This is a genomic window from Chryseobacterium sp. JV558, assembly GCF_033712365.1.
Lineage (GTDB): Bacteria > Bacteroidota > Bacteroidia > Flavobacteriales > Weeksellaceae > Chryseobacterium.
Genome location: NZ_WJHU01000010.1, coordinates 1 through 57,671, shown reverse-complemented (window position 1 = coordinate 57,671; position 57,671 = coordinate 1). Strand labels below are relative to the sequence as shown.

General features: G+C 34.7%; 50 protein-coding genes. 36 read left to right on the top strand and 14 right to left on the bottom strand.

Features of this window, described 5'->3' with window-relative positions; all coding sequences use genetic code 11:
- The first annotated feature begins 539 nt into the window (after positions 1 to 539).
- The 9 genes from GFU89_RS21885 to GFU89_RS21845 all read left to right on the top strand — a co-directional run bounded on the left by GFU89_RS21885 (position 540) and on the right by GFU89_RS21845 (position 10,611).
- Positions 540 to 698, top strand: a complete 159-nt coding sequence (locus tag GFU89_RS21885; RefSeq protein WP_156106583.1) for a hypothetical protein — start codon at positions 540 to 542, stop codon at positions 696 to 698.
- A 378-nt stretch (positions 699 to 1,076) separates the two neighbouring features.
- Positions 1,077 to 1,244 carry a hypothetical protein gene (locus tag GFU89_RS21880; RefSeq protein ID WP_318849143.1) on the top strand — a complete coding sequence of 56 codons (168 nt, stop codon included), beginning with the start codon at positions 1,077 to 1,079 and terminating at the stop codon, positions 1,242 to 1,244.
- Between the two features lie 59 nt (positions 1,245 to 1,303).
- Positions 1,304 to 1,681 carry a hypothetical protein gene (locus GFU89_RS21875; RefSeq protein WP_318849142.1) on the top strand — a complete coding sequence of 126 codons (378 nt, stop codon included), beginning with the start codon at positions 1,304 to 1,306 and terminating at the stop codon, positions 1,679 to 1,681.
- 342 nt (positions 1,682 to 2,023) lie between these two features.
- Positions 2,024 to 5,380 (top strand): DUF3990 domain-containing protein, encoded by a 3,357-nt coding sequence (locus GFU89_RS21870; protein WP_318849141.1) that lies wholly within the window; start codon positions 2,024 to 2,026, stop codon positions 5,378 to 5,380.
- Positions 5,381 to 5,385: 5 nt separating this feature from the next.
- A complete protein-coding gene (locus GFU89_RS21865; protein ID WP_318849140.1) occupies positions 5,386 to 6,081 on the top strand; it encodes a hypothetical protein in 696 nt (231 codons plus the stop codon).
- A gap of 309 nt (positions 6,082 to 6,390) precedes the next feature.
- Positions 6,391 to 6,801 carry a 5-fold beta-flower protein gene (locus GFU89_RS21860; RefSeq protein ID WP_318849139.1) on the top strand — a complete coding sequence of 137 codons (411 nt, stop codon included), beginning with the start codon at positions 6,391 to 6,393 and terminating at the stop codon, positions 6,799 to 6,801.
- A 403-nt stretch (positions 6,802 to 7,204) separates the two neighbouring features.
- Positions 7,205 to 8,062: a hypothetical protein gene (locus tag GFU89_RS21855; RefSeq protein WP_318849138.1), complete on the top strand. Its 858-nt coding sequence runs from the start codon at positions 7,205 to 7,207 to the stop codon at positions 8,060 to 8,062.
- Between the two features lie 303 nt (positions 8,063 to 8,365).
- On the top strand, positions 8,366 to 9,229 hold the full coding sequence (locus GFU89_RS21850; RefSeq protein ID WP_318849137.1) for a hypothetical protein: 864 nt from the start codon (positions 8,366 to 8,368) through the stop codon (positions 9,227 to 9,229).
- Positions 9,230 to 9,873: 644 nt separating this feature from the next.
- On the top strand, positions 9,874 to 10,611 hold the full coding sequence (locus tag GFU89_RS21845; RefSeq protein ID WP_318849136.1) for a hypothetical protein: 738 nt from the start codon (positions 9,874 to 9,876) through the stop codon (positions 10,609 to 10,611).
- A gap of 13 nt (positions 10,612 to 10,624) precedes the next feature.
- On the opposite strand, the gene GFU89_RS21840 is transcribed toward GFU89_RS21845, so the two are convergent.
- Positions 10,625 to 10,855 (bottom strand): hypothetical protein, encoded by a 231-nt coding sequence (locus GFU89_RS21840; RefSeq protein WP_318849135.1) that lies wholly within the window; start codon positions 10,853 to 10,855, stop codon positions 10,625 to 10,627.
- Positions 10,856 to 11,607: 752 nt separating this feature from the next.
- Here GFU89_RS21840 and GFU89_RS21835 point away from each other — a divergent pair.
- The 9 genes from GFU89_RS21835 (at position 11,608) to GFU89_RS21795 (ending at position 26,382) form a co-directional block, all read left to right on the top strand.
- Positions 11,608 to 12,924, top strand: a complete 1,317-nt coding sequence (locus GFU89_RS21835) for an ATP-binding protein (protein WP_318849134.1) — start codon at positions 11,608 to 11,610, stop codon at positions 12,922 to 12,924.
- Positions 12,925 to 13,001: 77 nt separating this feature from the next.
- Positions 13,002 to 13,571, top strand: a complete 570-nt coding sequence (locus tag GFU89_RS21830; protein WP_318849133.1) for a hypothetical protein — start codon at positions 13,002 to 13,004, stop codon at positions 13,569 to 13,571.
- Positions 13,568 to 14,008 (top strand): lysozyme, encoded by a 441-nt coding sequence (locus tag GFU89_RS21825; RefSeq protein WP_318849132.1) that lies wholly within the window; start codon positions 13,568 to 13,570, stop codon positions 14,006 to 14,008. Before GFU89_RS21830 ends, GFU89_RS21825 begins: the two co-directional genes overlap by 4 nt.
- Before the next feature lie 223 nt (positions 14,009 to 14,231).
- Positions 14,232 to 15,071 carry a hypothetical protein gene (locus tag GFU89_RS21820; RefSeq protein ID WP_318849131.1) on the top strand — a complete coding sequence of 280 codons (840 nt, stop codon included), beginning with the start codon at positions 14,232 to 14,234 and terminating at the stop codon, positions 15,069 to 15,071.
- Positions 15,072 to 15,084: 13 nt separating this feature from the next.
- Positions 15,085 to 16,104 (top strand): hypothetical protein, encoded by a 1,020-nt coding sequence (locus GFU89_RS21815; RefSeq protein WP_318849130.1) that lies wholly within the window; start codon positions 15,085 to 15,087, stop codon positions 16,102 to 16,104.
- Positions 16,104 to 20,684, top strand: coding sequence for a hypothetical protein (locus tag GFU89_RS21810; RefSeq protein ID WP_318849129.1), 4,581 nt, complete (start codon positions 16,104 to 16,106; stop codon positions 20,682 to 20,684). The genes GFU89_RS21815 and GFU89_RS21810 overlap by 1 nt, the downstream gene beginning before the upstream one ends.
- 796 nt (positions 20,685 to 21,480) lie before the next feature.
- The gene (locus GFU89_RS21805; RefSeq protein ID WP_318849128.1) at positions 21,481 to 22,332 is read left to right on the top strand and encodes a hypothetical protein; all 852 of its coding nucleotides are present in this window, start codon (positions 21,481 to 21,483) and stop codon (positions 22,330 to 22,332) included.
- Between the two features lie 2 nt (positions 22,333 to 22,334).
- Complete coding sequence (locus tag GFU89_RS21800) at positions 22,335 to 23,753, top strand: hypothetical protein (protein WP_318849127.1); 1,419 nt, start codon at positions 22,335 to 22,337, stop codon at positions 23,751 to 23,753.
- A 1-nt stretch (position 23,754) separates the two neighbouring features.
- Entirely contained in the window at positions 23,755 to 26,382 is a 2,628-nt protein-coding gene (locus GFU89_RS21795) for a pyocin knob domain-containing protein (RefSeq protein WP_318849126.1), read from the top strand.
- A gap of 305 nt (positions 26,383 to 26,687) precedes the next feature.
- Here the strand turns inward: GFU89_RS21795 and GFU89_RS21790 are convergent, their stop codons facing one another.
- Positions 26,688 to 27,404, bottom strand: a complete 717-nt coding sequence (locus tag GFU89_RS21790; RefSeq protein WP_318849125.1) for a hypothetical protein — start codon at positions 27,402 to 27,404, stop codon at positions 26,688 to 26,690.
- Positions 27,405 to 27,880: 476 nt separating this feature from the next.
- Between GFU89_RS21790 and GFU89_RS21785 the strand changes: the two genes are divergently transcribed.
- Together GFU89_RS21785 and GFU89_RS21780 are read left to right on the top strand one after the other, a co-directional pair.
- Entirely contained in the window at positions 27,881 to 28,552 is a 672-nt protein-coding gene (locus tag GFU89_RS21785; protein ID WP_318849124.1) for a hypothetical protein, read from the top strand.
- 172 nt (positions 28,553 to 28,724) lie between these two features.
- Positions 28,725 to 29,024, top strand: coding sequence for a hypothetical protein (locus tag GFU89_RS21780; protein WP_318849123.1), 300 nt, complete (start codon positions 28,725 to 28,727; stop codon positions 29,022 to 29,024).
- Positions 29,025 to 29,124: 100 nt separating this feature from the next.
- Here the strand turns inward: GFU89_RS21780 and GFU89_RS21775 are convergent, their stop codons facing one another.
- From GFU89_RS21775 to GFU89_RS21765, 3 genes are all read right to left on the bottom strand, one after another.
- Complete coding sequence (locus GFU89_RS21775) at positions 29,125 to 30,933, bottom strand: hypothetical protein (RefSeq protein WP_318849122.1); 1,809 nt, start codon at positions 30,931 to 30,933, stop codon at positions 29,125 to 29,127.
- A gap of 127 nt (positions 30,934 to 31,060) precedes the next feature.
- The gene (locus GFU89_RS21770; RefSeq protein WP_318849121.1) at positions 31,061 to 31,348 is read right to left on the bottom strand and encodes a hypothetical protein; all 288 of its coding nucleotides are present in this window, start codon (positions 31,346 to 31,348) and stop codon (positions 31,061 to 31,063) included.
- Between the two features lie 160 nt (positions 31,349 to 31,508).
- Positions 31,509 to 31,742, bottom strand: a complete 234-nt coding sequence (locus tag GFU89_RS21765; protein WP_047486272.1) for a helix-turn-helix domain-containing protein — start codon at positions 31,740 to 31,742, stop codon at positions 31,509 to 31,511.
- Positions 31,743 to 31,832: 90 nt separating this feature from the next.
- Between GFU89_RS21765 and GFU89_RS21760 the strand changes: the two genes are divergently transcribed.
- Together GFU89_RS21760 and GFU89_RS23375 are read left to right on the top strand one after the other, a co-directional pair.
- Positions 31,833 to 32,378 (top strand): hypothetical protein, encoded by a 546-nt coding sequence (locus GFU89_RS21760; RefSeq protein ID WP_318849120.1) that lies wholly within the window; start codon positions 31,833 to 31,835, stop codon positions 32,376 to 32,378.
- A 566-nt stretch (positions 32,379 to 32,944) separates the two neighbouring features.
- Entirely contained in the window at positions 32,945 to 33,916 is a 972-nt protein-coding gene (locus GFU89_RS23375) for a GNAT family N-acetyltransferase (RefSeq protein ID WP_413228616.1), read from the top strand.
- On the opposite strand, the gene GFU89_RS21745 is transcribed toward GFU89_RS23375, so the two are convergent.
- Entirely contained in the window at positions 33,908 to 34,765 is an 858-nt protein-coding gene (locus GFU89_RS21745; RefSeq protein WP_318849119.1) for a LysR family transcriptional regulator, read from the bottom strand. The genes GFU89_RS23375 and GFU89_RS21745 overlap by 9 nt on opposite strands.
- Before the next feature lie 212 nt (positions 34,766 to 34,977).
- Here GFU89_RS21745 and GFU89_RS21740 point away from each other — a divergent pair, with 212 nt between their 5' ends.
- The 3 genes from GFU89_RS21740 to GFU89_RS21730 all read left to right on the top strand — a co-directional run bounded on the left by GFU89_RS21740 (position 34,978) and on the right by GFU89_RS21730 (position 39,828).
- Positions 34,978 to 37,482 carry a PIG-L family deacetylase gene (locus tag GFU89_RS21740; RefSeq protein ID WP_318849118.1) on the top strand — a complete coding sequence of 835 codons (2,505 nt, stop codon included), beginning with the start codon at positions 34,978 to 34,980 and terminating at the stop codon, positions 37,480 to 37,482.
- Between the two features lie 100 nt (positions 37,483 to 37,582).
- Complete coding sequence (locus GFU89_RS21735) at positions 37,583 to 39,274, top strand: sodium:solute symporter (RefSeq protein WP_318849117.1); 1,692 nt, start codon at positions 37,583 to 37,585, stop codon at positions 39,272 to 39,274.
- Positions 39,275 to 39,309: 35 nt separating this feature from the next.
- Positions 39,310 to 39,828: a DUF2911 domain-containing protein gene (locus tag GFU89_RS21730; protein WP_318849116.1), complete on the top strand. Its 519-nt coding sequence runs from the start codon at positions 39,310 to 39,312 to the stop codon at positions 39,826 to 39,828.
- Positions 39,829 to 40,035: 207 nt separating this feature from the next.
- On the opposite strand, the gene GFU89_RS21725 is transcribed toward GFU89_RS21730, so the two are convergent.
- The 7 genes from GFU89_RS21725 to GFU89_RS21695 all read right to left on the bottom strand — a co-directional run bounded on the left by GFU89_RS21725 (position 40,036) and on the right by GFU89_RS21695 (position 46,840).
- Positions 40,036 to 41,082 carry a serine hydrolase domain-containing protein gene (locus GFU89_RS21725; RefSeq protein ID WP_318849115.1) on the bottom strand — a complete coding sequence of 349 codons (1,047 nt, stop codon included), beginning with the start codon at positions 41,080 to 41,082 and terminating at the stop codon, positions 40,036 to 40,038.
- Positions 41,083 to 41,239: 157 nt separating this feature from the next.
- Positions 41,240 to 42,364, bottom strand: coding sequence for a helix-turn-helix transcriptional regulator (locus GFU89_RS21720; protein ID WP_318849114.1), 1,125 nt, complete (start codon positions 42,362 to 42,364; stop codon positions 41,240 to 41,242).
- Positions 42,365 to 42,689: 325 nt separating this feature from the next.
- Complete coding sequence (locus GFU89_RS21715; protein WP_318849113.1) at positions 42,690 to 43,229, bottom strand: DUF3575 domain-containing protein; 540 nt, start codon at positions 43,227 to 43,229, stop codon at positions 42,690 to 42,692.
- Between the two features lie 89 nt (positions 43,230 to 43,318).
- Entirely contained in the window at positions 43,319 to 44,002 is a 684-nt protein-coding gene (locus GFU89_RS21710) for a helix-turn-helix domain-containing protein (RefSeq protein WP_318849112.1), read from the bottom strand.
- Positions 44,003 to 44,958: 956 nt separating this feature from the next.
- Positions 44,959 to 45,399 (bottom strand): hypothetical protein, encoded by a 441-nt coding sequence (locus GFU89_RS21705; protein WP_318849111.1) that lies wholly within the window; start codon positions 45,397 to 45,399, stop codon positions 44,959 to 44,961.
- Positions 45,400 to 45,457: 58 nt separating this feature from the next.
- Complete coding sequence (locus GFU89_RS21700; RefSeq protein ID WP_318849110.1) at positions 45,458 to 46,186, bottom strand: pirin family protein; 729 nt, start codon at positions 46,184 to 46,186, stop codon at positions 45,458 to 45,460.
- 78 nt (positions 46,187 to 46,264) lie between these two features.
- Entirely contained in the window at positions 46,265 to 46,840 is a 576-nt protein-coding gene (locus GFU89_RS21695; RefSeq protein WP_318849109.1) for an isochorismatase family protein, read from the bottom strand.
- A gap of 588 nt (positions 46,841 to 47,428) precedes the next feature.
- On the opposite strand from GFU89_RS21695, the gene GFU89_RS21690 reads away from it, so the two are divergent.
- On the top strand, positions 47,429 to 48,007 hold the full coding sequence (locus GFU89_RS21690; protein WP_318849108.1) for a Crp/Fnr family transcriptional regulator: 579 nt from the start codon (positions 47,429 to 47,431) through the stop codon (positions 48,005 to 48,007).
- A gap of 43 nt (positions 48,008 to 48,050) precedes the next feature.
- On the opposite strand, the gene GFU89_RS21685 is transcribed toward GFU89_RS21690, so the two are convergent.
- Entirely contained in the window at positions 48,051 to 48,449 is a 399-nt protein-coding gene (locus GFU89_RS21685) for a helix-turn-helix domain-containing protein (RefSeq protein WP_318849107.1), read from the bottom strand.
- Positions 48,450 to 48,576: 127 nt separating this feature from the next.
- On the opposite strand from GFU89_RS21685, the gene GFU89_RS21680 reads away from it, so the two are divergent.
- The 10 genes from GFU89_RS21680 (at position 48,577) to GFU89_RS21635 (ending at position 57,563) form a co-directional block, all read left to right on the top strand.
- Entirely contained in the window at positions 48,577 to 49,014 is a 438-nt protein-coding gene (locus tag GFU89_RS21680) for a nuclear transport factor 2 family protein (RefSeq protein WP_318849106.1), read from the top strand.
- A 127-nt stretch (positions 49,015 to 49,141) separates the two neighbouring features.
- Positions 49,142 to 50,020 carry a helix-turn-helix transcriptional regulator gene (locus GFU89_RS21675; protein WP_318849105.1) on the top strand — a complete coding sequence of 293 codons (879 nt, stop codon included), beginning with the start codon at positions 49,142 to 49,144 and terminating at the stop codon, positions 50,018 to 50,020.
- 82 nt (positions 50,021 to 50,102) lie between these two features.
- Entirely contained in the window at positions 50,103 to 51,299 is a 1,197-nt protein-coding gene (locus tag GFU89_RS21670; RefSeq protein WP_318849104.1) for an MFS transporter, read from the top strand.
- A 134-nt stretch (positions 51,300 to 51,433) separates the two neighbouring features.
- Positions 51,434 to 52,393 carry an alpha/beta hydrolase gene (locus tag GFU89_RS21665; protein ID WP_318849103.1) on the top strand — a complete coding sequence of 320 codons (960 nt, stop codon included), beginning with the start codon at positions 51,434 to 51,436 and terminating at the stop codon, positions 52,391 to 52,393.
- 130 nt (positions 52,394 to 52,523) lie between these two features.
- Positions 52,524 to 53,585: an NAD(P)-dependent alcohol dehydrogenase gene (locus GFU89_RS21660; protein ID WP_318849102.1), complete on the top strand. Its 1,062-nt coding sequence runs from the start codon at positions 52,524 to 52,526 to the stop codon at positions 53,583 to 53,585.
- Positions 53,586 to 53,622: 37 nt separating this feature from the next.
- Entirely contained in the window at positions 53,623 to 54,372 is a 750-nt protein-coding gene (locus tag GFU89_RS21655; protein WP_318849101.1) for an SDR family NAD(P)-dependent oxidoreductase, read from the top strand.
- 152 nt (positions 54,373 to 54,524) lie between these two features.
- Entirely contained in the window at positions 54,525 to 55,034 is a 510-nt protein-coding gene (locus GFU89_RS21650; RefSeq protein WP_318849100.1) for a cupin domain-containing protein, read from the top strand.
- Positions 55,035 to 55,043: 9 nt separating this feature from the next.
- Complete coding sequence (locus GFU89_RS21645; RefSeq protein WP_318849099.1) at positions 55,044 to 56,105, top strand: carboxymuconolactone decarboxylase family protein; 1,062 nt, start codon at positions 55,044 to 55,046, stop codon at positions 56,103 to 56,105.
- A 121-nt stretch (positions 56,106 to 56,226) separates the two neighbouring features.
- A complete protein-coding gene (locus GFU89_RS21640) occupies positions 56,227 to 56,739 on the top strand; it encodes a hypothetical protein (RefSeq protein ID WP_318849098.1) in 513 nt (170 codons plus the stop codon).
- The gene (locus tag GFU89_RS21635) at positions 56,739 to 57,563 is read left to right on the top strand and encodes a hypothetical protein (RefSeq protein WP_318849097.1); all 825 of its coding nucleotides are present in this window, start codon (positions 56,739 to 56,741) and stop codon (positions 57,561 to 57,563) included. Before GFU89_RS21640 ends, GFU89_RS21635 begins: the two co-directional genes overlap by 1 nt.
- Positions 57,564 to 57,671 lie beyond the last annotated feature (108 nt).

Below are 57,671 nucleotides of genomic sequence, written 5' to 3'. Positions count from 1 at the left end.
AAATGTAGATATTTTCCTTTTTTGCCTTATCCGGCGCTAATTGAAATAAGGGAAGTTTGTAATATTATATAATATGTAAAAAATGCGTTTTTAATATTGATTACTTTGGTTTTTGTTCGTTTTTATGTTACTTGATTAATGATAAAAATGCGTTTATTTTTTGATTGATATCTGAATAAAGCAATCATTTTGCTCTTTGTTTTTTCCTGAAAATAAAAGACAAGCCCAAAATGTAAAATAACACTACTGTTCAACATATAAAATATCGATTAATTATAGTTGTCAGTAAAGTTGCTAATACATACTAAGAGGGCAAATGAAATTTAAAATAAAGAAGTCAGGGTAAGATTTTTATTGGGAAATACCTGGTACCGGCTTCTAAAAAAACAAAATTAATTGAATTAGGCATCTTTTTAAAAGGCGGAATGTTCGTCTTTAGGGATTCTTATGACTTTATGAAACGGTCAACAGGTAAGAGAATGAAGCCTGTCTGATTCGGAAAAAAAACTTTTAAACCAAAAAACTTTTAACCATAGAATATGAAACGTAGTAAAGAATTAGTCGAAAAAAGAAAAGATTTTGTCATTGATTATGTAAAACGTAATCAGGATAAACAGATGAAAGTGATTGTCAATGAGCTGATGGAAATGTTGTTTTTGTCTGAAAGAACAATATATAATATCATTCTTCAGCCATAGTGTGTGGGTTGTGAAAGAATGTTCAGTCTTTACCACTCAATATAATGTTATAAAGTGAATGTCAGTAAGATAATGTTTGTAGATAATGTGTACCCATCATTCATATCTTGAAATTATTCATTCTAAAAAGATAGAAAAGGATTCAAAGTTATTGCTCCTTCCTCAATAGCCCCAGACATAAGATGAAAAGGGCTGTTCTGATATCTTTCTCAAATTTAAATTATAGGTAAAATATTAAGGTGAAAAACGGTTTTTGCTTTTTAGTTCTATTGTTTTAAATGAAACATGAATTGTAAAAGAAACCGTTTGGCCTTAGTGGATTGGAAGAGAAATCAATTTAAAAAAGCTAAAAAATCAAATTAATAAATTCTAGAAGCCATGAAAAAAAAAGAAAAGAAAAAAAAGAAAAAAGATAAGGAAAAACTGAAAAAAACAGGTAGAGATATCAGTGATATTATTGATGAGCTGGCTTATGCAGATGAGAGTGAAAATATCCGGAAAATCAGAAAATTTTTAGATGACATGTACATCCTTTCTCAGGAATAAGTAAGCATCTGAAAGTTGTTGAAAAATTAAAATTTTAATAAATAATATAATAGAAAAGAATGACTTTGGATAGTATAAAAGCCCTTTTGATCGGAACTGCAATAGCATTTTCAGGTGGATTATTAAGGGTACTGGTCTCCATACAAAATAAAGAGAAAAAACAGCCGTGGGAGCACTTTATCACATTGGTAATAGTGGTGATAGTAGGTTTTACAATGAGCTATTTAATGAACAGAGCTGAATTGCATGACAAATGGTATTCAACAGGGATATTATTCGTGCTTGGCTACGGTTATGATAAATTCTTGAAAATGATCACTACAAATCTTCCTAACTGGATTGATAAAGCAGTGAATCTTTTTATTGAGAACCGATATGGAGTGAAGACAGACAGACAGTCTGACGAGGAAGAAGAAAAGAAGAGTGATATGAATTAAACTTATATTCATCAATGGACTTGCAGGTATGTTTAAATCATTGCAATAGAAAAGATGATAAAAAACTCTACCTGCCATTACAGAACTGATCACCCAAGAGAGTGATTGTAAGAACTTGAAAACCTGAAAATTCAAAAAACAAGAGAACAAACAAGGAAATGGTTCAATGTTGCCTGTTTCTCATCCATAAAGTCGAATGCCATTTCCATTTACTGACATTCTTAAAGAATCTACCCCACGCGGTACGATTTTTCAAACCCGGCAGGCATCCTATAAAGCATAACAGTGTAGTTGTGCTTTATAGGTCTTTTAAAACAATATGAAATTAAAAAAACTAAGTCAATGAAAGCAGCAAAACCTGTAGAAATAGACAATAAAGCCCATAAAAACCAGAGCAAAAAGCAAAAGCCGAAAGATCGGGTGGTTGTACCTCTGTCTGAGGTACAAGTGGCAAAAATACAGACACAAAAGGCCGGAGATTCATCCGTTAAAACTGGATCAGGAAGGCCCAACGATAACTTGCTTAATCTCAATGATGCCATTGCGGGTGTTCATGATTCACAAGATATGTATGGGCAGGGATCGGAAAAGAATTATGAAAAACTCCGGGAGAGTCTGGCAAAAACCGGTGATATCAATCATCCGGACACCAGGAAAATTGAAAAAGGCTATATAGCCACTTTGAGTGTCAACCAGGTACAAGATTATCATAATATTAAATCGGGGAATAATGTACCAAAGAAGCCTGAGGAGCAGACAGCAGTTCGTCAGATGGTTAAAAATCAGGAAACTTCTGTAAAAAGGACAAAGGAAGGAGAAAAAGAAGCATTAAAAAACATTAGCAGCAAATCTGAAGTATCAAAACCTGTTATAGATCAGAAGCCAAAAGAGAAAGCAGTTGAGATTAAAATACCCTCAGTTAAACCAATCTCATCTGAAGTTAATAACAACAGCACAAAAAAGGTTGCAGATAAAAATGAAGTGCCTCGTTCCGAAAGGGCTATGGATGATAAAAAATCTAATAATAAAAAATTAGATTCAAAAACTAAAGGAGAAAAAGAAACAAAAGTTGTCATTCCGGAAGATATCCAATCCGTTGTTACACCAAGAATGGATAAGGCTGTTGATAGTGAGCAAGCCGAAATAGCTCCAGATGCACAAACGACAATCAATATAGTTGGGCTTGTTGCAGCTGCACAGGAGTTTAGGGACCAGGGAGTAGAAGCCAGAGATCAGGTGAAATCTCAAAACGAAGCCGCTAAAACACTGAAAAATAAGATTAAAGAAGTAGAAAAAGAAATTCAAAAGTCAGATACTGATTTAGAAAAATCAGAAGACAGCATAGAAACAAAAGAAGCTTTAATCAAAAAATTAGAAAAAGGACTTGAAACCTCGGTAAAAAGACAACAAAAGGTAGAACAGGAAGTAGGAATATATCAGCAGGAGTATAATAAAAATAAGACTAAAGCAAGTGATTTCAATAACGAAGCAAAAAGTTTATTCGGAGGATCTCAAAAACATCAAGATCCAAAAAATGCGGATTCTGGAAACCTTACCAGAAAATTAAATGAATTAAGTACTAACGCCGGTACGATAAATCAAGCAGTATCTCAGGCAGGGAATACAACTCAAAAATTATCTCAGGAAGCTCAACAAGCTAAAGGTAAGAATACAAAGATACAGGGCGAAATAACGTCTTCCAGAGCGTCAATACGAAAATCAAAAGCTAAACTGGCTGCGGATACTAAAAAGAATATAGAAGCAAAAAAAGAGTTAGGAAAACTTACTCCAAAACTGAAACAAGTAGAATCGCAAAGTAAAAAATTGAACCAGGAAGCCGATGCTATGTTATTGGATTCTTACATTATCGAAAAAGAGGTTATCAAAACTCAAAATGCTTACTATGCCAATATGGCTACAGTTGAGGGACGAAATAGCTTAATACAAAAAGAAAAAGATAAAATTCAGCAAACCCCTAAAGAACTTAATGAGACAGAACGTTTGTTGGTTGATTTTGCACAATTAAAAGCACAAGATGAGCAGATAGCTTTTCTAAGGAAATTAAGCCCAGGCCAACAAAATTTATTAAAAGATAAATTTGAAGAAGTAAATGCTAATTATGATAGTGATCAGTCAGAGCATCAAAGCTTAATCGACCAAAATGTTGAAAGCATCAGAAATTCTCAGATAGAGGTCTTTAATAACAAACGTAAAGATTCTTTACAGAAACCATTAAACTTAGTGACCAAAAATCTGAATAGAATTACCGGTTTAAAAAGATTATGGATGTCTATTTCTATTGCATTTTCAGATATTTGGAACGACATCACATCCATTACCTGGACCGATGTAGGTAAATTTATTGAATCAATCTTTAGTCCTAAAGCATGGGTTGAGGCTATTTCAGGATCTATAAGTGGTATCTGGGAAGATTTGACAAGTTGGAAAGGATTCTCAGAAGACCCGGTAGGAATGATTCTTCAAAAAGCTGCCGGGATAGCCAATAAAGTACTTATTATAGCCGGTGTCATTACAGGTATATTGGGTATATTAACACTAGCCGCCGCCGTAGGATCAATTTTCACTCTGGGTGGTTTGGCACCATTAGCTGCCTGGCTGGGAGGTGCTACCATAACAATGGGAACCATAACATTCTGGATTGGTGCGATAGCATTAGGATTGAATATACTCAACGGAATTAAAAATATTTATGATGTACATACGGCAAAAACGGCTGATGTTTTATTTAAAAACTCTGGAGAGTTAAAAAGCGATATTGCCAATTCAGGCATGGCTATTTTGGCAATGATAGGAGGAAAAGCCTCGAAAAAAGGAGGAGCTTCCATAAAAGATCTGGCAAAAAGAAACCCGAAAACTTTTGGTAAGCGAATGTTCATTACCGCAAGAAATGGAATAAAAGCAAGTATAGTTTCTATCCCTGGAAAAATAACGTCTGTTTTCAAAAAAGATACATGGATTAAAGCATCCCAACGTTTTAAAACAGCATATAAAAAAGCACAGGAGTGGGTTACAGAACCTTTCAAGAAAAAGACTACTACAACGCCAAGCCGCAACCTGAATCAACTTCCTTTTGAAGAACAAACCGTTCCTGACAGAATGCATGAACAACCATTACAAAGAAAGAATAAAAAAATCAAGAATAAAAAGCCAGAAGTTGAAACAACTAGAAGTAAGGCAGAAACACCAACTATTGATAATGATGAAGCAAAAAACTTTTATCATGGGGGAGTTAAAGAAAGTATTGATAATATTAGAGATAAGGGTGTTGATTTGTCAAAAAGTAGAGTTGATTTAGATTTTAATTCCCAAGGTACAGGAGCCTTCTATACAAGTGAAAGTTTAAAAGAGACAGCAAAATATAATGCTTACAATAAAAGATTTGAAGGAAAGGTAACAGATATAGCACATTTTGAAATACCAAATGACGAACTTGCTAAATTAAACATAAAAATATTTACGGAACCTAACGATGAATGGGCTAAATTTGTGACTGATGCAAGAAATGGGGCCTTAAAGCATGATTATGATATTGTAATAGGTCCTAAATTGAGAAACCCTGTAGAAGCTATGGAAGGTGGATGGGAAAAGGCGAAAGCAATAAAAAAACCAATGGAAATTCAAATTGCTTTCACAAGTCAAAAAGGAGTAGATGTTTTAAATAAATATATAAGAAAATAAATAATATGGAAACTAAATACATGTATAAAGACGAATTTGGTAATGAATGTATATTTCTTAGAGATGCGTATTATGAGCTAGTGTGTGCAATAATTACGGATTTTTTTGAAGAGACATTACCCAATAATGATTTTCACAGTCGTTTTCTAAATCTATTAAATACACTTGAAGGTTATGATGATGTATACAATATAACAACCGAAATGCCTTTTTATTGGGCAATCTGCATCATTGAAAACGAATGGACGAATAAGCATTTAATAAAAAATAAAACAAATGATCTTTTTATTGAATGGTATAAAAAATATAAACAAAAAAATGATATAGTATCATTTATTATCGAAGGAATCAATGAAGATACCTATATTTTCAACAACAAAGAAGGCGGTAAAAATATATTTCTAAGAGGTAAATATTATGAATTTATATCTGATTTGATTAAATATTTTTTCAATAAAACACATGAATATAATGAACTTGATTATATGCTTATAGGTTACCTTAATGGACTGCCTGCATCTGGAAACGATAAGAATATAGAAAAATTTATAAATAAAGAACTTTACTGGGCACTATCTATAATAGAAAATAAAGAAACTACAACTGTTTTGAATGAAAAACAGTTAGAAGAATATAATAAATTTCGTGATGAATTTTTTGAAACCAATAATATAACATCTTTTATTGTTTCACAGAGTTAAAAAAATATTGAACTAAAGTTTAAATATTTCTCTGCTGCCCATACGAATCCTTTCATGTGATTTTATGTGGCAGCAAGAGAGACAGAAATTAATTAGATTTAATTAATGAATTAGAATTTTATAAAAAGCAAAATTTAAAAGCTTAAAGCGAAACTTTACTGCAGAGTTTCGCTTTTTTTTGATCAATAAAACTCGATATTCCCAAAAAATCAACTCAGATTTAATGATATACCATCCAACATAAAAGAATAATCAATACTTTTGAATATATCAAATAATCAAAATTAATAACTTATTAAAATATTGAATATGAAAAAAACACTATTTTTTTGCTCACTTCTCTTCAGCTTTTCCGCTGTAAGTGCACAGACTATAGAATCCGGAAGCCATAGCACCACGGGTTATATCAAAAGTGATGGAACTATAGAAAACAGTAGCCATTCCACCGTAGGATACATTAAAAGTGATGGAACTGTTGAAAATAAAAGCCGAAGTACTATTGGCTATATAAAAAGCGATGGAACTATAGAAAACAAAAGCCATTCTACAGTAGGCTACGTAAAAAGTAATGGAACAGTAGAAAACAGCAGTCATTCCACTATTGGTTACATCAAAGACGATGGAACGGTTGAAAACAGCAGCCACAGCACTATCGGGTATGCAAAAGGAGTTAAAAAAGAATGGGCTGCAGTAGTGTATTTCTTCTTTCAACTGAATTGATTATCATTTCTGCGGAAATAAACAAACTTTAAGCATATAAGTTAAAAAAGGCTTGGATTTTATAATCTGAGCCTTTTTCATTATATATACAGACCAGGTTTTATTCAAATAGCCATATTAATTATCCGGGAAAAAGGAGGTACTGCAACTACAGAATAGAGAGGCCGAAAAACTTTCATAGGAAGAAAAAAAATATCAATTTTGAGCATTGAAATGTCAGCAGCAAACCATTCGGTTTTACAAAGATAACAGGTACTGCAACTACAGAACTGGAAGATCCTAAACCTTTTACAGGAATCAAAAAAAGATAAATTTCGGCTTTGAAATCAAGTAATCCATTATCTGGTACCTCAAAAAATAATCATAGTAATAATATATAAATAGTAAAGAATAGTGAAATATTATGGAAAAAAATGAATTAACTCCAAGGAAAGAATTAAAAACCTATTTTGAAACAGGTAACCACCCAACGCAAGGCCAATTTTCGGAACTGATAGATTCTTTAAGACATAAGGAGGATGTCCTGACCAATAAAGAAAAGGCAATCCTTGCCAATAGTCTGGCACTTATAGATAATGGATTCATTTACTATTCTACAAATGACGTTGGAAATTTAAAATTTCGGATTGGTGTTAGCTCACAGGATGAAGCAGATCAGGTGGTCACCGTAAGACAAACTGACAACGCTGTGGAAAAGCAATTCTTATTAGGTAATGCTCCTTACACCTTTACAGTAAAAGAAATAGCAGAAGAAACATTAAAAGGAACTGAATATTATCTTTTGAGATATGAAATAAGCCCAAGTTATACGATTTTTAGAATGTTTGGAAATGGACTGAACACAATTCCTGAAGGTTTCGATTTAGGATCACTGGAGGGGAAAAGGTTGCCCATACAAATTTATAAACAAGATTTGGGAAGAAAGATAAGCATTGTAAATACAAATATTAAGTTTGTTAATAAAACTGAAGTGCCTATACAGTACAGAGTAAGTGGAAATAACTGGAGTGAGAGGTTCAGAGCTGAAGACATTGTTACTGATCATTATGATTTAGCTGATCATTTAAGCTTTAATTATAAGGCAGACCTTACGAAATCCAATCAATCCATACAATGCGATATTTTTGATGAAGATACGAATACTCTTTTAGCTACAGGCTACTTATATGCCGGACAAAGCCAGGATGCTTGGTATGGTGGAGATATAAATGAAATCAGAAATGTAAGAATCGAATGTAATTATTCTATCAATGAAAAATAGCCAGACCAGAATATCTGAGCAGCAATTAATATTACAAGATACTTATACTCCTGAAATAATGATACTGGTATAATCACATTTGCCAAAATAGATTTAAGTATAAAGAAGTGTGAATTTTAAAATCAAGTAATCCATCCTTCGATTCTAAAAACTAAAGTTTACTGCAACTGCAGAAGAGAGTAATCAAAACTTTTACAGGAATTACGAAAGGATGCATCCCAAACTTTAAAAACATAACAAAAATAACCATTGAAACCCAAAGGTAATTATGCTAAGCATAAGCCGTAAAAGAATAGTAGTACTATGGAAGAAAATAAACTAATCCCAAGAAACCAATTAAAAACCTATTTTGAAACAGGTAAACATCCAACGCAAAACCAATTCTCGGATCTGATAGATTCTTTAAGACATAAGGAAGATGTCCAGACAAAGAGAGAAATGGTCATTTTTCTTAACCAAATGGCATATATTGATAATACATTTATATATTATTATTTAAATAACGTTGGAGATTTGGAAATCCAGATTGTTGTCACTTCATCAGATGAAGAAGATCAGATAATCACAATGAGAGATTCCACCAAAGTAGGTACAATAAGACAGTTCTTATTGGGAAGTGCACCTTATACTATTACAATAGAAAAAACGAAAGGAGGTGGTGATTTAAAAGGAACCGAATATTATAGTCTTGGTTATCAGTTAAGTCCGAGCTATTATATTCGTAGATTATTTGGAAACAATCTGCCTGCAATTCCTGATGGGTATGAATTTGGAGATCTGCAGAACAATAATATACCCATAGATATTCATAAAGAAGATATTCAACAAAAAGTAAGTGTTGTCAATACAAATATTAAGTTTATTAATAAAACTGAAATACCTATCCAATATAGGGCATATTCGCAATATTGGGGGGATAAATATAAAACTGAAGATTCTGTTACCGACCATTATGATGTATGGGACTTCCTGTATCTCTATTATAATGCAGATCTTCGGGAAATCAATCAATCCATACAATGTAATGTGTATGATGCAGATCTTGACACGCTTTTAACGACTGGGGTATTAAATGCCGGGCAAAGCCAGGAGACCTGGTGGGGCGGTCAGGTAGAAAAAGTAAGAAATATAAGAATCGAATGTAATTATGTCATCAATGAAAACTAATCAGACCAGAATATCTAAGCAGCAATCAATATTACAAAACATGTATACTCCTCAAATAATGATATTGGTGTAAACCATCATTGGATTCCAAAAAATTAAGAGTTACTGCAACTACAGTACAGATAGGGCAAAAAACTTTTATAAGAAAAATAAAGTGATTAATTTTGAACTGTCATCAAAACATCAATAGTAATTGCTACTAGGTAATAAAACAAGTCATATCCTGTCAATATAAAAGATCTTGAGATCACCAGACGGCAGAAAAGTAATCCATTACATTCTCATTACTAAAAATACAACCTTAATTGGATAAGATACTCTGCGATGGAATCTTTTCCATTAGAATTTATCCGCAAAGCGAAATGAGGTTGCCACATCTATTTTTTTGAAAGCAAATCATAAATTCTGTGAAAACAGAAGGAGGAAATGTATTGAAGAAGATGAAGAAATATGAGTCGTTAACTATAGGTGTAATAATTTGTTTATTAGTGAGGTATAAGTTACTGCAACTACAGGATGGAGAGCCCGAAAAACTTTTATAAGAACAAAAAAAGAATCAATTTTGAACTGTAATATCACAACTGATAATCAGCTCCGGAAAGCAGTTAGACTAAGAAAAGGAGCAAATAAAGAAGACTAATATCATGGAAGAAAACAATACATTAACCCCAAGAGAGGATCTGAAAACCTATTTTGAAACGGGTAAATATCCTACAGAAAGCCAGTTTGGCCGGTTCATAGATAATTATGTCCATCTAAATGAGCTTAATTTCGGACTGGATGTGAGGGCCTCGGCAGATTGGACTGCGAAATACTATCATTTCTATCGGGCTGGCAACATTGAAAAATCAGGGCGTGGACATATCAACCTGGAAGCTGAATATGAAAGCCAACCGCCACAGATAGAGAATTATGTACATGCTTTCAGCAGAAATGTAAGTTATAAATATATAAAGGTAAAATTATCAAACGAATTGGATATTGATAAATACAAACCTAAAATTATCATAAAGCGTTACAAACAGAAAAAAAAGATCAAGGATGGGTTCAAAGATGCAGGCTTTTACAAAGAACAGCTTCTCGATGCACAATCCTTAGGCAGAATGTCCGAATATCCTGTAACGTCTAAAGAAATGATTCTGGATATCAATCCTATTCATTATTTTAAACCGGGATCAGCGTTCAATGAATTCTATCCATCGGGGACACTTACCAGACCTGGTTCATTCAGACATACGGTTCATCATAGAAAACCATTTGCTCTTATTCAGATGCTTTTGGAAATCGAGATCAACGGAAGAAAATATACATCGCATCCCGTTAATATAAAAATTATTATGGGGCGGGACATGACTGATTTGGTTAATTACATTATTGATTAATCACAAACATACCTCAATCGGAGAGATTCTCATTGGCAGGACACCTCTTAGCGCCTGGAATCCCGGAATTTTCTGATGTATAACCATTAGAATCTCCTCCTGGAAGCAGGGTAATAGATCTTCGGATCTGCTGTTCTCTTTCAGACGTAGATGGAATCTTTAAAAAAGTAGGACTCCAATGATGGAGCAACTTTCCAAGGGCAGCTGCTTTGGCAGTTGTGGAGAGATACTCGAATGTGAGCAACTTTCTGGTTGAGGTTTCTTTAAGCAAGCTACCAAATACAATGTAACCATCCTTAAGATGTGTTGTACACTATTTAAAAACATATAAAACATACCTCAATCGGAGAGATTCTCATTGGCAGGACACCTCTTAGCGTCTGGAATCCCGGAATTTTCTGATGTGTAAACATTAGAATCTCCTCCTGGAAGCAGAGTGATAGGTCTTCGGACCTGATGTTCTCATTCAGACGTAGATTCTTTAAAAAAGCAGGACTCCCATGATGGAGCGACTTTCCAAAAGCAGCTGCTTAGCAGTTGTGGAGAGACACTCGAATGTGAGCTACTTTCCGGTTGAGTTTTCTTTAAGTAAACACCAAATAATGTAACCATCCTTGAGATGTGTTGCACACTATTAGAAAAAATACAAAACATAAAATATACCTCAATCGGAGAGATTCTCATTGGCAGGACACCTCTTAGCGTCTGGAATCCCGGAATTTTCTGATGTATAACCATTAGAATCTCCTCCTGAAAGCAGAGTGATAGGTCTTCGGATCTGTTATTCTCTTTCAAGCGTAGATTAATTCTTTAAAAAAGCAGGATTCCAATGATGGAGCGACTTTCCAAGGGCAGCTGCTTTTGCAGTTGTGGAGAGACACTCGAATGTGAGCTACTTTCCGGTTGAGGTTTCTTGAAATCAACACAAGATAGGTGGAAGCCATCTTAAAAGTAAAAAAGAAGCAGTACACCAGATCTTAAAAAGCATAAAAACCAATGGAGTCAGAACAATTACAAAAATTATTTACTCATTTAGAAAAGGTTATTACATGGCGTATAAACAATCCATCAGAGGATTTTAATGTAGGAGCCCCTGAATTTAATACCAATAACCATGAAAACTTTCAATTAGGAGATTATATTTCAGGGAAAGAGCTTGCCCATCAGGAAGTTGTGATTCTTTTACTGGCGTTATTACCACGGTTAGATCCATCATTACTGAAACGCATTTATTTGGAATTTCCAGGTAGCACGCTGTTTGACTTTTGCTCAACCAATGATAACGGCAGGCTCTTTTATCCTACAATTCACGCGGCTCAATATATTTTAGGAGGAGAAAGTATTTCAGAACGATTGAAAGCACTGGATTATTTCGGCCCGAAGTCGGTTTTGAATAAAGAAGAACTCATCGCTTTTTCAGGTTCAGCTCAGGAACATGCATCAATGAACAGCCAGATAAGTGTACATGAAGAAGCCTTTAATAAGATCATTTTTGGACTGGAATTATTACCAAAAATGAGCAATGATTTTCCGGCAGAACGAATACACACCCATCGATCATGGGCAGATTTAATACTTCCTCAAACCACCCTGCAAGAACTTAAGTGTATTGAGGACTGGTACAACAGCAGCCGGATTCTTATGGAAGATTGGGACATGCAGACAAAACTTAAACCAGGGTTCAGGGTGTTGTTTTTTGGAGAACCGGGAACAGGAAAAACTCTTGCCGCCAGTCTTTTAGGGAAATATACCAATCGCCCTGTTTTCAGAGTAGATGTTTCTATGCTGGTTTCAAAGTACATCGGAGAAACAGAAAAACAATTAGCGAAACTATTCGACAAAGCGGAAAATAAAAACTGGATTTTATTTTTTGATGAAGCAGATGCTATTTTCGGAAAACGAACCTCTGTAAAAGATGCTCATGACAAATATGCCAATCAGGAAGTTTCTTATTTGCTGCAAAAGATAGAAACATTTTCAGGACTTATCATTCTGGCCTCCAACTTTAAAAATAATATGGATAAAGCCTTTACGCGACGCTTTCATAGCTGCATACAATTCAATAATCCAAAGCATGAAGAGCGTCTGCGTATCTGGCAGCAAAACGTACCTGAACAATTACAACTTGAAGATATTGATTTGGAACAAATTGCCCGACACTATGAATTAACTGGTTCTAATATTATGAATATCATACAGGATGTAAGTTTAAAAACAATTGCATTAGATGAACCTGGTTACAAAGTAAGTGTAGACATGTTATTAGACAGCATCAAAAAAGAATACGTAAAAGAAGATAAAATATTTATGTAAGAACTTGAAATTCAATCCAATTTCCTGGAATTGAAATCAAAACTATAAACCTGTTCAATTTTTAAAAACTAAAACTAATGAAAGCTAAGATTCTGCTATTGATCATATTGAGCAGCTTTATGCTGGGCTGCCGAAGCAAACACAAAATCACAACCACTTATAAAGAAAATACAAAAGAAACAGAAAAAGTGAAGGTTGATTCTTCAAGCTTACACAGCTCACAATCAACTCAAAGCAAATCCGTTGATGTGAAACTGGAGGAAAAGACCAATGAAATATCCGGAGATTTATTAATTAAAGGAAAATCAGATACAGCTAATCCCTTTGTTTTCCATAATGTGATAGGACGTGATACCGTTCAGAGTATTTCCATCATGGGAAATGCAGAATACTCCATCAGCAACCATTATGCAAAGACCAACCATGAAAAAGCAGAGGTTAGAAAAGAAGAATCTATCCAAGCTATTCACGATTTAACCCAGAAAGTGAGTTCAAAAGAAACAATCAGAGAAGTGGCTTCAAAAGTCTCGGAAGAAACAAAAAAAATTCAGTCAAATGGATTTGAAATCGCAGCCTGGATTTTCATTACAATCGTTGGAATCACTTTAATACTCATCTTTTTCACCTATAAATATTTTAAGCCATGAAAACATCACAAAAAGGAATCAACCTGATTGTATCATTTGAAGGATTCAGTTCAAAACCTTATCTGGATTCGGCAGGAATTCCAACAATTGGGTATGGGAACACCTACTATCCCGGAGGAAAGAAAGTAACCATGAAAGATCCTGCAATCAGCAAAGAAAAAGGGATAGAGCTATTTTCAGCTGTTTTACCGACTTATGAAAAAATCGTCAGCAGTAAAATTAAAGTAATCCTTTCTCAAAATCAATTTGATGCTCTCGTATCACACACGTACAATACAGGAGGATCAGATGGACTATTTTCTCTGATTAATAAAAAAGCAGAAGAGCAGGCAATCAGAAATTGGTTTACCACGAAATATATTACCGCCGCCGGAAAAATGTTAAACGGACTCATCCGCAGAAGAAAGGCTGAAGCTGATTTATTCTTTTCTAAATAAACAATTCCCACTTAATAGTTGGGGGAATTTAAACCAGATATTATCATTGGAAATTAATCTCCAAAGTCACGCTGTTTCAGAGAGTGGCCTTTACCGGCTTCAAACTGTTCATATAACTTCATCAGCAACGATATTGCTTTCTGTGGCCTACTTTAAAATCCCATGCAGCAGACACAACCTTTAGACCTTCCCCAATTATCAATTTATCAAAACTAATTATCAAATGAGTACACCATTACATACAATTTTCAGTTGGTTTGAAACTGGAGATTTCCCCACAGAAGCGGAGTTTAAAGAAACGTTTTTATCTTTTTATCATAAAGATGATCCAATCCCTATGAAAAGTATTGAAGGATTTGAAGAAATCTTTCAATTATTTGCCAGTGCAGAAGCATTTCAAAAACATTTAACTGATCCAGCAGCTCATTCAGAATATTTGGCTTTACTGAATGCCGGTAATCTAACCCCAGCTCATGTTGAAAGCTGGAAAAATAAGCTTGGAATTAAAAATGTTGCTACGGTTGATAGTTCTGATCAGCTAGGGAATGTGTATACTAAAATACAGGTAGACGGCTTTGTGGATGAATTGAAAGATGCAGATAAAGACTTAGCATCTGATATAGAAAAGATTAAAAAGATATTATTGTCTAATGACCTTTCTTTGGATGAACTCCAGGAAATAATCGATTTCATTAAAAAAAGTCGTGAGGATATTGAAGCATTAAAAGCTGTTTCAGGGCAGACTAGTGAAGATAAAGTAAAGCTGTTACTTGACTACAATGCATTAGGCAGCCCGAAAAATCAACAAGACTTTAATAAGCAGATCTATGATAAAGTTTTGCTCATCTCACAGACCCCTACAAGTGCAGTGGTACAGGTCGCAGGAAATGCAGTTTTCCCTAATACCCTTGAAACGGAAAATGTGATCATTCAGGCCCGGGATAGTGTAACGGGTAAAAAAATAAATGTTGACGATTATGCCACCAATCAAACCATTGAGGTCAAGATGATAGGTGTCCTCGTTAATCCCATTAATATTCTCATTTTAAAAGTTAAACCATAAAAAATAAAAAACTATGAATAATAACGCAGTAATAAGTAATAACGCACATCAGGATAACTTTTTTGGTGAGCTGCAACGTACCCGATTTCATTACCATACTTCATTTCCTGATACAACTGGAGTTCCTGCTGGTTGGATCATTGACTATAAGGGACAGTTGCATCAATGGAACGGAGCAGAATGGATTAACCTGGCTCAGAATTATGTACATCCTGAGTATCCGCTGACCAATAATCCATTTCAGACAGATCAAACAAGCGGACTTCTATTGCTAAGTCAGATCCTAACCAATAGTTCAGGACATGTTATTAAAGTAGCAGGCCGAAATCTTACCAATGCAGATATTGTCTCTATTTTTCTGAATGACGCGACTCAGTCAGGCAGCTATACATGGTCATCCAATAAGATTAAAACTTATATTGAAAACTTAATAGGACAAAGCCTTACAGGAGCATTGATTTATCAGCCGGGAGGATATATTCCTTCTACTGTTGAAGGTTCAATGACGACTCCGTTACCCGTGACATCAGCTACCATTAAAACAGGTATGGTGTGGGTGATTACAGCAAATGGCTGGGTAGGTAATGAGCCCGTTTCTGTTGGTGACCATCTTATTGCTAATACCGATAATGCTTCCAATGCGCCTAAAAATTATCAGATCATAGAAAAAGGTATTCCTGACATTGTAGATGCTACAGATTCGGTGAAAGGACTGATTCAAATTGCCACAGATGTTGAAGCTATTGCAGGATTCGATCCTGGTAAAGCAATGACTCCAAGATCTACGAAAGCTGTTTTGGATGCAAAAATTAAATCCAAAACATGGCAAATCGGAGATGGTTCTTCTGTTACTTTTCCCATTACCCATGGCTGGAATACCCTGAATGTTGATTATATCTGTTATCGTAATACTGATAATAGAAAAATAAATGTAAGCTGTGTGGCCACATCGGCAAATGATGTAGAAATAGATGTGTTGGCACCTCTTACCCCGAATGAATATAGAATTACTTTAACTGCAAGATTAGACTAATGATTGCTCCTGAATATTTTAACAATCACATCGCTGTAGAAGGCGAAATAATTGTGAAAAGTGTTCCAAACGATGCAGGTTCTGTAATGGTTTGGAATTCTGTGACGAAAAAAATCAGCACAAGAACCCATGCGGAAATAGTTGCTGATTTAAACTTAGTGACAACTAATACCTATCAAGAAATACCAGTAAGAAAAACATTCTCAGGAGCTACAGGCAATGCTTACGATTCAGTTGCTTTAGAATTAAGAGGTAATGGTACATCTGATACAGTTTACCCCGCAATTTCTTTTCATCAGCCGGGTCTTTATGCGGCTACACTGCAGTATAGGTCAAATGGTTATCACTTTATGAATCTCAATGGTAATGCTTTTGATTACGTTAGGGCGGCTGGGTATTATAAAGACGGGTCAAATAATGAAAGATTTCTTACAGGTGGCGGCGGAGATTACGATTCCCGAAGAAAAGAAGACTCCTGGTATCATTCAGGAAGAAACTTCCCACAGGGAACATTCATTGAAACTGATGTAGACTATTCTGTAGACTATGGAGATCAATTCCTTTTAGAGATTAAAGGTAATATGTACGGAAGTGATCAGCCTTTAGATTGTAAGATCCAGGGTTATATCTATAACGGGACTATTATTTCTCATAGCGGCTATTCTACATTACATTACTGGAATGGGATTACAGCCTTAAATTTAAACGGTAAACTTTGTTTTTGGTTTACTCAATTATCGTATTGGCAGGGATTTGATGTGAAATTAACTGTTGGGTATGGAGGCTTAGACCAGGGGAGAAACCGGGTTACTTCAGTTTCGGATCATCCGGACCCGGGAGGTACCAAAAGAGTTCAGATCAATCTTAAACATTTACTTACGAAAGAGGAGTTAGCTTCTGATGGTACATTTTGGGAGAAGAAAAATGTGGGAGGTTTTTGGGCATTAGATTCGGATAGGCCTATAGCCGGGCTCAATGGAAATGGAGCACAAGTAATGTTGTCCGGAGGATTGTTAGCATCAGATTCTTATACAGATAAAGATTATATCCCGGTTAACGGCCTTCATGCAAAAGGTTTTGTACAAACAGATGAAGGATTTCAAAACAGATTCTACAAAGCAGATGAAAGAAATAGAATCTGGTCATTTGCAAACGCAGATACTTATGGTCTTTCCTATTATCAAGGAAGTGCCAATAGCTTGAATGAAGGTATAGGTTTCCATTTTGGAGATCCGGATCATCCTACCCATTTTCTCGGGCGGTCTGGTCAGATTTATTCTAAACAAGGTATTTATTCTACTTCATTTAATACAGGAAATAACCAGGTTTTAAATTATACTAGTCCATCTACACTATATATAGGAAATCCTACTATTAATACTATTGTAGAATCTAATAACAGTGATATAATACACCATAAAAATGGAGTCAATGGTGTGGTTTGGGATGCTCATAATTTAGATCCGGCAACTTTTGTTAATGTATCAGCTTTAAATAATTATGTTCCTTATAATGGCGCAGCACAGGATGTGAATCTTGGGGCAAAGGATTTAGAATTTGATGGAGGGGGATCTATAAATAAACACCAAAATAATGTAAGAATATTTAATAAAGTTTATCAGGGCTATTATGGTGATGGAGGACACACAGGTATTTTAGCCATTAAAATGCCTCAAGCTTCACCAGATCAGGCTATGTTTAGTATTGATATTAACATTTATGGATATGAAAGTCAATACTTAGGTAAAGTGAATGTAGCTTTCTATAAATATGTATCAGGAACTATGGTTACTAATGGTTCAAAAGCGATATGGGAAGTAACTGATAATTTTCCTACCACTACCGCAAGAATCGGAATTGGAACTGATGGATATGTTAGTATTTTATTAGGAGAATCAAATACATTCTGGAATGGGTACTTTTCATTTGAAGTAGCTAAAGTAGAAGTTAAATATGGAAACTATAATCTGGATTGGAATATAGGATGGTCTCATGCGATAGAACCTAACTTTGACTTATATCCTGCCAATATCATTGTTTTACCTTCTGATGTAGTCGCTACAAGAAGTTGGTTAATTAATTTTGCAGACAGCAGTTATATTCCTAAAGCAGTTCAACTGAATGATAACTTCAATAGCCTTGGAGGTCATTCCAATTCTGGAGTTTATAGAGCAAACAATAACGCAGGAGGGGTTCAGCATTTATATAGTCCTATGTTGCACATGGGAGCTGAAGATACCACATCACAGTTGCAGATAAAATATAATGATGGTAATGCAGACGCAGGAGAATTAGCTTATAGAAGTGGGCACAATGGAAACTGGACACAATGGAGAAGAGCCTGGGATAATGTAAATTTCAAACCAGGTGATTACCAGACCAGAAATACGGATGAAATTATATCCGCAGCAAAATCCTATTATAATAGAATACCTTTCAAACTAAAGAATAGTTCATATAAATCCTGGTCAATACAGAAACCTACCAATAACAATTTAATATTGGCTCCTTCTGTTACAAAGAATGCAGAAGATTGGGATGTAAGTAATGGTATAGAATTCACTGATGCTGGCCAGGTTTTATCAAAAGGTTTTAATAAAGTTGGGTATAATGATAACTATATCTTAACAGCAGGCGGTGGCCAGAGATTGGCCTCAGATTTTGTATCATCTACAGACTTAGGAAACTATCTCAGAAAAGATGGCGGTACTATGACAGGTGCTTTTAATATAGAGTCTTCGGCTATGTTAGGTAAGTGGAAAAGTACAGCACAAACAGGAAATTATCTGACCTGGCAAAAATATGACGGGGCTAAAGATATAGCTTATATTGGAGCTGATGGAGGTGCTGCCATATGGGGTGGGACAGGAGAAAATTTTGTAGTTAGAGCTGTAAATGATGGTGATTTATTATTAAATTCGGATAATGGTGCTGTTAAAATTCAAGGAGGCATTCCCTGGACTACAAACAATTTTAATCCCGGAGAATACTTAGCGAAAAGAGGTAATCATCAGGATGCAACTGCAGTAAAAACAGATTTTCCTTTAAGTGTTACAGATTGGGCCACAGGTACCGGATTCCCATCTACTTATGGTAATTCCTTACACATTGCAGGAAATAATAGTTGGTATCATAGAATAGATTTTCCTTTATTCAGCAATCATTTAGAGTATTGGCAGGCTGTAAATACAACAACCATGACGAAAAAAGGGAATATTCCTTTGCTGTCAGATGGAGAAGCGCTTTGGACTAATAATAATTTCAATCCTGATGCTAAGGTTAATTCCGCAGAAAATGCTCAGACATTAGGATTCTCAAGTGGTTTATCAGCAGGTGCCCCTTATATATACCATAAGACAGATGGTTATGTATTTCTGGCTACTCAATCTTGGGTGTCATCTAATTTTACGAGCCAGACTTTGTCAATTCAACCTGAGGAGGAAGGCGGTCAATGGATAAATCTAACCAATTCAAACGGAGTCTTTGCTACAAATTACTTTGTTACTTCAAGAGATGGTTCAAGAAACCCGGATACAGTTGTTACACCTAATGGAAATAGTCGTAGGGTTAGATTTGATTTTATTCAGGCTGGACATGTTGGAGGAACTGGAAATTATGCAGGTGTAATGACTTATGCTCCTTGGGATGGTACTTCTGCATCAACGGGGGATTCTTCATACCAATTAGCTTTTGCCAATCAAACTGAGGTCAATGGAGAAGGAATACCTATGCTTAAAATAAGAAAGGGGATTGATGATAAATGGTCTGGTAAGTGGTTTAAATTGTGGAGTGACGCAGATTTCTCACAAAGTAATATTGACAGCTGGAATTATATGTACAACAATGGTATTATTGTTAACAAACAATTTACTAATCAGACAGGTAATGGATTAATGGTTGTTGATAATTATAATGGTGGAGAATCCGGGATATATAATGAAAAGGATAAATTCTATTTAGCGGTATTAAAAGATGAATATTATAAATATTCAAGCAGTTATAAAGGCTGGGAAGGTATTAACTTCAATAGAGGAAACAAGAATATTGGTATAGGTACAAAAGCTAATGATTCACATAAAGTAAATATTGCAGGATCAATAAATGTTTCAGACTCCGTAAATGTTGGGGGGGCAGTACATGTTTCAGATTCAGTAGACGTTGCTGGTTCAGTATATGTTGGGGACTCAGTAAAGGCTATTCAAAACTTTAAATCCGAATATGAAGATCCTAATACTTTATTTATTCCGGACGGAAATTTATCACGTCTTGATGATGAGATTACCAATGAAAAATCCAGAATGAGATTATCTCATGGGATGATTGAGCAGCAGTCAGGAGTTCAATATTATGATTCTGACAATAGAATGTTGGTAATCAGATGTATATATGGTGAGCATTTTGTATTAGGAAAATGTTTCCGAGGTCAAAGAATATTGGTGTTAAATGCTAGTGATAATTGGCAGGGATTCGATATAGAAAGTGCAGGGTATTCATATAAAATACCACCATATAGCTCTATCCAATTGTTTGTCTGGGATGAAAAAACAGTTTATAAATATGCAGAAAATAAGATGTATTAAAACTGGAAATCCAAAAACAAAAGAATCTATATTCAAAGCTGTGGAATACATCATTTGCTAACTTTTTCAATGCAGACTTTTTAGGTATAAATAATTCGAATAATTCAATGTTTTCTGGCAGATCTTGAAATGAATTGTAATGTACTGAAAACTTTCTTATGCATTTAGATTAATGTGTTTACAATGACTGGTCATAACTAATATAAATGACGTCACTTGCATTAAAGTGGCGTCATTTGAATGCTTGTGGTCAGGACGGCATTATCTTCAAACACTTTGATTGATGATTAGGTTTGTTTGAGCTTGTTGAATGGGAAGTTTACTGCAGCTACAGAATGGAGAGGCCAAAAAACTTTCACAGAAGCTTTAAAAACAAGAATTTTGAACATTGTAATTGCAGAACAATATCATTCCGTTTCACAAAAACAAGTCTACTGCAACTACAGAATGGAAAGGTCAAAAAACTTTTATAACAGCAAAAGAAAAATGAAATTTGAGCTCTGAAGAATATGAATAATCATTGAATTCAAAAAATACTATACTAAGAGAGTGATCAGGAAGTATTGTAGAAAAAATGTAGTGATGCTGTTGATGTCAAATAAAGTTATAAGCATTGACAAAACGCATGGTTTTCTTGATAAAGGCATAAATAATTCACTAATTGACTGGGTGATAAAAGAAAAACAAAATCAAAAATCACTCAAAAATATAGAATTCCATTCAAAATGATCAGCCTGTGAATAAAATAGGTTTCCGAATGATCAACTGTATCAAAAACTAATTTTCAATAATCAAAATGAGTACACCATTAAATATAATTTTCAGTTGGTTTGAAAAAGGTGATATTCCTACAGAGTATCAATTTAAGCAGACCTTTTCTTCATTCCGCCATTTAGATGAAAAAATCAAAATGGATGAGGTGGCAGGCTTATATGAAGCTTTTCAAAAAACACTGCCTGTCCTTACTTTTACCAATCATTTGGAAGATGAAAACGCGCATATTTCAGTGCTGGCAAAACGTAATGCATCCAATCTTACGGATGCCAATGTAGAGGAATGGAAAGAAAAATTAAAAATCAAATTAGCCGCTACTATCGATGGTAGTGGAGAGACTGGGAATGTCTTTACAAAAGAGCAGATCAGAGAAATAGTCAATGTATTTCAGGCAAAAGATGATGAAATGCTTGAATATATTAGGAGAATTAATGAAATATTAGCTTCTGATGATGTCAATCTTGATGAACTTCAGGAAATCGTAGACTATATCAAAGACAACAGGGAACAGATAGAATTGCTTAAAGAGGCTGTTGCCAGAAGCATTTCAGATGATAAAATCAACCTTGTCGGGATTTATTCAAACTGGGGTGCTGTTACTTATCAAAATCAGTTTAATGATTTAGTCTACAGTAAAATTAAAAATATCGAAGACGCGGCCAGCGCTGAAAAAATTAAACATGAAGAGAGAGTTAGAGGAGACTCCAGGATAAAACATGATCTTGATACTCTAAGTTTTGTAATTGATGCTTACGACACTGTTACAATGTTTACAATACCCATTAAGGTAAGAAGAATAGACACCAATACTATAGAAGTGCTATTTGACTCATTACCACCCAATATAATTCAGTTAACAATTAAAAAAATATAATTATGGACATTAAATATGCTTATTATCGAAGCTCTGTTGGATACAAAATAGAAGGGAAAACAGACAATGATATTTTAACCGCTGGCGGCGGTACAAGAGGAATCAATTCTTTTTGGCATGATGGAAACTTAAATCCGTTAGATTACGTACCAAAAACGCGAACGTTAACAATTAACGGTACAGCCTATGATTTGTCAGCCAACAGATCATTTACAACACCAGATACCATTACCCGTCTGAAAGGAGGGGCATCCGGTTCTTTGGTTTCCGGAGATGTTACTCTTGCAGCAGGTGCTAATATGACCGTTAACCAGACCGGAAATACAATCACATTAGTCTCTACAGACACTACCTACAGCGCAGGGAATGGTTTGACATTGTCAGGAACCTCATTTTCCTTACCGGTTACTACTTCAGGTACAGGAAATGTGGTTACGGGAATTAGCCAGACAACCAATGGATTAACAGTAAATCTGGGTTCTATGCCCACTTCATCAGATTTAGCGAATTATATTCCGTTATCACAAAAAGGAGCCGCAAATGGGGTTGCTGCACTGGATGCTTCAGGACTGGTACCTGCATCTCAATTGCCATCTTATGTAGATGATGTTTTGGAGGGATATTATAAAAATGCTGACGGAAAATTTTACAAAGAAGCGGGTTATACTACCCTTATTGCTGGTGAGACAGGTAAAATTTATGTATCTCTTGATACCAACAAAACGTACCGATGGACTGGGACAACGTTCGTTTATATCACCTCAGGGGCTGTAGATTCTGTAAATGGATTAACGGGTGTTGTAGTACTAAACAAATCTCATGTAGGCTTAGGGAATGTTGATAACACGGCAGATGCAGCGAAAAATGTTCTTTCCGCTACAAAATGGGCTACAGTACGAACGATTACACTTTCAGGTGTTACTGCAACAGCACAAAATATTGATGGTTCCGGAAATGTAACGGTACCTATTACGGCTGTTCCTGCGACATTATTAACAGGTACTGCAGCAGTCAATACAACCGGATCAGCTGCAAAATTAACAACACCAAGAACAATTTCTGCTTCAGGTGACGCTACATGGACAGCAACTTTTGATGGTTCAGCAAATGCTACCTCAGCATTGACATTAGCTGCAACAGGAGTAACTGCTGGAACTTATGATGAGGTGACTGTTGACTCTAAAGGTAGAGTAACTGCCGGAAGTAATAATGTAAAGTCATATACTACCTCTATTTCCGGAACAGCAGGCGTGGTACACAATTTAGGGACTAGAAATGTAGATGTTGCCATGTATGATACAGTAACCTTTTACAAAATAGATGGTAGAATAAAATTAACCGATCCGAATAAAATAGATGTTGAATTTGATTCTGCTTTACCTAATGCTGTATCCATAACAGTAACGCGTAAAGATATTTAACATGGATGTAAAATACGCATATTATAACACTTCTAAAGGCTATAAAGTAACGGGCGGCACAGCTGCCCAGTTTTTAAAGGCAGATGGTTCTCTGGATAACAGCTCTTATGTTAATAAATCAGGAGACACGATGAGTGGTACCCTCACATTAAATCAGGCCGTAAGCAGTACGATAAGAAAAGATTTATCTACGATAACGACAGGAACCGGATTTGCGAGAGATATTTTACAGTTGGCAGGTTCTAATGGCGTAGTGGATACTGTTGGGTGGTTTGGCAATGTAGATGCAGAAGGTACTGTAAAAGTGACATATGGTTATTTAGGTACAACAGCTTACAATACTACTAAGGCACTTCTCTGGACATCTGATCAGAGAGTAGGAATTGGACTGAGCGGATCATCATTACCGCTGGATGGGTATAGGCTGCATGTTTCCGGGAATAGCTATACATCCGGTAATATAGGAGTAGCAGGAATAATTAACAGTACAGCGGGTGAACTTCAGGTTCAAAGACAGGGAGTAAATAGAATTAAAACAGGGTCTACATATACATTAATTTCAGGAGATGGAGCTTCGGGAATCGTTTATTTAAGACCTCAGGGAGATTCAACAAGTGCTGGTCAGGTAGTGATCAATGCTAATAATACTCAGTTTGTAGATGCTTATAATTTGTTATTTGGCAGTCAAACGGCGACAGGATCAACTATTTTCCATACTAATATGGCTAATTCAACACATGGTTATGGGATGTGGTTAGCTCATAATTTACAATTTGATGGTACTGATTTTATCCAGCCAAGAGGATCATTAAATTCATTGGGACTTACAGTGAATAACCATAAAACTTTTTCATTTAATTATGGGAGCGCCACTGGTACCAATGGTAGTGTTCCGGCATTAACTGAGGTCGTGAAAATTAGTAATACCGGTAAAATTACAACGTTAAATGATGGAACTTCTTCTGATTGGATGTCGGCATATAATACAGGTCTTGTTTACAGAGGTGTTTTAGGTCCTACCGTAGATTTAAACAGTATTACCTCTACAGGATGGTGGGTTCAGACAGGAAATGCAAATGCAACTTCTGCAAATAATTACCCTGCAGGTTTAGCAGGTCAATTAAGAGTTTACTATACTTCAACACATATCGTTCAGGAATATACAACTTATGCTAATAACAATGATGTGTACAGGAGGTATTACTTTAGTGGAACCTGGTATCCCTGGACAAAAGATTGGGATTCAAATGATTTTTCTGCAGCCAATATCAACAACTGGAATACCGCATTTAATTGGGGAAATCACGCTAATGCAGGATATCTTTCGAATGCTGTATTATCTAATTACTACACAAAAAGTGAGTCTTTAAATACATTCGTTGGGAAAAATGGAGTAGAAACAATAAGCGATACCAAGACATTTACCCATAGCCCTGTTATTCCGGCAGGAACTTTAGAGACTCATGCAGTCAATATAAAACAGCTAAATACAAAAGCTAATGGTCAGGAAAATGCTATGGCTGTGGGATTTTCGTCCGGAAATGTACCTACTTCAGATGGAAATGCATTTCCGTATATGTATCATAGCTCGGGATTATATGTAGCATTGGCAACACAGTCTTATGTACAAACAAACTTTTTAAGTACCCCAAATGGTACATCCGTTGTTATTTCAGGTTCAAATCTGAATAATTACCTTAAAACAGGCTTTTACAGGGGAGTGGGATTAGCCAATGCGCCTTTAAATAATAACGGCTGGTGGTATGTGGCCATTGAAACCCACGATGGTACCTGGGTAAAGCAGACTGCAACTTCATTTGGGTCAAGTAATACGGGCAATATAACCTACCAAAGGACTATGAGCGGAGGCAGCTGGTCTAATTGGGCGCAAATCTGGACTACTCAGGATTTTAGCATAGGAAGTATTCAGCAATGGAATTATATGGCTCAGTACGGATTACAGCTCAATTCGGACTTTACAGTAAATACCGGATCAGGTTTAGCGATTTCAGATAACCATATGAATACTGGTGAGTCAGGTATTGTAGATATTCATCAGAAAAGATTTTTAGCAACAAAACGAAACGAATATTATTTTTATGGTTCTGAGTATAATGGATTTGGAGGGTTGAATTTTCATACGGAGTCAAGTAGCTTCGGAATGGGAAGAGAGGCTAATAAGGATGATAAGTTAACAGTAGAAGGCACCATAAAAGCCAGTAAGAATTTTAAATCTGAGGATGAAAACCCGGATACAATGTTTATTCCTAATGGCAGAACAGCGAGTCTCAAAGATGAAATTGTTAATGATCAGTCTGATCCTAAGAATTATGCCGTTAGATTAGATCCGCATGAATATGAGTTCTTTTCCAGCAATCTTAGCATAGATGATAGAAACAGGCTTATCCATGTTATTGGAGAACAGATTAAAATGGTGGTCAATTTCAAAGAAATTTATCCCAAACAGCAGATCGTTATTTATAACTTTGACAGTGGAGGTACCATGGGAGTTGATGTATATGGTAAAAGAATATATAATATCAGCCCAAACTGTTTCCTTAGATTGTATGTAACAAAATCACGAAGAATAATTGCAGAACAGGAACAGGTCTGTAAGTTTATCTGGTAAGAAATAGAATAGTTATTCTACGGAATACAGATTAAAAACTTCTTACAATACTGTAAGATAAAACCCACAGCCAGAGGATGAAAGTCTTCTGATTGTGGGTTTTTGTGTTGTATTACATGAGAGCGGCAAATATAAAATGAATGTTTTCAACCAGAGAATAAATTGCTTGAATAAGATTTTTTTTGTCTCCCAAATCGAAGCACATAAAGAGCTTAACGAATATAAAAAAATCACCACTTTAAATAAGTGGCGATTGTATTGTGTGCGGCCTCGGCGAGGTTATCTTATACCTTATCTCTTTGTTTTTATTTTAGATCATCAAATTCCAGATAGAGTATTTCCGGGTTACTAAAATTAATGTTTTTATATTCTTTAGTACCCGTACATTTTTCTGATAAAGATTGAGTTTCTTTAGCTTTACTGGCAACTATTGCTATTTCACCATTCTGTAACAAAGTTGCTATAGCCTTATTTTTGATATCTATTTTTGAAAGTTCATCAAAGTCCGGACGATTTAAGATCTGATGCGCTAAAAACTGCTGTTTCTGATCTCCAAATAAAATATAGTGGCAAGGTTGGCCTTCGCTTTTGTCTTTATTTAATTGATGGAAATACAGGACTTTGGTAATTTCCACTTGCGCATCCTTGATGATCAGTTCTCCGCCTCGCTCAAAATGACCACGGTAAATATTGGCTTTAAATGTTTTTATATCATTCATAATACCCGGAAGAACAAATTTTTCAGGTTCTATGGTATACAGTTTAACCTCAGGATGGGTCAGCTGATCTTTTTTATAATTTAAGGTAGAAGTCTGATCCAACTGAATTTTCAGAATGACCTGATAATCATGGGGAGCATAAAAAAGCGGAAGATGAGATGCATATTGAGTATCGTCTCCCAGTAAAACCATACCGTGAATTCCCGGATGGTCTTTCATATCATGTTGTTGAGAAAACAGAGTTACTGAACTGTTCAGCAGAAACATAAGGATAATGCGGGATAAAATAGGGTAACTATTCATTTCTTGTTTACAATATTTTTGCAAAGATACATTCGAAAACCCCATTAGTATCTCACTAAAAGAGTCTGTTTTTATGATATTTCTCCAGGAAGAACATACAGCAATATTTTTAAGTAATTAAATAAAGCGTTTTGATTATCCATAAGCTTTAATGAATCAACGTAGTTGATTCTATCCTTTGCTCCCTGAAGATATGCAAAATAAAGCTAAAACTTTGCGTTAGAAAAACATGTCACCAGTACATTATATTTTGAATCAAAAAATCCTTAAAGAATGTCATTTTAGATAAAGATTTGCTAAAGAAGCAGAATTAACATTTTTATAAAATAGAATCGGACACATCCAGGTATTTCATGTCGTATTTTTTTCTATATTTAAAAAAAGTAAGTATCTATTTTACTAATGTTTAGAAAAATGGCCTGTGTTTGTATTCTGCATTCTAAAACATGCCTGTAAATATAATTTAAAAGAAAACAATGCCGATAAACTCATTACCTCCGGACGGAGGCCTGTTATATAAAGAAACAGATATGGCTCACTTTTTCCCTGAGCCCTTAAACGCAATAACAGCTGTATTTTTTTTAGCCATAGCCATTTTCTGGACTCTTAAACTGAAGGGTAATTTCAAAAAATATCCTTTTTTAACCTACTGCCTGGTGTTATTATATATTGGTGCCATAGGAGGAACGGTTTACCATTCATTCAGACAATGGCCGGTATTTATTATGATGGATTGGCTGCCCATTATGGTATTATGCCTGTCTGCCGGGTTTTATTTTATAGCGCAGAGTACCAGATGGTATTATGCTGCTGTAATGGTTCTGGGATATGCACTCCTTATGTTCGCTTTGAGAAACTGGATTTTGGCAGATAACCCTTCTCTTTTTATCAATGTCAATTATGCAATTATGGCTTCTTTTGTAGTTTTCTCGGTACTAAGATATCTGATCTATACCCAATGGAAAGCTGGCCAATGGGTAGGTTTTGCTGTATTGTCGTTTGTTTTTGCATTAACCTTCCGTATCGCTGATAAATGGGAATGGTTCAGTTTCGGAACCCACTTTTTATGGCATACTTTCGGGGCAATAGCGACGTTTTGTATGTTTAATTATATCAGTCTTACGCAGAATACAATTAGAAAAAAATAAGTAGTTTTTATTTTCCTTGAAATTCTAATTAAAAAAATTGCAGGCCAGACCCCCAAACGAATATAAAAATACCAGCAAATAAGTACCATTTTATAGACTTTTAAGATTTTTAAACCTTATCCCTTTACAGCATACCCTGGAAAAAGGAGCATCATCCATAGATACCATTGTATTGCGGCTGGAAAAAACGTCATACAATAATCCTCCTCTCCAAAATGTTTTGGATGTTTTTGCCCGTACCACAGATTTTATGCTGAATCAGATTGCCAGTGACGATCTTATTATTTCACAGTTGGAAGCGACAACCACCAATGTACGTATCAATTTCTTTTTTATCAACAGGATACTCACCACCCATTCATTTATATTTGATAAAGAGGAGATGACGAAATGGTGGCAGGAAGGACTGGAGCTTTTCCAAACCACTGAATACAAAAGTCTATTGTTAAGAGCAAAGCCTGTTGATCTATGAATTTTGAATCGTAAAGTCTTTGGATTTGACAGGTAAATGAGGTTGTTTCCTTCAGATTTACTTCAAAGTCGAGAGACTTCAAAGAGCAAGGTGATGTGCTCTATGGTTTACAATGTATATAAACTTCTGTATTTGCTTCGAAGCAACTTGAAATAAGAGAAGAAATAAACCATAAAATTTGTATAACTTCATTTCTCTCTCGGAAAGATTCACCATTTTTTAATTTATGTAATCTATCTTCTAGAGCAGATTTAGAGATGAAGTTTATAACAATATGAACTTGCTTTTTTATATTTGGATAGCCTTTTATCGTCTTGAAGTATGAAATGGTTTGATTTGAGCTTTGTCCGGTTCTTACTCTAGATATTTTAGTTTCTACTGAATCGTTTTTGTATAAATTGTTCCAATGATTTTCCTTGATTTCCCATTGATCATCAGATGGAGATAAATTACCTAAATTTTTTAACGCTTGCCCTATAATATCTTGAAAATCAGAAGCTGAAAAATTTGAGTTTTTATATTTTGAATGATAGAATGCTATTGAATCTTCATTTAACCCTATGTGATCTGCCCATTCTTTAGAAAGGTCATCACATATAAAGTATTCATAATTTGCTTTAAATGTATTTTCAACAAACTCAAATACAGAGTTAGTTTCGAAATCTGTTGAATTAATTCGGAATTTTCCTTTTTCAGAGGTAACGTTCTCAAGTTCTGGATGTTCTTTAAAAATTTTTAAAACAGAGTCTAAGTTTCCAAGTAAACGACTATCTTTAAATAGTTTTCTATTGCAATATATGAACTCAGGATTATCAAATGTTATTATATAACTTCTGGTCCAATTAATTACTGAAAGAATTGGGTAGCATAGATCTGTTTCATACTCGATAAAAAGTTTAGATAGTTTTTTTGAACGAAGAGTTATAGATTTATTATTTAAAAATAAAGATAAGTCGTTAACAACATTATTTTTTATTTTGTATCCATCTTCTGTTTCTTCAATTTCTAACAAATATTCGAATTGCTTTAAAATAGGAATTAAGTTAATTTCTCTCTCAAGTATTTCATTTCTCTTTTTGATTCTAAAAAAGCATTTTTTAATTTTGTTTTCCTCAAATTCTTTATAAATTTTACTGAGTATAATAAGAATTGACGTTGGAGTCAAATCATCTTTATGTTTTGAATAATCTATTGATGTTGCAAAAGAAGATAAAAAATTTGTTTTTGGTACATAATTTTTTATTTTTCCTACAGTGTTATTACACCAATATAAAAAACCATCAAACGTATTTTTGGGCCCAAGTTGATTAATTCTTGATGAATTTATGGATAAAGCAATTTTCTCTTCATCGTTACTTACTCTTACTGTATTAAGAATGTATCCTTGTAATCCGAAACTAGATACATTTTCTTTCAAGTCAGGTGATTCTAAACTTTTTTGCCTAATTGCTCTGTCAGAAACATTCATGTTATCCATACTTAATTTTTCAAAAGAAGTATTGTCTTGTGAATATATAGAAGTTATAACATTGTAGTCCAAGACTTCAAATGTCTTAAGGAAATCCGATATTTTTGAAATATTTCGTCGAGCAACAACAAGATGCTCTTCAAAATCAACTAAGCACATGTAAGCCAATTTTACTTCTTCCCAATTTATTATTAATTCCTCTGTGAACGAGGGTTTTTTAATATACTTAAAAACTAAAATAGAGTAAAATATTTCAATCCCGTTACTTAATACTTTTTTCTCTTTGACAATTTCTAATAAAGATCTTCCATGTTTATCAGTAGCTGCCTCTGCAAAAGTTTCTTTTATAATTCTTTTTGAAAGGAATCCTGATGTTTCCTTAATATAGAAGTAAGCATTTTCATGTAGAATTATGTTATCTAATAATTGTGAAGCAGTCATCTGATTTATGATTTAGTTTTTATAAATAATGTGTAGCTAATAGTGTATCAACGAAAAAAGGTTATTTATTAAAATTAAGTTTTAATAAGTAGAAATGCTCTTAATCGCATGCTTAAACTGAATATTACTAAATTTCCTTATAATTTTGTTCTATCCAGTTTTTAATTCCTATATGCGTTCGAATATCAGTAGGTACTTCAACTCTGATTATACGTTCTAATTTCTGACGAGAGACTAGATTATCATTCCAATTCCAGGTTAAAGCCAAGCTGTTTATAAAATATAACATTTCATAACCTTCCTCTCTATTTAGCATAGCAGCATCTTGAGCCGCTATAAATTTTGGATTATCATGATCAGCCCTTGCAGACCACTTATAGTCTGAATAGACCATTTGAGATTTTTGATAGTTCATAAGATCATACTTTTTAACAAATTTAATAATGCAACATATAAGATAATTACGGCTTTCCGTAAACAATAAAAATAAAAAGCACTTCCAAATTTTAATTCAGTATTTCTACTGAATTTCTCCAAAATTTAATCACAAAAAAAATCCCAACTTTCGTCAGGATTTATTCATTTATAAGTTTAAAGAAATCAGATAAACTAATTTTTCTTGCTTCACATATTTTAAAAAGTGTTTCAACGGGTATTCTGTAAGTTTCTTCACTTTTAATTTTTCTAATAGTGCTTTCTTCTACACCATGATTTTTAGCAAAAGAATTTTGTGACTTGCCTTCTTGAAGCCAAGGTATCAACCATTTTTTTGTAATGTATAAACAAATTTTTTCGTTTATATCTGTCATAGAGCAAATGAAATAATTAAATAGTAAAAAATTACGGTCGATCGACCGTAATTGAATTTCTTTTCTTACATTTATAAAAAAATACAACACATGAAAAAAAGCAGAACAAATTTTGATCCTCAATTTCGGGCAGAAAAGAAGAACTCCGGGTTACAGCTGATGGAAACTTTCTTTCAGTTCAATGAGCTGGATGTTTCCAAAGAAAGGCTAAGCAACATTATGAATTATGCGGTAAAGCGAAATAGCTGGATCAATGAAGATCCGGCGGTGATCTTTGAGTTTTACCAGTCGATGAGGTCGTTGATCCGGGCAGGATATCTCATGATGCTGAAGGAAAGAAAATGGACGGTTGATACTCAGCCGGAGAAGATTTCTCCATTGGTTCTTGGCTTGCTTTCGGAGAAGGAATACCGGAATCCTCTGCTGGTTTTCAAAACAGCATTCAGAGAATACACTCTCAAAGAATTTGATTACTTTATGTCCGGAATTGTCTATTTTTCAATGGGTGTCTATGAAAATCTACCGGAAAGGAATATCGTGATGCCTTACATTCATACGGTTAAAATGCTGGATGCCGCACACCTTATTCTTCAAAGAAAGAGAGAAAAGAAGTTGGCTGACACTACTTTAGAATAGGGGGCAAATGCAAAACAGAGGAAATAGCATTACTTGTAGCATTTAAACCATTAAGAAAAATGAAGAGGATAAGATAAGTTAAGATTCATCTTTGATGAATGAAGAAGACAGCTTTATCAATAGCTTTAGCTATATTCTTAACGGCTTAAAAAATCTTAATGGTTCAAATATATTCAATCATTTTTGAAACTGTTGATTCGTCGAAGTGTATGGATAAGGATATCACTTCATCAGCGACAAAGTCGCCTCGCTTTACCTCCTTAAAATAAAACGGAATTAGTAATGAAACTTTGCGTTTCATCTTTGTAATCAATCAAAAACAGCTGAGAATAGTTTAAATTTTTATTGCCATATAACTTCAATCAATCGGATATTCTTTAATGCGAAAATCAAATCAAATAATCAAAAAATAGCATTTTTTCGCATTATTCAACTCGCTAATTTTGCTGCTATAAATTGATTAAGTTGAGTTGCGCCTTGGAACGATGCTGGACAAAGATTCTATCATCATCTTGGGGCAAAAGAAAATAAGGATGGGTTGAATTACGAATGGAATGTATAAAGAAATGGAAATTAGCATAACAAAAATTAAGGAAAACGAAATAGCAGTATTACAGGAGATTGGCAAAAAAACGTTCTCTGAAACATTCGCTGAGAATAATACAGAAGAAAGTATGACGCAATATCTTGAAACAAGTTTTGCCATAGAAAAGCTTAGTGCTGAGGTGAACGATAAAAACTCCGAATTCTACCTGGCGAGGGTAGATGATAAGGTTATCGGATACTTAAAGCTCAACACCGGATCTTCACAAACAGAAAGTAAAGGTGATAATACACTTGAAATTGAAAGGATATATGTTTCTAAAGATTTTCACGGAAAGAAAGTGGGGCAGGCCCTTTATGACAAAGCGATAGCTATTGCTAAGGAAAAAAATGTAGATTATGTTTGGTTGGGCGTTTGGGAAAACAATGTACGGGCGATTGGATTTTATGAGAAAAATGGATTTAAAGAATTTGACAAACATATTTTCAGACTTGGAAATGAAGAGCAGACCGATATTATGATGAAACTGAATTTGAAAACCGACCCAATGAAAATTGAATTTTTTATAAAATCATTCGAAGAATTATCCACTATTGAACTCTACAAAATATTAAAATTAAGAAGCGAAATATTTATTATAGAGCAAAACTGTGTGTATCAGGATATCGATGATAAAGATTTAAAATGCCATCATTTGATGTGTTTGGTAGATGGAAATCTGGCAGGATATACCAGAATTGTACCTCCCGGTTTAACGTATGAAGACGCTTCAATTGGCCGTGTTGTGATCGGTTCGGAGTATAGAGGATTGGGACTGGGAAAACAGCTGATGGAACATTCTATCAAAGGCTGTAAAGATATTCTTAAGGAATCAACCATTCGAATCAGTGCGCAATTATACCTGTTGAAATTTTACAATTCTCTTGGCTTCAAAGAAGTAGGAGAGTCTTATGATGAAGACGGAATTCCACACATAGAAATGGTTTTACACTAATTCCAGAATGTTTTTTAGAATTGGATTAGGGTCGTCTTTTCGCCATTGAATATACAAATCGGTAACAAAAGGAAGCGGTATAAATCGGATTCCGGTATTTTGGTGAAGATGGTAAGAATGCGGCAGGATTGAAATGCCTAATCCATTTTTAATCAATGAGATAATGGTTGATCCAAACTCACATCGAATATAGGATCCAAGATTGATTTTATAAAAATCGATCACTTCCTGAACCAGTACATCATAGCTGCTGCCGTCATCTCCTGTTGTCAGAAGGAATTTTTGCTCTTTCAATGTTTCTTCAGAAATATCAGCAAGGGTTTTAAAATGATGATTTTCGGGAACAACCAAAGATAGATTTTCATGGCATAATTTCTTTTCATTAATAGCTGAATACGTATTAATATCCCGTGAAAACGCCAGATCTATCTTGTAATTTTTAAGATAATCTTCCTGGATGTCATTTGTCAGCTGAAACAATTCCAGATTAAGATTGGGAAAAGCTACGGAAACTTTTTTTATAAAATCAGGCAGCACCGAAGAAGAAATAGAGTCGGGATGCGCAATTCTTATCGTTCCGGATTCTCCCAGATGAATCTGTCTGGCCAACTGATGAAAAGATTCCATCTGGCTCAGTTCTTCACCCCATTTTTCCTGCAAAAACTTTCCTGCAGGAGTAAGTTTCACATTTCGCTTATCGCGGTAAAACAACTGAACACCCAGTTCACTCTCTAAAGACTGAATATGTCGGCTCAGAGCAGATTGTGTGATATTCATTTTTGCGGAAGTATTCCAGAAATGAAGCTCTTTTGCCAATGCCAGAAAATATTTAAGCTGTTGTATGTTCATTAATGCAAATTAATCATTAGTTGGGTAAATTTAACAAGTAAATTGAATTAAAAACCAGTCAAGCAAAAATTTTCTTATTGATAAGACTTCTTGCCATTTAACTTTAGGCATTAAAAACAATCGAAGTTGACATAGCAAAAAGAGTGTTGCTTTTTCTTTTAAAGTTGAAAGAGAAACGATTTACTTATATTTACCCCGCAAAGCAAATTCATATGTTCAAAAGAGTAATTACTGTATGTGTCCTTAGCTTTTATACGGTTTTTTGTTCGGCCCAGCAGGTTCGGCCTTCAAAATCATCTGAAATTTACCGTGAAATCAAAACCCTTAAACACCTTCCTAAAGTTTTATACCTTGCGGCTCACCCCGATGATGAAAATACAGGATTACTTTCCTGGTTAATCAACGATCAGAATGTAGAAACGGGGTATTTGTCTTTAACCAGAGGAGATGGCGGTCAGAATTTATTAGGTACAGAGCAAGGTGCTGCATTGGGATTAATCAGAACGCATGAGCTTTTGGAGGCTAGAAAGTTAGACGGTGCCCAACAGTTTTTTACCCGAGCGATTGATTTCGGGTTTTCTAAAAATACGACTGATACTTTTAAACAATGGGATGCTGACAGCATTACAGCGGATGTGGTTTGGGTTATCCGCCAATTCCGTCCGGATGTGATCATTTGTCGTTTTCCTCCTACTGCAGCAGCAGGTCACGGGCAGCATGCGACTTCGGCTGTAGTTGCAGAAAAAGCTTTTAAGCTGGCAGGTGATAAAAATGCTTTCCCGGATCAACTGAAATATGTCAATGTATGGCAGCCAAAACGCGTATTGTGGAATACCTTCCGATTTGGCGGGGTCAATACGACAGCTGAAAATCAACTCAAAGTTACCGTTGGGCAATATGATGCACAACTGGGAATGGGTTATGGTGAACTGGCAGGATTAAGCAGAAGTTTACATAAAAGCCAGGGGGCAGGAACACAGTCTGTAGCCGGGATCAGAACCGAATATTTTTCACACGTTATTGGCGATCCTGCAAAAACAACCCTTTTTGACGGAGTAACTAAAACCTGGACTTTACAAGGAAATGCTGATATTGACCAGTCATTGGATAAAATTATTTCCGATTTCAATTTCAATAATCCGGACCAGAGCTTGCCTGCGTTGCTTGCGTTGCGAAAAAAGGTCATGACGCTCAATGATTCAGACCTGAAAAAAGATAAAATTAAATCCCTTGACAATATTATTTTAAGCTGTGCCGGGTTTATGGGCGAGGTAGTTACCAATCAGGCTGAAGCTGTTGCTGGGGATAAACACAATTTCAGGTTAAATCTGATTTCAAGAGCTACAAATCCTGTCGTTCTGGAAAATGTAAAATGGTTAAGCCAATCTGAAAGCTTTAACAGAGCACTATCAAAAGATTCTTTAATTACCATTCAGCATGATATTCAGATTCCTGCAGATGCAGCACTCACAGAACCTTACTGGTTGGCAAAGCCAGCCAAAGACGCAGCCACTTTTTCAGTGCCTAATGATACTTTAGTCGGTTTGCCTGAGGCAGAATCCCCACTCAATGTTTTACTTGGTTTAAAAATCGGTTCGGAAAAGTTTCAGGTTAAACTTCCTTTATCTTTCAAGAAATTAGATCCGGTACGTGGTGATGTGGTAGAAGCCTTGCGTATTGTTCCTGCATTGGAACTGAAATTTACACAACCCCTTTATCTGGTCAAAGAAAACGAAGATTTACATTTGAGCTTAAATGTTAAGGTTAATTCCACCAAACAGTTCAACAATGGTAAAGTAAACCTGATGTATAACGGAGTGCAATTAGGCGGCGGTGATTTAAAATCAATCAATGGGAAAGATTTTACTGTTGATTACGTTATTCCAAAAAATAAATTAGCCTCAATAAACTCATCTCGTTTGCAATTGGATGCCAATTTTGTGGCAGATGGAGTCACTTATAATAAAAAACAAATATTAATTCAGTACCCGCATTTGCCTTCCTTACAATATTTTGCACCTGCTGCTGTAACCGTAATGAAAGGTGATATTCAGACGAAAGTTAGGAAAGTGGGTTATATAGAAGGTGCCGGAGATTTTATTCCTGATTTTCTGCGCATTGCAGGTGTTCAGGTAGATGTCCTGAAAGACGAAGATTTTTATGGCAGCACAGATGAATCCGGCGGAAATGGTAGTCAAAACAAGCTGTCTCAATATGATGCCATCGTATTGGGTATTCGTGCCAATAACACGGAAAAAAAGCTGGGTCGCTGGATGCCGTTTTTATGGTCTTATGCAAAAGCCGGAGGTAATCTGGTGATGCAGTATAACACCAACCAGGATACTACCGTTGACAAATTGGGAATGTACAATTTCAGTATTGCCAATAAGCGTGTTACCGAAGAAAATGCTGAGGTTACGTTTTTAAATCCAAATCATAAATTACTGAACTTCCCAAACAAAATTACTGCGGATGATTTTAAAGGCTGGGTACAGGAGCGTGGCGCCTATTTCCCTGCTCAATGGGATGCTGCATATGAACCGCTTTTTGAAATGCATGATACCAATGAAGAGCCTCTTCAGGGATCAACTTTATATGCAAAATACGGGAAGGGGAATTTTATTTATACACCGTTAGCATTTTTTAGACAGTTACCTGCTGGAAATGTGGGTGCAGCACGTCTGTTTTTAAACTTTTTATCTGCACAGAAAAACTGATGAATAAGAAACTTAAAAATTGGAATACCTGGTATATACTATTAGCAGCTGCATTAGTATTGCAGATCGCATTTTATTATTGGTTTACTAAATTCTGGGCATGAGTACTATAGATTGGACAGTTCTTATTTTTACACTCGTTGTAGTGGTGGTGTATGGCGTATTCATCGGCCGTGGCCAAAAAAGCAATGAATCCTACCTGAAAGCAGATAACAAAATGCCCTGGTACATTGTGCTTATTGGTATTATGGCGACGCAGGCCAGTGCTATTACATTTCTTTCAGCGCCGGGCCAGGCATATACAGACGGGATGCGTTTCGTTCAGTATTATTTTGGGCTGCCTTTGGCGATGATTGTGATCTGTATTACTTTCATCCCGATTTTTCAGCGCTTGAATGTTTATACGGCTTATGAATATTTAGAAAACCGTTTTGATAAAAAAACAAGAGTACTTACTTCACTGCTTTTTCTTTTTTCCAGAGGCTTATCAACGGGAATCAGTATTTACGCTCCAAGTATCATTTTATCAAGCGTTTTAAACTGGAATATTTATTTAACCAATGTTTTAACAGGGGGAATTCTGTTGATTTATACCTATGTTGGTGGTGCCAAAGCAATCGCTCACACCCAAAAATTACAGTTTCTCATTATTCTGGGAACAATGGCTTTTGCAGGTTTTCTGCTCATTCAGAATATGCCGAACGGAATTGGTTTTAAGGATGCGCTTTATCTGGCGGGAAAATCCGGAAAGCTCAATGTAATCACCACAGAATTTGATTGGAAAGATAAATACAATATCTGGAGCGGCTTAATCGGTGGTTTTTTTCTGGCACTTTCTTACTTTGGGACAGACCAGAGTCAGGTGGGGAGGTATATTACTGCGAAAGACAATACCAACGCAAAAATGGGCTTGCTGTTGAACGGATTGGTTAAAATTCCGATGCAGTTTGCTATTCTCCTGATTGGTGCTTTGCTTTTCGCATTCTTTTCTCTGAAACCGGCTCCGATTTATTTTAACGAACGCTCTTATCAATATTTAAAGGAAACAAAACCAGAACAGGCTGCCGTTTTTGAAAAAGAGCATCAGGATTTGCAACTAAAATTTAATGCAGAATCGAAAGAAATTCTAAAGCTGAAAGAAACTCATTCTCCCCAACTTAATAAAACAATTCGGGATTTTAAAAATACACAAACCCAGGTGAAAGCACTTCACGGCAGGGTAGAAGAAGCGATCAATCATTCAAACTATAATGCGGAGAAAACGGATACGAATTACATTTTCCTGTATTTTGTAAAAAATACCTTGCCTGTAGGAATGATCGGTTTACTGTTTGCCGTCATTTTTCTGGCCAGCTGGGGTTCCATTTCGGCAGCACTGAATTCTCTTGCCGCCTGCTCATTGAAGGATGTACATTTGATATTCAAAAAAGAAATGCCTGATGATGCAACCGAATTGAGGTATAGTCGTCTGCACACTTTAGCATGGGGAATTTTCTCAATTGGTGTAGCCATGTTTGCCACGCAGATGGGTTCCCTTATTGAAGCGGTTAATGTATTAGGTTCTCTTTTCTACGGCCCGATATTGGGGATTTTTCTGGTTGCATTTTACTATAAAAAAATCACAGGTTCAAACGTATTTATTGCTGCAATTTTATCAGAAATTACGGTTATTGCCGTGTATCAGTTCGATATCGTTTCTTTCCTTTGGCTTAATGTGATTGGGGCTGCAGCGGTCATTATATTTTCTGCAATCGGGTTGCTGTTTTATAAGCAGAAAACAGTAAATTCGTAAACAAATAATAACAAAAACAAACAAATAAAAATATTATGAAAACGATTATTAAATCTGCTACTGTACTTTTTGCTGTAATGGCACTTTCAGTGAATACGTTTGCACAGGATACTAAAAAACCTGCCAGCCCTCCGGCTACTGCTACGGGAAAAATTAAAGATGCAAACATTACCATAGCCTATAGCAGTCCTTCTGTTAAAGGGCGTACAATCTGGGGTGGTTTAGAAGCTTATAATAAAGTGTGGCGTGCAGGTGCTAATGAAGCAACTACTTTCGAAACGGATAAAGACGTTACCGTTCAGGGTAAAAAACTTCCTGCAGGTAAATACAGCTTCTTCTTAATCCCTAAAGAATCCGGAACCTGGACTGCAATTTTTAACAAAGAGCCAAAACAATGGGGTGCTTATAAATATGAAGAATCCAAAGATGCTTTGCGTGTTGATGTAAAAACAAAGGCTTTACCAGCAACACAGGAAGCTTTAGTGTATAAAATAAACAATAATGGATTCACAATGGATTGGGATAAAATCTCAGTTCCTGTAGAAGTAAAATAAATGTAAATACAAGAAATTAAAATCCCGTTAATCCGGGATTTTTTTTTGTTTACAATTTTGATAAATAGGTTTTTATGGGTGGGAAAAGTGACAATGCGGATTGTCTTCAGACACTTTTATTGATGATTTAGTTCGTTTGAGCCCAATTAAACAAGAATTGTAACGTTCATTTTCATCTTTTACATCGAAAATACTGTTATGTGCTGTTTATTTTACCCTTATATCGTCATACAAGTTATCAACTACTTTTTCTAAAATTTCTCCTGTTTCATTAAAGCTGCTGTTTGTCAATATGGCTATCCCTATATTTTGTTTGGGATAGATCGTAAACCAATTTTGCATTCCATAGATACCTCCGTGATGTCTGTAAATTAATTCATTACCATTTTCTATGATATACCAATGATAGCCTTCCCAAAAATCAGAACTTTCTTTATACAATTTTTTATGAGATTCATTGACAATAAGATTTGACTTGTCGAGTTGCAATTTCATATATTTCACCAGATCTGTAGTCGTAGAGTGCAATCCTGAAATTCCACCCCATAGAGTTCTATTGAAGTTAGGCATTATCTCATTTTTATCATTATAACCTTTTACCAATCTTCCTCTATCATTTTCATTGAGTGTAAACTTAGTTTGGCTCATTTTATTTGGTTTCAAAACAAATTCAATTACTAATTCCTCAAAAGATTTTTGATACACTTTTTCAAGTATATAAGCTGTTAACTCTGGAGCTGTGTTAGAATAGGAATATGTTTCTCCGGGTTTCGTTTCAATTTTGATTAGTTTTAATCCCTCAAAAAAAGCCTCTTTATTTTCACTTTTTATGGGGAAATTAGGAAATCCACTGGTATGGGTGATGAGGTGCTTGATTCTTATAGGTTCATCTTTAAATTCTAAATTGGGATAAGGCTCGTTAAGATAGATTCTAATGTCATCATTTAAATTTATTTTTTTATCAAGTACGGCTTTAGCAGCCATGTAACCTGTAAAGGTTTTGGTTACAGAAGCCAATTCATAAAGTGTAGAATTGTTGGGTTTGTTTCCTTTTCCAATAGTTAATTCTCCAAAATGTTTTATTGTGGATTTTCCATCTTTAAGCACTGCAATGGAAACAGAATGAAATCTTTTATCCTTTAATAATTGAAGAGCATTTTTTGTAATCGCATTTTGAACATTCCGCTTATTAATAAGTAAATTACTTTTACAGCCCAATAAGGCAAAAAATAAAATAGGGGTTAAATATTTCATATTTTCTAAGTTTTAATTTAACATTTATAATCTGATGCAAATGTGCTGTAGAGAATCATGAAAAAAGTCCGTATAAAAAAGTAGGACTCATTTTAATGAATAAAATGAGTCCGATTATCTGCAATCCAAAGTTCGAGTATTTACAATCGTTTAATTGTCAATTGTTTCTGTATGCTGTTGGGGTTTGGTTTGTATATTTTTTAAAAGAGGTATGAAAAGAAGATTTTGAATTGAAACCCACTTCATATAAAATTTCTAACACCGTATATTCTTTTTTCATGGGATCTTTCAGAATGGTCATTGCTTTTTTAACACGGTATTCATTCACAAAATCAAAAAAATGCTGATTGATATGATGGTTAATTAAAACAGACAGCTCACGAACAGGAATGTTCACCTGATTTGCCAGTTCCTGAATCGTTAATGAAGGCTCTAAGAAGGGTTCTTTTTCAACCATGAATTTTTTAAGCTGTTCGATCTGAAAACTTTTTGTTTCGTCGGTTTTATTTTCTGCTTCCAGGGTTTCCGCAAAATTATTTGTCGGTTGTAAGGTAGAATCAATTCTTCGGAAAAGCTCAGGATAATTTAATGCCTTTAATATAAACCAGCAGGCAGCCAATAAGAAGGAAGTTCCTGCCACAATATGTATCCAAATAAATAGATCATTATATGTTGTATATCGTATGGTGTTTTTAAAAATAATACATATATGGATGAAGAGTAAAATCATTGTAAACTGAAACAGCCATTTATATAATAAGGTGTTTGGATTAGTATAATTTTCAAGATAAATCTTCTTGTATTTTTTAAGGACAAGAAATACACCGACGATATAAAAGAAATACTGCAGTTCTCCGATAAGTTGATAAAAAAACATTTCAGGAGAGTGCCACATCCCTTTAAAAAACTCTTCTTTAGCAGAACCTACTGCAAGATAAAGTCTTGGAACTAAAATTAAATTGGCAACGATGAAAGGGATTAGATGCAGTAAATGCTTTCTTTTTAAAGTGAAATCAGTGTAGCAAACTGCATTAACGTACAGATAGAAAAGAGGCATTACCAATAAGTAAGCAGATATTTTGAAGGTTTTCAGATTATAACTATCAATAAAAAGGTGCATGAAAATTCCGCTGATGTCAATGGCATTAATGATAAGGAACGCTGCAAATAATCTGTTTTCTAGTTTTCTTTCTGTTTTTACCGTTAATAAAAATACGGAAAGCAGCAGCGATACAAAAACGGCAATCGCAGCAATAACTTCAAGAAAACTTAATTTGTCCATTTAATCTTTTTTGTAAAAATAGGATATAAGTAACAAAAAGAAATGATTGTCCATCATCATTTCTCAAGTATTGTATTTTGATTATGTTTTCATCACCTAAAAACAAGTATTCTCATTAGATAAAAAAGGCGCCAACGATATTGATTTGGCGCCATTTGGTTGTGGTGACCAAGATGAGCGTATCTTCAAAGACTTTTATCGATGATTTGGTTCAATTGCTTTACCCTCGCACGAATATTTTACGAATAATATGATTTAATTTGTATCAAGGTAATAGGATCTTTGTGGAAAATAAAAGTCTCGTGATACTTAGACGTGTTTGATTTTAAAATCGGTAACCAATACTCAGTCCCAGCTTTAGAACCTGATCGTGATCTGTTTTATTTGCATTGAAAATAAGTCTTCCGTAGGCTGTATTGGCTTCAAAAACAAATCCTTTCTTTGTAATCAGTTTCCATCCAAGACCCGCACCTAATGCAAGATCATAAACATCTTTACTTTCGGTGAAAGTCACGTTGTCTGCGGCATATATTTTTTTTCCATCAATTGAAGTAAGCATTCCAAACCCTTCGACAAAGAAACCGGATGCATATTTTTTTCCAAAATAATACCTGTAGTAGGGGGAGATATAGTAATTCATATCATCATTTGTTGAATGCTCATATACCTTGAATGCAGAAATTCCTAATGATGAATTTTTGTTGAGAAACCGTTCATAACCAACTTCCAAGGCACCGGATAAGGGCGCGAGTAAATTGAATTTGATTTCATTGTTTTTCTGATAAGGATTTGCATCAGCTTCACTTTGAGCATTGACAGAGTAAAAAGCAAACAAAATAATGAGCTGTAAAAGTTTTTTTTTCATAAAAAAGTTATTTGAATTATTTCGATGCAAAACACAAATAATAAAAATTAGAACGGGTTTCAAAAGCTTAAAAATGTACAAAATGGTACTTATTTGATGGTATTTTTATATTCATTAGGTGTCTGACCGGTAACTTTTTTAAATGCTTTAAAGAAAGTTGTTTTTGAAGTAAAGCCGGCTTCCAATCCCATTGTCAGCAGATTATAGTTTTCATATTCTGGATTTGATATCATTTCCTTCACGGCTTCCACCCGATATTGATTGATATAATGGGCAAAGTTATCTCCTGTTACTGTGTTTACAATTTGTGAAACATATCCAGGGCTTATCCCTAGTTTTTCAGCTACTTTTTCTCTGTTTAAAGTACTGTCGGTATAAATGTGCTCGTCTTTACAAAGAAGTTCCAGTTTTTGAAAATAAAGATTGTCAGCCGTTATAGATTCTCTGGATTCTTCTGCAGTGTTATGTTCTTGCTTTATATTGTTTTCTGCAACTTGCAGATCGGGATGTATAATAACCAGATCGTTGTTTAGAAAATGGTAGACAGCATCTTTGTTTTTGGCAAGTTTGTATTTATAAATGCCTATATAGGCTGTCCAGTGCATGATAAATGTTGCTGATAAAGCTAGCCCACTCATGGTAGAGGAAATGTCTATTCCAAAAAAGAAGCCAGTCATATACGTTATGAGCCAGGTAGATAATAATAAATAGAGAGTAGTTAATAAGGTAAGTACCCATTTTTTCTCTTGTGGGTCTTTTAAGTGCCTTATCATAAAATAAGAGTAAAAAGGTGGAAACAGGATGATGATAAAGGCAAATAAAAGCTGAATTACTCTAAGTATATTCATTATGAAAAAGCCTGAATCTGCAATTTTATAAATTCCTAGAATATCATTAAGATGGTATATAATAGTAAAAGTAGAGGAGTAGGCAAACGGAATGTAATACAAATAAGTTTTTTGTCTGTTCTTTACAGTATCATCAATTCGGTTTATTATAAAAAGGAAGATGAAAACGGGTAGTAAAAATATCCACTCAATATAGTCCAGAAAACATAGCAAAGGATAGGACTTAAATGCACCTTCAATTTCAAAAACATAATTCAGTAAAACAATGGACAATGTAAATAGTAAGCAGGCTAAATATTTATTTGAATTACTATTGAATAGAGAGGACTTTAAAATGACTACGCCTAAGACTATTCCCTGAAAAATAGCAATATTTAAAAGTGTTGTATAAATCAATTTTTTATAAAAGTTGTTTTAAAGATTTTGTTGGCATACCATGGTTAAATATAGCTTTTTCGTACGAATTGAAAAAAAAAAATTATGAATGCTGATAACTTTTTTAAGGGGTTGAGAATGAGCTCAACTGAAATGATTTATTAATTTTATAAAAATTAAATGTAGAGAACAGTTCTGGTGAATCAAAAGAAAGACGCCATCTTTATTAAAGTGGCGCCGTTTGGCTTTTGGTGACCAATACGAGCGTATCGTCAAACACTTTTATAGATGATTTAGTTCGTTTGAGCCAAATTAAAAAAGAATTAGCTATCTCCAATCTAGTATTTAACTTCTTGTAGTTATATATTCTCTTTCATTTTTTTCTTTAAGTGAAACCTAGTAATAAGGGGTTAAAAACACTTATTTACTATTGTCTTTTTTTATTTCTAATCTTAATGAATTTCTTTTACAAAATTTATTTTAGTGAATTCCTGATTACTTTTCTTTTAATATATACTTTTGATCAAATCATTAAATTCTTTTAGTTTAATAGGTTTGAACAGTAGAAGAGAATCATTGAAATAAATTGTTCCATCCATGTAATAAGGTATTGACATGTAGGAGGCAGGATCTCCGTTTCCTAATTTCAAATCTTTTCCAACCACTAAAAATGCTATAGGGTCGACAGTCTTTATATTATGCCTTGATATATAAGTATATCGACCTTTTAACGTATCTCCAAATATTGATCCAGTTATAGTGCCACTATCTTTGGTGTTATCGTGATGTTTAACTTGATATTTTCCGTAAAAAGAACTTTTTTCAATATTTACATTTAGTACAGCTGTATCTTTTTTATCTTTAGAGATAGATTTGTAATAATTATCTTGTTTCTCATTTTTACAACTAACGAGAGTAATTGCAAGTAAGATATAAATTAACCTCATAATTAGAATTTTTAATTAATAGATTTAAGGTGATTATAACTGTCAGATTAAGTATTGACTAATTCAATTTATTTCCGCTGAACATCCCCGTATTACTGTATTTGGCTTCTTTTTTTATCTGAAATAAAACCAAGTCACTTTCTTTAATGGCTTCAAGAAACAAATTTTCTTCCAGAATTACACTGTCTCCTTTTGCAATGATTTCATTTCCGATTTTAATTTCGCCGTTAAAGCAATAAATAAAATTGATGACTTTCTCATTCCCTTCAGGAACTTCCACTATTTTATCCTTTTGCAGCCTGATGTCAAAAATATTAGTTTCCACTCTTAATTTCAAAGAAGAATCAGCTCTGTTTCCGGCAACCAGTCTCCAGATGTTTTCACTGAAAATACTTTCAAATTGATGAAATTGAACTTGCGGTGGTAAATCATTTTCAGAAGGTCGCATAAAGATTTGAAGCATTTCAACATCTTCTTCGGCACTTTCTTCGTGTGACACTCCACTTCCGGCATTCATGAGCATCATATAAGAATTGTTCAGATGTTCTTTTTTATCTGTGCTGTCAAGATGAACCATCTTGCCGGAACGGATATAAGAAAAGATCTCATCATTCTGATGTGGATGCATTGGAACTAAACCGGGAGGTTTAAATAAAGCATGATCAATTCTTCCAATGGTTAAAAATCCAGTATCGTTTTTTCCGAGATTGGTTCCCGGATACAATATTTCAACGTGAAATGTCTGGTTGCCGTGTGTATGTTTTTCTGAAGCTCTAATGATTTTCATAAGATAAGTTTTAATTTTAAAAACAAAGAAACACCGCTTTTATATTTTGAAACGATGTTTCCTTTTGTAAATCAAATTTTATTGATAGTTTAAAATTCCAATTAGTTTTCCTCCGTTCGGGCTTGTCCAATCAATTGCCAGCTCCGAAATAATCTGGTCAACAGTAGTGATAATTGCTCCCGCCTGTCTCATTCTTTCCAAAGCTAAATTATCTCCATATTGGGTGTAAGAAGCCGATGCATCTGCAGAAACCTGTACTTCATAACCTTCATCCAACATCTGTAGAACTGGGAAAGTCACACAAATTTCTGTCGTAACACCTGCCACGAAAAGTTTTTTTCTACCTAGGGCCTTTACAGCTTCATTGAAACCTTCGTGATGCATTGCATTTACTATTCCCGGACGTTTGATTCGGGCGTCATACGCTTCAGGTAATATTTCCTGTAATTCAGGAATCAAAGGCCCCTGAGCGTGGTCTTCCATACTTGATGTCAAAATGACAGGAAGATTTAAGGCTTTTGCAATTTTTGCCAGTTTAATGGCATTTTGCTTTACCAAATTAATGTCGTGAGAATGTGTCCACGCCATTGTTCCTACTTGATGATCGATAAGAAGTATCGCTGCGTTTTCTGGGTTGAATGCTTTTGTGTGCATAGTAAATGTATTTAAATTAATATAATTTTATTCTGTACTTCAGCAGCATAAGTGCTTATTGTACAGGACAAAATTAGGCTGAGTTGATTCCTGAAAACGATGATATTTGATACAAAAAACCTGTGACAAATGTCAATGGGTTTTATTAAAGTTTTGATTTTTAAATATTTAATGGGGTTGTATGCTATTGGAAGTTAGTTTTAAAAAAAAAGAATAGAAAAATCATTTTAAATAAAAATTGCCAACTCTTTGAGAAATGCTGCCTAACTGTTGCTTTGTTCCAAGCTGCAACTTTCTACCGTGAATAATGACAAACAATTTTAAAACATATTATTATGGCAGGTATTAAAGCATTAAATCCGGGAAACTATCGGAAAAACAAAAAAACTTTTCCGAAATTGGTGTTTATTTCTAAAAATTAATCATATTTAGATTAGAAATTTAATTCTGAATAAAAATCGCCCTGAAAATCGAATAGGGTGATTTTTTAGTTTTTGTATTTTCAGATTAAATATAATTGATGACAATAAAACGAAATTTTTTAAATTTGGTAAATAATGATTTTCTTAATCGCCCCAAGAAACTAAAATGCACGAACCACTTTTTGATTATATTGAGCGCTACAGCAATTCAAGTCTTTCCTCAGAGGAAAAAGAAAATATCCAGTCGCTGTTGTTGCCCAAAAAATTAAGAAAAAAACAATATTTTCTTGAAGAAGGAAATGTTTGTCAATATACAGGTTTTATCCTAAAAGGTGCAACGAGACAATTTAGCGTAGACAGTCACGGGATTGAGTACATTCTGCAATTGGCGGTAGAGAACTGGTGGATTGTTGACCGACAAAGTTTTATGAATCTGACACCTTCCAAATATTATATCGAAGCTTGGGAAAACACTGAATTATTGATTTTACCAAGACCTAATCTTGATGCTTTTCTGGAGATTCCGTCAGTGAGAGATATGTTCTGGAAAATGAGCGAAAATAACCATATTGCTTCCCAAAAACGTATGGATGATGCGATAAGCCTCAATGCTTTGGAACGGTATGAAAGTTTTGTTCAGCTTCATCCCGATATGATTCAGAGATTTCCTTTGCATCAGATTGCTTCTTATTTAGGAATTTCCCGTGAAACGCTCAGCAGAATCAGAAAGCAGAGTCTTCGATAATTGAGTTCTGTCCCATTGATTGTGGCAAATTTTAATAATTGGATTATTTCTCTTTCGATTTTTCCGAACCCATTTCAGCTTTCACCTTCTCCCGATGCTGAATTCCCCATCGTGTCATTGCGCCAACCAATTCTTCTAAAGTCTGGCTGTAGGGCAGGAGTTCATATTCAATCGTTACAGGATAACCGTTTTCAATTTTTTTGACAATAAATCCATTCAGTTCCAGGTCTTTCAATTCGCTGGAAAGTACACGTGCCGAGATTCCGATGACTTGCTTCTGAATTTCTGTAAATCGCTTGTTTCCTCGCGCCATTGCGATAATTATCATTAACTTCCATTTTCCGCCGATAACATATAAAGCATCCGAAACTGCTGTTAAAACGGTATGGCATTCTTCCGTGAATGCCTTGTTATCTGTTTGATTTTCTGTTAGTTTTTTCATTATTGTTGTAATTGTTAGTTGGTAACCTTTAGGTAACAGCTAATAAAATGTAACCAAATATAGTATAATTTTGTCCAAGAATAATTACAGAAAGTAATTTTAAAATTTAATTGTAAACAACAAAATTATGACATTAGAAGTTTTAAAAACCAAGCAGGATTTAAGAGACTTAATTGACAATTATGCTTATCTGGGTGATGAGTGGAAAATCTCAGAAGTTATGGATTTATTTACTCCGGACGTTATTTATAAAGTTTATATGAATGGGGTGTTGGTTGCAAACATTTCGGGTAGAGAAAGTATGGAGAGTGATTTTAATCTGCACGCTTCACAAGTAAAAACCTATTTCACATTAAACGGTCAGCATTCTACAAAAATTGATGGCGAAACGGCAACGGGAATTTCATTTTCTCAGATTAAAATGACTCGGGAAAATGAAGGTAAGGATGTTTTAACAGATTATAGCGTGAAATATGAAGACATATATGTTTTCCAAAATGAGAAATGGCTGATTAAAGAAAGAACCGGGTATTTCGTAATGATCGAATCGAGAACTATTTCATAATACGAAATTGTAAAGTATTAAGTCTTTTCAAGCGATAGAATTTTTTGTTTCGACAGAGAATTCTATTGGCGTTTTACTTCTGTAATTATTTTAAAACTGATTAGTTTGATTTTCTTAACTTTGAAAAATGAAAGAAAAGGTAGAAAGAGTTGTTTCGGAGTTTAATACTGAATTAAAACTAAAAGGTTTCCGTGCATTCCAGATTGAGCAGGACGGAAGCGAAACCCGTGTCTATAGCAGAAAAGAATTCTATAAAATCTGCCTTACGACTGGGAAAAGTAAGATTCATTATTCTGATAAAAGTTTTGAGCAGGAAGGAACAGTGCTTTTTTTCGGAAATCCACATATTCCGTATTCATGGGAAACCATTTCAACAACTTATAAAGGCTATACCATTCTTTTTTCTGAGGAATTTTTTAAAAATTCTGAACGCTCCGAAAGTTTACAACAGTCTTCTTTCTTTAAAATCGGGGGAACTCCCGTTCTGAAAATTACTGAAGAGCAGAGACTCTTTCTCAATACCATTTTTCAGAAGATGATTGCAGAGCAGGAAAGTGATTATGTATACAAGGACGAGCTGATACGCAATTATATAAGCCTGATTATCCATGAATCTTTAAAACTGGAACCTGCAGAAGATTTTGAACAGAATAAGAATGCGGCATCAAGATTATCATCCGTTTTTCTGGAACTGTTGGAAAGACAATTTCCTGTTGAAACTACAGCCCAATCTCTGCAATTGAAATCAGCTCAGGATTTTGCAAAAAACCTGAATGTTCATGTCAATTATCTCAATCGTGCCGTAAAAGAGGTTACCGGAAAATCCACAACGGCACATATCACGGAACGCATTCTCACAGAAGCAAAAGCATTGCTGCAACATACGGATTGGAATGTGTCAGAAATAGCTTTCGCATTGGGATTCGATTATCCAACGTATTTTAATAATTCCTTTAAAAAACAGACCGGAACCAATCCAAAAGCATTTCGTTTGACTGAAGTTTGAATTTCTTAATTTTTGGTTTGATAATCGTTATCCTCTGAAAGCAATCCGAAAGTAACTTTGCTCTATCATAATGAGAAGTTATATGGAAAGTAAAAATAGCGGGATTGGGATTAAAAAAATAGCTTACGCAGGTTGTCTGGGTGCGGTCAGTATCATAAGTACCGAGTTTGGGATCATTGGTATTTTACCACAAGTGGCCTCACATTACAAGATCGGAATTGACACCGCTGGTTTATTACTCAGTGCGTTTGCCTTAACAATCTTCCTTATCGGACCTTTTCTGGTTCTTCTAACATCTGGTATTGATAGAAAAAAGATGATGCTTTGGGCCATTTCTCTTTTTCTAATATCCAATATTATTTCAGCATTTGCACCGCCTTTTTGGCTTTTGGTTGTGTTGCGAATCTTTCCTGCAATTTTGCAACCTGTCTTTTTTTCGGCGGCAGTTGGAACTGTTATCCATTCTTCATCAAAACAAGAACAGCATAAATTGATGGGAATTGTAATTGGCGGAATTGCTTTAGCGCAGGTAACCGTTATTCCATTGAGCACTTATGTGTCGAGTCTTTACGGATGGCAAATAAGTTTTGTTATTCAGGGAATTATTTCACTCATTGCTTTAGCAGGCATTTTTACCTTCATTCCATCAATGCCTGTAAAAGAGAAACTATCCTATGGAAGCCAGTTACTAATTTTAAAAAAGCCAAAGTTTATTATCAGTATTGTATTCAATGTACTGTTGATTTCGGCTTGGTTCTCAACGTATAGCTATTTCGCCGACTATTTAGGAAAAGTAAAAATGATGAATGGTCAACAAGTAAGTTATATGCTTTTGCTTTTCGGTATAGCTGGAGTAATTGCCAATTGGTTATCAGGAAAATTACTGTCAAAGAATATTGTCCGAACAACCGCATTTTTCTTATTAGGAACCATAGTATTACCTGTGATTTTGCAGTTTTCAGGGGAGAATTTTTATGTACAACTTTTTGTGGTTGCAATTTGGGGAATTATGTACGGTCCGGCTTTCTTAACTGCCATTTCTTATATGATTGATGCTGCACCAGAAGCTCCAGAATTCGCTAATAGTTTGCAGTCTTCCTTTGGAAATCTGGGTGTTTCAACAGGAACAATTGTTGGCGGATGGTTTATTGCAAACCTGGGAATTTCTTCTATTCCGTGGGTGGGAGCCGGATTTGGGATATTGGCAGTTTTAACGATGGTTGTTCGAGAAATTCTCGATAAACAAACTGAATTAAAACTAAAGTCAGCAACATCATAAATTTTACCCTACAAATAACAGATTAAGTAATTAAAACAAATATTAAAATGAAAAAAACAATTCTATTCACCGTGCTTTTCTTGGCAATCGTCGGAAAATCATTTGCACAAAATAAAAAATCAAACTCAAAAAAAATGAATACAACAGAACATTATACTTTCCAGCTAAGCGATAAAGTAACCCGAAAAGCCGTTACCTTCAAAAACCGTTACGGAATAACACTTTCCGGAGATTTATACCTTCCAAAAAATGCAGGAAATGAAAAATTGGCAGCGTTGGCGATCAGCGGACCGTTTGGTGCAGTGAAAGAACAATCTTCCGGTTTGTATGCCAATCAAATGGCAGAGAGAGGTTTTGCTGTTATCGCTTTTGACCCTTCTTACACAGGTGAAAGTAGTGGTGAACCAAGAAATATAGCTTCACCAGATATCAATACCGAAGATTTCAGTGCGGCAGTTGATTTCTTAGGGCTTCAAAATAATGTCGACCGAAATAAAATCGGAATCATCGGCATTTGTGGGTTTGGAGGAATGGCGCTGAATGCTACTGCGATAGACAAACGAATAAAAGCCGTTGCGACTACAAGTATGTACGATATGACGAGAGTGATTTCAAAAGGATATAACGACATTGTCACACTAGAACAAAGAACAAAAACGCTTGAAGATCTGAACCAACAAAGATGGAAAGATGCAGAAACTGGCGAACCTGAATATCCGAAAAGTCATTTACCTGAAAAATTAAGCGGCGATGAACCTCAGTTTGTAAAAGAATATTATGATTATTACAAAACGCCAAGAGGGTTTCACGAGCGTTCGGTAAATTCAACAAAAGGGTGGAGATTAACAAGCGCTATTTCCTTTATGAATATGCCGTTGTTAAGCTATATTAAGGAGATTTCACCAAGACCAATGTTGCTGATTGCAGGTGAAAACGCACACTCAAAATATTTTTCTGAAGATATTTATAAAATGGCTACGGAACCAAAAGAACTAATGATTATCCCCAATGCAGTTCACGTGGATTTATATGACAAAGTGGATGTGATTCCTTTTGATAAGTTGGATAATTTCTTCAAAATCAATTTAAAATAATGTTTAAATGGAAGAAAATAACAATTAGAATTCAAGAAGAAAATTTATTCAGCAGACAGCGTTAGCAAGTGCAGGTTTGATGCTGATAAATCCGCTCGACATTTTAGCACAAAATAATCCATCAAAAAGGATGAGTAAAAATATAAAATCCAGAGGCTACGCAGGAAAAGACGAAAACGGAAAACTTGAAAGTTGGAATTTTGAACGCAGGTCTGTTGGTGACAATGATATTTTAATAGAAATCAAATATTCAGGAATCTGCCATTCGGATATTCATACGATTAAAGGTCATTGGGGAAAACAAGCCTATCCGCAAGTTCCGGGTCATGAAATTGCAGGAATTGTGACGGCTGTCGGGAAAAACGTAACCAAATTTAAAGTCGGTGACAAAGCAGGCGTTGGCTGTATGGTCGATAGCTGTATGAAATGTGACAGCTGTAAAAACGGCGAAGAACACCATTGTGAAACCACAGGAATGGTAGGAACGTACGGCGCACCGGATAAAACATCGCCTTCCGGAATTACGCAAGGTGGATATGCCAACAACATTGTTGTAACAGAACATTTTGCTATTAAAATTCCAGAAAGTATGGATCTGAAATATGCTGCACCATTGCTTTGCGCAGGGATCACAACGTATTCGCCAATGATGAAAATCAATTTCAAAAAAGGCGACAGAATTGGTGTAATTGGCATTGGTGGTTTGGGACATCTTGCTGTGAAATTGGCGGTTTCAAAAGGTGCTGAAGTGTACGCTTTTACCACTTCACCTTCAAAAGTAAACGACATCAAAAGTTTTGGTGCGAAAGAAGTGATTGTTGTGAAATCGGCGGCGGATTTACAGCCTTACAAAGGCAAGTTAGATTTTATGATTTCCACGGTTCCGTATGCTTATGATATGTCGCCTTACATCGATTGTGTGAAAAAATACGGCTATTTTACACAGGTCGGACAACCGATAAACGGAGAATTAACGATTAATAATTTTAATATGATTTTCAATCGTGTCAACTTTAACGGTTCTCTGATTGGTGGCATTCCGGAAACGCAAGAAGTAATGGATTACTGTGCAGAAAACAAAATCTATCCTCAGATACAAGTTATTAAAGCCAGTGAAATCAACGATGCATGGAACAAAGTTGTGAATAAAGAAGCACGTTACCGATATGTGATTGATGCGACAACTTTCTAATTTTAAATGAAATATAAATTACAAAATCAAAAATAAAATGGAAAACCAAGTAATATTCATAACTGGTGGCGCAATCGGAATGGGACAAGCAGTTGCTGTTATGGCAGCTGAAAGAGGTGCAAAAGTAGTGGTTGCAGATATTAATGAAGATGCGGCACAAAAAACAGTCGAAAAAATAAAAGCTTTTGGAGGCGAAGCTTCCGCGGTGAAATGTGATGTTTCATCCGCCAAAGATGTAGAATTTGCCATTAATTTTGTGGTAGAAAAATACGGAAGACTGGATGCTGCATTCAATAATGCAGGAATTCAGCCGCGTCCTTCTAAACTTGCAGACTTACCAGAAGATGAATATGACAGAGTAATGAGCATTAATCTAAAAGGTACTTTTCTAACGATGAAATATGAGCTTTTGCAAATGCAGAAACAGGGAAGTGGTGCGATTGTCAATAATTCTTCTATCGGCGGATTGGTTGCAGGAGCGGGAAGAGCGGCTTATCATGCCACAAAACACGGTGTTTTGGGATTGACGAAAAGTGCAGCCGTAGAATATGCACCGGAAGGAATCAGAATCAACGCGGTTTGTCCCGGAACAATTGAAACGCCAATGGTCGAAGAAATGTTTGCGTTGGGCGACCTTGACGAAAGTGCTTCTAAAGATTGGGCGCCCATTAAAAGATTAGGCAAAGCAAGTGAAGTGGCAGAAACAGTGCTTTGGTTGTTCAGTCCGGCTTCCAGCTATATTATCGGTCAGCCGATATCTGTTGATGGCGGAATCAGCATTACATAAAATTAGAAGGGTTTGTTTCGGCAAGCCCTTATCTGTTTATCCACTCAAATCAGTAAAAATGGTAAGCAATTCCGTAATCAATATAACTAAAAATGATTGTATTGTCGGAACTTTGTCATACGGCTGATTTTGAGTAAATTCTATTCGAAATAATGAAATATTTAACCATCATTCTTTTAGCGCTCAGTCCAACTGTAATCGCACAAAATAAAGTAAATTCAAACAAAATAAAATCTAACAAAATGAGTACAAACATTCCTACAATAAGTGATTTTCCGACAGGTGAAGAAAACACTGCTTTTGCACAATATTTTATCGGCAAATCCTATCTGGCGCCTCTTACAAACAATAAAGATTTAAATGTTCCTGTTTCCAATGTTACATTTGAACCGGGTTGTCGCAACAATTGGCACAGTCACACTGGCGGACAGCTTTTGATTGTTGTAGGTGGCGAAGGTTTATATCAGGAAAGAGGAAAATCCGCACGACGTTTAAAAGCTGGTGATATTGTGGAAATTGCTCCGAATGTTGAGCATTGGCACGGTGCAACTGCCGAAAGCTGGTTCTCGCATTTAGCAACGAATGGTAATCCGCAAACCAATCAGAATACTTGGCTGGAAGCTGTCTCTGATGAAGAATTTGCCCAAGCCAACAAAAAATAATGTTTTATAATGAGCAAAAATAAGTTTCTACCATGGATCATTCTTTTTGTTCTCACCTTAAGTATTACAAAAATGAATGCACAGGAAAATAAAACCAATCAAAATCTGAATGCTAAAGAACAAAGTCTGGTAAAGATTTCTTCACTTACAGCAACTGGAAATCTTGAAATTTTGAAAGTTCAACTGAATGCCGGTTTAGATTCAGGTTTAATGATTAATGAAATTAAAGAAGCGTTGGTTCAATTGTATGCATATTGTGGCTTTCCGAGAAGTCTGAATGCGATTAATACTTTTAAAACGGTTTTAGACGAAAGAAAATCAAAAGGTATTAATGATATTGAAGGAAAGAAAATCATCATTGAAAATAATGTAGCCGATAGATACGAACAAGGCAGAAAAACACTTGAAGAACTCACAAAAACTCCACAATCAAAGCCAGCACCAGTTTTTGGAGAATTTGCTCCAAGAATTGATGCTTTTCTGAAAGAACATTTATTTGCTGATATTTTTGTGAGTGATGTTTTAACTTATCAGCAAAGAGAATTGGTAACGATTTCTGCTTTGGCTTCCTTGGATGGAGTAGAAGGACAGTTGCAATCACATATCAATATCGGGAAGAATACCGGAATTACTGAAAATCAGTTAGGACAATTGGCTGATTTGATACAGGAATCTGTCAGTAAAACTCAGGCAAATACGGTTCGGAAAATTATCGGAGAACCACTTGTTCAGATTATCGAAAATGATATGATGGTTCGTATTTCCGAGATTGAAATTGTTCCTGAATTTTTGAAAGAATATAATTCTATTCTGAAAGAAGAAGCTTCTACTTCAGTAAAATCAGAGAAAGGTGTAGTTGCTATTTTCCCAATGTATCAAAAGGAAAATCCAGCTCAGGTAAGGATTGTAGAAATCTATGCTGACAAAGAGGCGTATCAGTTTCATTTGCAGACACCCCATTTTTTGAAGTACAAGTCGTCAACTTTAAAAATGGTAAAATCCCTAAGATTAATAGATATGGAAAGTCTTGACAAAGAGACGATGTCAACGATTTTTGGAAAAATAAATTAAAATTTAATTTCTGAAATCATACTCAAATAATAGCTAACGCTTTATATTTTTCGATAAAATTCTAGTTGCAAATATATAAATTTTACGGTTCTGTTTAGATTCAATTTTAATAAAAATAAGAATGGATTTTATTGATATATTTGAAAAAATAATAAAAATGAAAGATTTTTTCATAATGGAAAAAACTATAAAAATCAATGTGATTACTATTGATGGAAAGAGAATAACAAAATCTATTTTCAACCAATTAAATGTCAGCTCTCCATTTACTCACGATATTAACGGTTATAGTTTTAACGGAGAAAAAATTTTAGGATATGTTAGTGATAAAGGATATTGGTTGATATATGCTGAAAATGAAAAAATATATCGATATAATCTTAGTAGAATGTTTGCCATAGCTCAATTAAGCTCTACATCAGATTATTCAAGATTAAAAGAACTTTTCCATTTATATGGTTATTTTGGAGACAATATTATAAATGAGGATTATAAACATTTTAATGAAATAGGTATTTGGAATTATTCATTAGGAAAAGTACTAAACAAAGATATTTTGCAGAAAGTTGAAAATTTAATTCTTGATGCCCATAACTGGAAAACAGAAATTTTAAACCACCAAATATTTATCTAATGTCTAACAGTCTGAAAATAAAAATAAAAGAATATTACAAGCTTTTAATGTATACAATAACGAAATTGGACAAATTGGAGAAAAGTTTATGTTCTTGTGAACAAGGCGAAGAGTTATACATACATGAGCGAATTGAAAATGAGCAAAATAAATTTTCTGATATTTTTAAAAAATTATATTTCATAATTGTAGAATTTTTAGAGCAAAATAATTCTAGTCAAATATTAAATATTTTTAAGGCATCTTACGACGAAATTTTCATAAAATATTATAAATTATTATTTTATGAGTTTGATGATGATTATGGTGAATATTTTTATTACTCACCAAAATTATATTTATTACCTACTATTTTAGAACCATTTGATATTTTGAATGAAAAAGATGTATTATCAATAGATTATCTTGAGAATATTTTGAATAATACAGAGTATTTACTTAAGAATTTCAATATTGTAATTGATAATGAAACAAGTATTAATAGAAGTATTAGAACAATATTGTACAGTGTCTTTAATGATGTTTCAAATATACATGAACCTTTTAGTAAAATAGCAAAATGTTATAAACCAGATATTCTAATTCCGTCATTAAAAACCTGCATAGAATATAAATTTGCAAAGGATGAAACAAGGCTTATAAATACTATTGGAGAAATATATGAAGATGTCCATGGTTATTCAAATCATCCAAATTATAACCTGTTCTATGCTGTTTTTTACTTTCAGAATCCTTATTCATTTCCGCAAAATAGATTTAATGAGATTATTAAAGAAAAAAAGTTTCCAAAAGAATGGAAATTGTTATTGATTAATGGTAATTAAATAATCACCTTATTATTTTCTTATAATTGAAGATTGTTGTATTTCAACTTTATACCCGCAACGGAGAGGGGTAACTCTCTATAACGTTTCTAAGTGTCTGGTCGGGAC

Coding starts and splice junctions, on each gene's coding strand:
- GFU89_RS21815 (WP_318849130.1), top strand. CDS start 15,085: ATGAATAATAACGCAGTAATAAGTAATAACGCACATCAGGATAACTTT.
- GFU89_RS21740 (WP_318849118.1), top strand. CDS start 34,978: ATGTTCAAAAGAGTAATTACTGTATGTGTCCTTAGCTTTTATACGGTT.
- GFU89_RS21865 (WP_318849140.1), top strand. CDS start 5,386: ATGGAAACTAAATACATGTATAAAGACGAATTTGGTAATGAATGTATA.
- GFU89_RS21675 (WP_318849105.1), top strand. CDS start 49,142: ATGAAAGAAAAGGTAGAAAGAGTTGTTTCGGAGTTTAATACTGAATTA.
- GFU89_RS21645 (WP_318849099.1), top strand. CDS start 55,044: ATGAGCAAAAATAAGTTTCTACCATGGATCATTCTTTTTGTTCTCACC.
- GFU89_RS21735 (WP_318849117.1), top strand. CDS start 37,583: ATGAGTACTATAGATTGGACAGTTCTTATTTTTACACTCGTTGTAGTG.
- GFU89_RS21860 (WP_318849139.1), top strand. CDS start 6,391: ATGAAAAAAACACTATTTTTTTGCTCACTTCTCTTCAGCTTTTCCGCT.
- GFU89_RS21725 (WP_318849115.1), bottom strand. CDS start 41,082: ATGAAATATTTAACCCCTATTTTATTTTTTGCCTTATTGGGCTGTAAA.
- GFU89_RS21880 (WP_318849143.1), top strand. CDS start 1,077: ATGAAAAAAAAAGAAAAGAAAAAAAAGAAAAAAGATAAGGAAAAACTG.
- GFU89_RS21745 (WP_318849119.1), bottom strand. CDS start 34,765: ATGAACATACAACAGCTTAAATATTTTCTGGCATTGGCAAAAGAGCTT.
- GFU89_RS21720 (WP_318849114.1), bottom strand. CDS start 42,364: ATGGACAAATTAAGTTTTCTTGAAGTTATTGCTGCGATTGCCGTTTTT.
- GFU89_RS21790 (WP_318849125.1), bottom strand. CDS start 27,404: ATGAATAGTTACCCTATTTTATCCCGCATTATCCTTATGTTTCTGCTG.
- GFU89_RS21765 (WP_047486272.1), bottom strand. CDS start 31,742: ATGACAGATATAAACGAAAAAATTTGTTTATACATTACAAAAAAATGG.
- GFU89_RS21705 (WP_318849111.1), bottom strand. CDS start 45,399: ATGAGGTTAATTTATATCTTACTTGCAATTACTCTCGTTAGTTGTAAA.
- GFU89_RS21835 (WP_318849134.1), top strand. CDS start 11,608: ATGGAGTCAGAACAATTACAAAAATTATTTACTCATTTAGAAAAGGTT.
- GFU89_RS21825 (WP_318849132.1), top strand. CDS start 13,568: ATGAAAACATCACAAAAAGGAATCAACCTGATTGTATCATTTGAAGGA.
- GFU89_RS21785 (WP_318849124.1), top strand. CDS start 27,881: ATGCCGATAAACTCATTACCTCCGGACGGAGGCCTGTTATATAAAGAA.
- GFU89_RS21670 (WP_318849104.1), top strand. CDS start 50,103: ATGGAAAGTAAAAATAGCGGGATTGGGATTAAAAAAATAGCTTACGCA.
- GFU89_RS21850 (WP_318849137.1), top strand. CDS start 8,366: ATGGAAGAAAATAAACTAATCCCAAGAAACCAATTAAAAACCTATTTT.
- GFU89_RS21800 (WP_318849127.1), top strand. CDS start 22,335: ATGGACATTAAATATGCTTATTATCGAAGCTCTGTTGGATACAAAATA.
- GFU89_RS21875 (WP_318849142.1), top strand. CDS start 1,304: ATGACTTTGGATAGTATAAAAGCCCTTTTGATCGGAACTGCAATAGCA.
- GFU89_RS21770 (WP_318849121.1), bottom strand. CDS start 31,348: ATGAACTATCAAAAATCTCAAATGGTCTATTCAGACTATAAGTGGTCT.
- GFU89_RS21700 (WP_318849110.1), bottom strand. CDS start 46,186: ATGAAAATCATTAGAGCTTCAGAAAAACATACACACGGCAACCAGACA.
- GFU89_RS21635 (WP_318849097.1), top strand. CDS start 56,739: ATGTCTAACAGTCTGAAAATAAAAATAAAAGAATATTACAAGCTTTTA.
- GFU89_RS21760 (WP_318849120.1), top strand. CDS start 31,833: ATGAAAAAAAGCAGAACAAATTTTGATCCTCAATTTCGGGCAGAAAAG.
- GFU89_RS21640 (WP_318849098.1), top strand. CDS start 56,227: ATGGATTTTATTGATATATTTGAAAAAATAATAAAAATGAAAGATTTT.
- GFU89_RS21655 (WP_318849101.1), top strand. CDS start 53,623: ATGGAAAACCAAGTAATATTCATAACTGGTGGCGCAATCGGAATGGGA.
- GFU89_RS21830 (WP_318849133.1), top strand. CDS start 13,002: ATGAAAGCTAAGATTCTGCTATTGATCATATTGAGCAGCTTTATGCTG.
- GFU89_RS21650 (WP_318849100.1), top strand. CDS start 54,525: ATGAAATATTTAACCATCATTCTTTTAGCGCTCAGTCCAACTGTAATC.
- GFU89_RS21660 (WP_318849102.1), top strand. CDS start 52,524: ATGAGTAAAAATATAAAATCCAGAGGCTACGCAGGAAAAGACGAAAAC.
- GFU89_RS21870 (WP_318849141.1), top strand. CDS start 2,024: ATGAAAGCAGCAAAACCTGTAGAAATAGACAATAAAGCCCATAAAAAC.
- GFU89_RS21730 (WP_318849116.1), top strand. CDS start 39,310: ATGAAAACGATTATTAAATCTGCTACTGTACTTTTTGCTGTAATGGCA.
- GFU89_RS21795 (WP_318849126.1), top strand. CDS start 23,755: ATGGATGTAAAATACGCATATTATAACACTTCTAAAGGCTATAAAGTA.
- GFU89_RS21845 (WP_318849136.1), top strand. CDS start 9,874: ATGGAAGAAAACAATACATTAACCCCAAGAGAGGATCTGAAAACCTAT.
- GFU89_RS23375 (WP_413228616.1), top strand. CDS start 32,945: ATGGAAATTAGCATAACAAAAATTAAGGAAAACGAAATAGCAGTATTA.
- GFU89_RS21715 (WP_318849113.1), bottom strand. CDS start 43,229: ATGAAAAAAAAACTTTTACAGCTCATTATTTTGTTTGCTTTTTACTCT.
- GFU89_RS21680 (WP_318849106.1), top strand. CDS start 48,577: ATGACATTAGAAGTTTTAAAAACCAAGCAGGATTTAAGAGACTTAATT.
- GFU89_RS21695 (WP_318849109.1), bottom strand. CDS start 46,840: ATGCACACAAAAGCATTCAACCCAGAAAACGCAGCGATACTTCTTATC.
- GFU89_RS21665 (WP_318849103.1), top strand. CDS start 51,434: ATGAATACAACAGAACATTATACTTTCCAGCTAAGCGATAAAGTAACC.
- GFU89_RS21805 (WP_318849128.1), top strand. CDS start 21,481: ATGAGTACACCATTAAATATAATTTTCAGTTGGTTTGAAAAAGGTGAT.
- GFU89_RS21810 (WP_318849129.1), top strand. CDS start 16,104: ATGATTGCTCCTGAATATTTTAACAATCACATCGCTGTAGAAGGCGAA.
- GFU89_RS21685 (WP_318849107.1), bottom strand. CDS start 48,449: ATGAAAAAACTAACAGAAAATCAAACAGATAACAAGGCATTCACGGAA.
- GFU89_RS21690 (WP_318849108.1), top strand. CDS start 47,429: ATGCACGAACCACTTTTTGATTATATTGAGCGCTACAGCAATTCAAGT.
- GFU89_RS21855 (WP_318849138.1), top strand. CDS start 7,205: ATGGAAAAAAATGAATTAACTCCAAGGAAAGAATTAAAAACCTATTTT.
- GFU89_RS21775 (WP_318849122.1), bottom strand. CDS start 30,933: ATGACTGCTTCACAATTATTAGATAACATAATTCTACATGAAAATGCT.
- GFU89_RS21885 (WP_156106583.1), top strand. CDS start 540: ATGAAACGTAGTAAAGAATTAGTCGAAAAAAGAAAAGATTTTGTCATT.
- GFU89_RS21710 (WP_318849112.1), bottom strand. CDS start 44,002: ATGATAAGGCACTTAAAAGACCCACAAGAGAAAAAATGGGTACTTACC.
- GFU89_RS21820 (WP_318849131.1), top strand. CDS start 14,232: ATGAGTACACCATTACATACAATTTTCAGTTGGTTTGAAACTGGAGAT.